Annotated in this window: 45 protein-coding genes, 4 tRNA genes and 1 pseudogene (1 of these 50 cut by a window edge); 24 read left to right on the top strand and 26 right to left on the bottom strand. The window is 72.6% G+C overall.

All coding sequences use genetic code 11. The features are described 5' to 3' along the window. Positions 1–908: the 5' portion of a beta-N-acetylhexosaminidase gene (locus ACFYT4_RS13685; RefSeq protein ID WP_389267835.1), read on the bottom strand. It extends 676 nt beyond the left edge of the window; the window shows 908 of its 1,584 coding nt (coding positions 1–908); it begins with the start codon at positions 906–908; its stop codon lies beyond the left edge, outside the window. A 375-nt stretch (positions 909–1,283) separates the two neighbouring features. Here ACFYT4_RS13685 and ACFYT4_RS13680 point away from each other — a divergent pair, with 375 nt between their 5' ends. From ACFYT4_RS13680 to glmS, 3 genes are all read left to right on the top strand, one after another. Beyond that, positions 1,284–2,210 (top strand): DUF4429 domain-containing protein, encoded by a 927-nt coding sequence (locus ACFYT4_RS13680; RefSeq protein WP_389267833.1) that lies wholly within the window; start codon positions 1,284–1,286, stop codon positions 2,208–2,210. 66 nt (positions 2,211–2,276) lie between these two features. Then, on the top strand, positions 2,277–2,579 hold the full coding sequence (locus tag ACFYT4_RS13675; RefSeq protein ID WP_389267831.1) for a hypothetical protein: 303 nt from the start codon (positions 2,277–2,279) through the stop codon (positions 2,577–2,579). Positions 2,580–2,633: 54 nt separating this feature from the next. Further along, positions 2,634–4,451 carry a glutamine--fructose-6-phosphate transaminase (isomerizing) gene (gene glmS, locus ACFYT4_RS13670; RefSeq protein ID WP_389267829.1) on the top strand — a complete coding sequence of 606 codons (1,818 nt, stop codon included), beginning with the start codon at positions 2,634–2,636 and terminating at the stop codon, positions 4,449–4,451. Between the two features lie 65 nt (positions 4,452–4,516). On the opposite strand, the gene ACFYT4_RS13665 is transcribed toward glmS, so the two are convergent. After that, a complete protein-coding gene (locus ACFYT4_RS13665) occupies positions 4,517–5,731 on the bottom strand; it encodes an MFS transporter (protein ID WP_389268042.1) in 1,215 nt (404 codons plus the stop codon). A gap of 51 nt (positions 5,732–5,782) precedes the next feature. On the opposite strand from ACFYT4_RS13665, the gene ACFYT4_RS13660 reads away from it, so the two are divergent. Next, complete coding sequence (locus ACFYT4_RS13660; protein WP_389267827.1) at positions 5,783–6,529, top strand: AraC family transcriptional regulator; 747 nt, start codon at positions 5,783–5,785, stop codon at positions 6,527–6,529. 206 nt (positions 6,530–6,735) lie between these two features. On the opposite strand, the gene ACFYT4_RS13655 is transcribed toward ACFYT4_RS13660, so the two are convergent. Then, positions 6,736–7,305: a GPR1/FUN34/YaaH family transporter gene (locus tag ACFYT4_RS13655; protein ID WP_389267825.1), complete on the bottom strand. Its 570-nt coding sequence runs from the start codon at positions 7,303–7,305 to the stop codon at positions 6,736–6,738. Positions 7,306–7,719: 414 nt separating this feature from the next. After that, the gene (locus tag ACFYT4_RS13650; RefSeq protein WP_389267823.1) at positions 7,720–8,244 is read right to left on the bottom strand and encodes a universal stress protein; all 525 of its coding nucleotides are present in this window, start codon (positions 8,242–8,244) and stop codon (positions 7,720–7,722) included. A gap of 1,548 nt (positions 8,245–9,792) precedes the next feature. On the opposite strand from ACFYT4_RS13650, the gene ACFYT4_RS13645 reads away from it, so the two are divergent. From ACFYT4_RS13645 to ACFYT4_RS13635, 3 genes are all read left to right on the top strand, one after another. Further along, complete coding sequence (locus ACFYT4_RS13645) at positions 9,793–10,998, top strand: helix-turn-helix domain-containing protein (RefSeq protein WP_389267821.1); 1,206 nt, start codon at positions 9,793–9,795, stop codon at positions 10,996–10,998. A gap of 9 nt (positions 10,999–11,007) precedes the next feature. Further along, positions 11,008–11,610: an oligoribonuclease gene (orn, locus tag ACFYT4_RS13640; protein ID WP_389267819.1), complete on the top strand. Its 603-nt coding sequence runs from the start codon at positions 11,008–11,010 to the stop codon at positions 11,608–11,610. 231 nt (positions 11,611–11,841) lie between these two features. Continuing rightward, positions 11,842–11,914: transfer RNA gene (locus ACFYT4_RS13635), tRNA-His, on the top strand. 415 nt (positions 11,915–12,329) lie between these two features. Here the strand turns inward: ACFYT4_RS13635 and ACFYT4_RS13630 are convergent. From ACFYT4_RS13630 to ACFYT4_RS13620, 3 genes are all read right to left on the bottom strand, one after another. Then, entirely contained in the window at positions 12,330–13,829 is a 1,500-nt protein-coding gene (locus ACFYT4_RS13630) for a cellulose binding domain-containing protein (protein WP_389267817.1), read from the bottom strand. Positions 13,830–14,040: 211 nt separating this feature from the next. Further along, the gene (locus ACFYT4_RS13625; protein ID WP_389267815.1) at positions 14,041–15,468 is read right to left on the bottom strand and encodes a sensor histidine kinase; all 1,428 of its coding nucleotides are present in this window, start codon (positions 15,466–15,468) and stop codon (positions 14,041–14,043) included. Next, on the bottom strand, positions 15,465–16,187 hold the full coding sequence (locus ACFYT4_RS13620; RefSeq protein WP_389267813.1) for a response regulator transcription factor: 723 nt from the start codon (positions 16,185–16,187) through the stop codon (positions 15,465–15,467). Before ACFYT4_RS13620 ends, ACFYT4_RS13625 begins: the two co-directional genes overlap by 4 nt. Positions 16,188–16,368: 181 nt before the next feature. Between ACFYT4_RS13620 and ACFYT4_RS13615 the strand changes: the two genes are divergently transcribed. Next, entirely contained in the window at positions 16,369–16,926 is a 558-nt protein-coding gene (locus tag ACFYT4_RS13615) for a hypothetical protein (protein ID WP_389267811.1), read from the top strand. Positions 16,927–16,950: 24 nt separating this feature from the next. Here ACFYT4_RS13615 and ACFYT4_RS13610 read toward each other — a convergent pair whose 3' ends face one another. Next, on the bottom strand, positions 16,951–17,823 hold the full coding sequence (locus ACFYT4_RS13610) for a spermidine synthase (RefSeq protein ID WP_389267809.1): 873 nt from the start codon (positions 17,821–17,823) through the stop codon (positions 16,951–16,953). Between the two features lie 342 nt (positions 17,824–18,165). Beyond that, complete coding sequence (locus tag ACFYT4_RS13605) at positions 18,166–18,726, bottom strand: hypothetical protein (RefSeq protein WP_389267807.1); 561 nt, start codon at positions 18,724–18,726, stop codon at positions 18,166–18,168. Positions 18,727–18,967: 241 nt separating this feature from the next. Here ACFYT4_RS13605 and ACFYT4_RS13600 point away from each other — a divergent pair, with 241 nt between their 5' ends. Continuing rightward, entirely contained in the window at positions 18,968–20,350 is a 1,383-nt protein-coding gene (locus ACFYT4_RS13600; protein WP_389267805.1) for a tetratricopeptide repeat protein, read from the top strand. 317 nt (positions 20,351–20,667) lie between these two features. On the opposite strand, the gene ACFYT4_RS13595 is transcribed toward ACFYT4_RS13600, so the two are convergent. The 4 genes from ACFYT4_RS13595 to ACFYT4_RS13580 are packed head-to-tail and all read right to left on the bottom strand — an operon-like array spanning position 20,668 to position 25,805. Then, positions 20,668–21,996 carry an AAA domain-containing protein gene (locus ACFYT4_RS13595; RefSeq protein ID WP_389267803.1) on the bottom strand — a complete coding sequence of 443 codons (1,329 nt, stop codon included), beginning with the start codon at positions 21,994–21,996 and terminating at the stop codon, positions 20,668–20,670. Beyond that, positions 21,993–23,579 (bottom strand): hypothetical protein, encoded by a 1,587-nt coding sequence (locus ACFYT4_RS13590; RefSeq protein WP_389267801.1) that lies wholly within the window; start codon positions 23,577–23,579, stop codon positions 21,993–21,995. Before ACFYT4_RS13590 ends, ACFYT4_RS13595 begins: the two co-directional genes overlap by 4 nt. Further along, the gene (locus ACFYT4_RS13585; protein ID WP_389267799.1) at positions 23,570–24,904 is read right to left on the bottom strand and encodes a hypothetical protein; all 1,335 of its coding nucleotides are present in this window, start codon (positions 24,902–24,904) and stop codon (positions 23,570–23,572) included. The genes ACFYT4_RS13590 and ACFYT4_RS13585 overlap by 10 nt, the downstream gene beginning before the upstream one ends. Further along, positions 24,816–25,805 carry a phosphatase PAP2 family protein gene (locus tag ACFYT4_RS13580; RefSeq protein WP_389267797.1) on the bottom strand — a complete coding sequence of 330 codons (990 nt, stop codon included), beginning with the start codon at positions 25,803–25,805 and terminating at the stop codon, positions 24,816–24,818. The genes ACFYT4_RS13585 and ACFYT4_RS13580 overlap by 89 nt, the downstream gene beginning before the upstream one ends. A 294-nt stretch (positions 25,806–26,099) precedes the next feature. Between ACFYT4_RS13580 and ACFYT4_RS13575 the strand changes: the two genes are divergently transcribed. The 4 genes from ACFYT4_RS13575 (at position 26,100) to ACFYT4_RS13560 (ending at position 28,612) form a co-directional block, all read left to right on the top strand. Then, complete coding sequence (locus ACFYT4_RS13575) at positions 26,100–26,708, top strand: histidine phosphatase family protein (RefSeq protein ID WP_389267796.1); 609 nt, start codon at positions 26,100–26,102, stop codon at positions 26,706–26,708. Between the two features lie 610 nt (positions 26,709–27,318). After that, complete coding sequence (locus ACFYT4_RS13570) at positions 27,319–27,657, top strand: hypothetical protein (RefSeq protein ID WP_389267794.1); 339 nt, start codon at positions 27,319–27,321, stop codon at positions 27,655–27,657. A 231-nt stretch (positions 27,658–27,888) separates the two neighbouring features. After that, positions 27,889–28,548: a bifunctional DNA primase/polymerase gene (locus tag ACFYT4_RS13565; protein WP_389267792.1), complete on the top strand. Its 660-nt coding sequence runs from the start codon at positions 27,889–27,891 to the stop codon at positions 28,546–28,548. Then, positions 28,539–28,612 (top strand) — tRNA-Lys (locus tag ACFYT4_RS13560). Before ACFYT4_RS13565 ends, ACFYT4_RS13560 begins: the two co-directional genes overlap by 10 nt. Before the next feature lie 297 nt (positions 28,613–28,909). Here the strand turns inward: ACFYT4_RS13560 and ACFYT4_RS13555 are convergent. Next, positions 28,910–30,112, bottom strand: coding sequence for a M6 family metalloprotease domain-containing protein (locus ACFYT4_RS13555; protein WP_389267790.1), 1,203 nt, complete (start codon positions 30,110–30,112; stop codon positions 28,910–28,912). A 975-nt stretch (positions 30,113–31,087) separates the two neighbouring features. Between ACFYT4_RS13555 and ACFYT4_RS13550 the strand changes: the two genes are divergently transcribed. Next, positions 31,088–32,899: a putative bifunctional diguanylate cyclase/phosphodiesterase gene (locus ACFYT4_RS13550; protein WP_389267788.1), complete on the top strand. Its 1,812-nt coding sequence runs from the start codon at positions 31,088–31,090 to the stop codon at positions 32,897–32,899. 131 nt (positions 32,900–33,030) lie between these two features. On the opposite strand, the gene ACFYT4_RS13545 is transcribed toward ACFYT4_RS13550, so the two are convergent. Both ACFYT4_RS13545 and ACFYT4_RS13540 read right to left on the bottom strand, forming a co-directional pair. Beyond that, positions 33,031–34,692: a glycosyl hydrolase family 18 protein gene (locus tag ACFYT4_RS13545; RefSeq protein WP_389267786.1), complete on the bottom strand. Its 1,662-nt coding sequence runs from the start codon at positions 34,690–34,692 to the stop codon at positions 33,031–33,033. Positions 34,693–35,039: 347 nt separating this feature from the next. Beyond that, positions 35,040–36,128 (bottom strand): LLM class flavin-dependent oxidoreductase, encoded by a 1,089-nt coding sequence (locus ACFYT4_RS13540; protein WP_389267784.1) that lies wholly within the window; start codon positions 36,126–36,128, stop codon positions 35,040–35,042. A gap of 453 nt (positions 36,129–36,581) precedes the next feature. Here ACFYT4_RS13540 and ehuB point away from each other — a divergent pair, with 453 nt between their 5' ends. The 7 genes from ehuB (at position 36,582) to ACFYT4_RS13505 (ending at position 41,847) form a co-directional block, all read left to right on the top strand. Next, positions 36,582–37,439 carry an ectoine/hydroxyectoine ABC transporter substrate-binding protein EhuB gene (gene ehuB, locus ACFYT4_RS13535; protein ID WP_389268040.1) on the top strand — a complete coding sequence of 286 codons (858 nt, stop codon included), beginning with the start codon at positions 36,582–36,584 and terminating at the stop codon, positions 37,437–37,439. After that, positions 37,436–38,191 (top strand): ectoine/hydroxyectoine ABC transporter permease subunit EhuC, encoded by a 756-nt coding sequence (gene ehuC, locus ACFYT4_RS13530; protein WP_389267782.1) that lies wholly within the window; start codon positions 37,436–37,438, stop codon positions 38,189–38,191. Before ehuB ends, ehuC begins: the two co-directional genes overlap by 4 nt. Further along, a complete protein-coding gene (gene ehuD / locus ACFYT4_RS13525) occupies positions 38,191–38,841 on the top strand; it encodes an ectoine/hydroxyectoine ABC transporter permease subunit EhuD (RefSeq protein WP_389267780.1) in 651 nt (216 codons plus the stop codon). Before ehuC ends, ehuD begins: the two co-directional genes overlap by 1 nt. 127 nt (positions 38,842–38,968) lie before the next feature. Next, positions 38,969–39,724, top strand: a complete 756-nt coding sequence (gene ehuA, locus ACFYT4_RS13520; RefSeq protein ID WP_389268038.1) for an ectoine/hydroxyectoine ABC transporter ATP-binding protein EhuA — start codon at positions 38,969–38,971, stop codon at positions 39,722–39,724. 226 nt (positions 39,725–39,950) lie between these two features. After that, positions 39,951–40,709: an IclR family transcriptional regulator gene (locus tag ACFYT4_RS13515; RefSeq protein WP_389267778.1), complete on the top strand. Its 759-nt coding sequence runs from the start codon at positions 39,951–39,953 to the stop codon at positions 40,707–40,709. A gap of 504 nt (positions 40,710–41,213) precedes the next feature. After that, positions 41,214–41,287 (top strand) — tRNA-Lys (locus ACFYT4_RS13510). A 125-nt stretch (positions 41,288–41,412) separates the two neighbouring features. Beyond that, on the top strand, positions 41,413–41,847 hold the full coding sequence (locus ACFYT4_RS13505) for an ester cyclase (protein WP_389267776.1): 435 nt from the start codon (positions 41,413–41,415) through the stop codon (positions 41,845–41,847). Positions 41,848–42,536: 689 nt separating this feature from the next. Here ACFYT4_RS13505 and ACFYT4_RS13500 read toward each other — a convergent pair. From ACFYT4_RS13500 to ACFYT4_RS13485, 4 genes are all read right to left on the bottom strand, one after another. Next, on the bottom strand, positions 42,537–44,255 hold the full coding sequence (locus ACFYT4_RS13500; protein WP_389267774.1) for an AMP-binding protein: 1,719 nt from the start codon (positions 44,253–44,255) through the stop codon (positions 42,537–42,539). 26 nt (positions 44,256–44,281) lie between these two features. Further along, complete coding sequence (locus ACFYT4_RS13495) at positions 44,282–44,869, bottom strand: lytic polysaccharide monooxygenase (RefSeq protein WP_389267772.1); 588 nt, start codon at positions 44,867–44,869, stop codon at positions 44,282–44,284. 279 nt (positions 44,870–45,148) lie between these two features. Further along, entirely contained in the window at positions 45,149–46,393 is a 1,245-nt protein-coding gene (locus tag ACFYT4_RS13490; protein ID WP_389267770.1) for an SPFH domain-containing protein, read from the bottom strand. 295 nt (positions 46,394–46,688) lie between these two features. Further along, a complete protein-coding gene (locus tag ACFYT4_RS13485; protein WP_389267768.1) occupies positions 46,689–48,152 on the bottom strand; it encodes a peptidoglycan-binding protein in 1,464 nt (487 codons plus the stop codon). 190 nt (positions 48,153–48,342) lie between these two features. Between ACFYT4_RS13485 and ACFYT4_RS13480 the strand changes: the two genes are divergently transcribed. Further along, positions 48,343–48,416 (top strand) — tRNA-Lys (locus ACFYT4_RS13480). Between the two features lie 119 nt (positions 48,417–48,535). Here ACFYT4_RS13480 and ACFYT4_RS13475 read toward each other — a convergent pair. The 6 genes and pseudogenes from ACFYT4_RS13475 to ACFYT4_RS13450 all read right to left on the bottom strand — a co-directional run bounded on the left by ACFYT4_RS13475 (position 48,536) and on the right by ACFYT4_RS13450 (position 55,178). Continuing rightward, complete coding sequence (locus ACFYT4_RS13475; RefSeq protein ID WP_389267766.1) at positions 48,536–49,540, bottom strand: glycoside hydrolase family 6 protein; 1,005 nt, start codon at positions 49,538–49,540, stop codon at positions 48,536–48,538. Between the two features lie 489 nt (positions 49,541–50,029). Next, a pseudogene (locus tag ACFYT4_RS13470) lies at positions 50,030–50,695 on the bottom strand (class F sortase); the annotation flags it as partial. Then, the gene (locus ACFYT4_RS13465) at positions 50,682–51,275 is read right to left on the bottom strand and encodes a hypothetical protein (protein WP_389267764.1); all 594 of its coding nucleotides are present in this window, start codon (positions 51,273–51,275) and stop codon (positions 50,682–50,684) included. The gene ACFYT4_RS13465 and the pseudogene ACFYT4_RS13470, both read right to left, overlap by 14 nt. Before the next feature lie 162 nt (positions 51,276–51,437). Further along, a complete protein-coding gene (locus ACFYT4_RS13460) occupies positions 51,438–52,217 on the bottom strand; it encodes an HAD-IIA family hydrolase (RefSeq protein ID WP_389267762.1) in 780 nt (259 codons plus the stop codon). Between the two features lie 403 nt (positions 52,218–52,620). Continuing rightward, complete coding sequence (locus tag ACFYT4_RS13455; protein WP_389267760.1) at positions 52,621–53,544, bottom strand: hypothetical protein; 924 nt, start codon at positions 53,542–53,544, stop codon at positions 52,621–52,623. 152 nt (positions 53,545–53,696) lie between these two features. Next, on the bottom strand, positions 53,697–55,178 hold the full coding sequence (locus tag ACFYT4_RS13450; protein ID WP_389267758.1) for an ROK family protein: 1,482 nt from the start codon (positions 55,176–55,178) through the stop codon (positions 53,697–53,699). Between ACFYT4_RS13450 and ACFYT4_RS13445 the strand changes: the two genes are divergently transcribed. Next, complete coding sequence (locus ACFYT4_RS13445; protein WP_389267756.1) at positions 55,177–56,262, top strand: Gfo/Idh/MocA family oxidoreductase; 1,086 nt, start codon at positions 55,177–55,179, stop codon at positions 56,260–56,262. The two genes, ACFYT4_RS13450 and ACFYT4_RS13445, sit on opposite strands and share 2 nt — an antisense overlap. 19 nt (positions 56,263–56,281) lie before the next feature. Then, on the top strand, positions 56,282–56,770 hold the full coding sequence (locus tag ACFYT4_RS13440) for a heme-degrading domain-containing protein (RefSeq protein ID WP_389267754.1): 489 nt from the start codon (positions 56,282–56,284) through the stop codon (positions 56,768–56,770). Positions 56,771–56,860: the final 90 nt, after the last annotated feature.

Here is a 56,860-nt window from a genome sequence, read left to right as displayed (position 1 = left end):
ACGCACAGGGAGCTGAAGCCGACGTCGACGCCGGTGTACAGCGGCCGCGCCTTGCCGTCGCAGTTCAGCTCGGCGTAGGACGCGAGCGCCGCGGCCGTGTGGCCGGGCAGGTCGATCTCGGGGACGACCTCCATGTACCGGGAGGCCGCGTGGGCGACGATCTCCCGGTACTGGGCCTTGGTGTAGTGCCCGCCGGGCCCTCCGCCGACCGCGGTGGAGCCGCCGACGGTCGCGAGCGCGGGCCGGGAGTCCACGGCGATACGCCACCCCTGGTCGTCGGTGAGATGCAGATGGAACGTGTTGATCTTGTACACGGCGAGCTGGTCGATATAGCGCTTGACCTGGTCGACGGTGAAGAAGTGGCGGGCGACGTCGAGCATCGCGCCCCGGTAGGCGTACCGGGGGGTGTCGGTGATCGTCCCGCCGGGGACGGTCCACGGCCCGGTCTGCGCGGTGCGCTTCTCCACGGCGGCGGGCAGCAGCTGACGCAGTGTCTGCACACCGTGGAAGAGCCCCGCGGGCTCGCGCGCGGTGACGGTGAGCGTGCCGCCGGAGGACTCCAGCCGGTAGCCCTCCTCGCCCAGCGCGCTCTCGGAGGGCCGCAGCCGCAGCTGGATGCCGTCGGCGCCGGGCCCCGGTGTCACGGGCAGGGGGTAGCCGGTGGAGGGCCGCAGGATCCCCGCGAGGTAGTCGCCGATGCGGCGCACCTCGGGCGAGTCGTCGACGCGGATCGCCGCCTCGGCGGTGAGGGTGTACGGGGTGCCGCCGGGCTTCACGGACGCGGGCGCGGGCACGACGCGTCCCAGCGCGTGCACGGCGCCCGGTGACGGGCCGCCGGACCCCGGTCGGGGTCCGCCGCCGTCACCGGCGAAGCAGCCGGCACCCGCTCCGGCGACGAGGAGGAGCACACCAAACAGTCGGGGGAACGTTCCCGGCGGTCTCACAGGCTGAGTCCCTTCGCAGCGCGTCACGGCCGCGGTGCGCGGCGGTGGTGCTCACCATGGGTATCGTGCCCGGCCCCCGCGTCAAGGTCTAGACCTTTGTACGCGGCGGTCGGCCCGGCGCCCGAGCCCCCGCCCCGCGCCCGCACCCCACGCGTCACGCCTGCACCGCGGGCCCCGGCACCGCGGACCCCGGCACCGCGCCACCCCCGCACCGCGGGCCCCGGCACCGCGCCACCCCCGCGCCCCGGGCCCACGCACCCCGCGTCGCCGTGCCCCGCCCCGGCGGCCTCCGACCCCGGCCGTACCGTCCCGCGCACCCCCGAATGAAAGAATCACCGCATGGCGGAAATCATCCAGAAGGACGGCACCTGGACCTTCGACGGCGACACCGTGCGGGTCGTCCCCGGCTCCGACAAGCATGTGAGCCTGCTGCGCAAGTCCCTCGGCGAACTCGCCGTACCGCTGGAAGCCATCGCGGGCATCTCCTTCGAGCCGGGCAGAAAGTCCGGCCGACTGCGGCTGCGGCTGCGCAACGGCGCCGACCCCCTGCTCCAGATCACCGGCGGCAGGCTGCGGGACAGCTCCGACCCGTATCAGCTGACCGTGGAGAACGACCGCACCGGAGTCGCCGAGTACTTCGTCGACGAGGTCCGCAACGCCCTGCTGATCGAGCAGATCGCCTCCGAACCCGTCGGCCGCTATCTGCTGCCCGGCCCCACGCTGCCGATCAGCGCGTCGGCGGGCGACGGGACCGTCGACTTCGACGGTGAGCAGATCCGGCTGTCGTGGAACTGGAAGACGGAGGAGTCCAAGTCGTCGGGCGGAACCCGCACGATCGGCCTGGGGGACGTGGAGGCGGTCGAGTGGCAGCCGTCGGCGTCGCTGGAGAACGGGTTCCTGCGGTTCGTCGTCACCAAGGGCCGGACCTCGTCCCCGCCCAAGTACGACCCGCACGCCATCGAGCTGTGGGGTTTTCGCAAGGACCCCCTGATGGCGCTGATCGCGGCGGCCGTCGTCGCCCGTATGCCGCATCCGTACGCCCCCGAGGACGCGCGGCCCGCCCTGGCCCCGCCCGCCCTGGCCCCGCCCGGCCCGGACACCCCGGAGCCCGTCCCCGCTGCGCCCGCGTCCGCGCCCGCCGCCGACGGTGGCGATCATGACGCGATGCTGCGGCGGCTGCGCGAGCTGGGTGAGCTGCACCGGTCGGGGATACTCACGGACGATGAGTTCGCCACCGCCAAGCAGGCGATTCTGAAGCGTTTGTAATGCAGACCTGCCCGAAATCGGGCAGGATTCTTGCATTCGGGGCGATCGGACCCCCAATATCTACGGGTGCTCGAACAACGCCGACCGGGTCGTCCGCCATCCTCAGCTTCACCGCACGACGACCTCGTCGACCACCTGGTCCGCAGTACCGCGCTCCCGCGCGGGGAGGCGGCCCGGGTCGTCCTCGACGTGCTGGCGTACTTCGACGAGAAGACGGAGGACTATGTCCGGCGCCGCCACCGGGAGCTCAAGTCCGGCGGCCTGGCGAACCCCGAGATCTTCGAGCGGATCGCGGCCGAGCTGCCGCACCGCGCGGTCGCACCGCCGGAGCTGTCGCTCCGCCAGCTGCGCCGCATCGTCTACGGCTGAACAGGGCCGGCCGTGGCTCGGGCACCGTTCTCACCTATGGAGGGGTAACAACCTATGTGCGGAATTGTCGGATACATCGGCAGGCGTGATGTGGCACCACTGCTGCTGGAGGGCCTCCAGCGGCTGGAGTACCGGGGGTACGACTCCGCGGGCATCGTGATCACCAGCCCCAAGGCCGCCGGGCTGAAGATGGTCAAGGCCAAGGGCCGTGTCCGTGACCTGGAGGCCCGGGTCCCCAAGCGCTTCGCCGGCACCACCGGCATCGCCCACACCCGCTGGGCCACCCACGGCGCGCCGAGCGACGAGAACGCCCATCCCCACCTCTCCCCGGACAACCTGGTCGCGGTCGTCCACAACGGGATCATCGACAACGCCTCCGAGCTGCGTGCCCGGCTGGAGTCCGAGGGCGTCGTCTTCGCCTCCGAGACCGACACCGAGGTCCTCACCCACCTCATCGCCCGCTCCGCCGCGGAGTCGCTGGAGGAGAAGGTCCGCCACGCCCTGAAGGTGGTCGAGGGCACCTACGGCATCGCCGTGATGCACGCCGACTTCAGCGACCGTATCGTCGTCGCCCGCAACGGCTCGCCCGTCGTCCTCGGCATCGGCGAGAAGGAGATGTTCGTCGCCTCCGACGTCGCCGCCCTGGTCGCGCACACCCGCCAGATCGTCACCCTCGACGACGGCGAGATGGCCACCCTCAAGGCCGACGACTTCCGCACGTACACCACCGAGGGGTCGACGACCACCGCCACGCCCACCACCGTGGAGTGGGAGGCCGAGTCGTACGACATGGGCGGCCACGACACGTATATGCACAAGGAGATCTCCGAGCAGGCCGACGCGGTGGACCGTGTGCTGCGCGGCCGGATCGACGACCGGTTCTCCACCGTGCACCTCGGCGGGCTCAACCTGGACGCCCGCGAGGCCCGCGGCATCCGCCGGGTCAAGATCCTCGGCTGCGGCACCTCGTACCACGCCGGGCTCATCGGCGCGGGCCTGATCGAGTCCCTGGCCCGTATCCCCGCGGACGCCGAGCCCGCGTCCGAGTTCCGGTACCGCAACCCGGTCGTCGACCCGGACACGCTCTACGTCGCCGTCTCCCAGTCGGGTGAGACCTACGACGTCCTCGCCGCCGTCCAGGAGCTCAAGCGCAAGGGCGCGCGCGTCCTGGGCGTGGTCAACGTGGTCGGCTCCGCGATCGCCCGCGAGGCCGACGGCGGTACGTACGTCCACGCCGGACCCGAGGTCTGCGTCGTCTCCACCAAGTGCTTCACCAACACGGTCGTCGCCTTCGCCCTGCTCGCGCTGCACCTGGGCCGGATCCGCGACCTGTCCGTCTCCGAGGGCAAGCGGATCATCGACGGTCTGCGCAGGCTGCCGGAGCAGATCACGGAGATCCTGGAGTCCGAGGCCGAGATCAAGAAGCTGGCCGAGGAGTACGCGGGCGCGCAGTCGATGATGTTCATCGGCCGGGTCCGGGGCTACCCGGTCGCGCTGGAGGCCTCCCTCAAGCTCAAGGAGATCTCCTACATCCACGCCGAGGCGTACCCGGCGTCCGAGCTGAAGCACGGCCCGCTCGCCCTGATCGAGCCCGCCCTGCCCACGGTCGCGATCGTCCCCGACGACGACCTCCTGGAGAAGAACCGCGCCGCCCTGGAGGAGATCAAGGCCCGCAGCGGGCGCATCCTGGCGGTGGCCCACCGCGAACAGGAGAAGGCCGACCACACGATCGTCGTCCCGAAGAACGAGAACGAGCTGGACCCGATCCTGATGGGCATCCCCCTCCAGCTCTTCGCCTACCACACGGCCCTGGCCATGGGCCGGGACATCGACAAGCCCCGCAACCTCGCCAAGTCCGTCACGGTGGAATAGCGGGACCCCGCGCGCGCCCCGCCGGGCGCGCGCGGCACGGGTCCGGACAACGCCCGCCCGACGGCTCAGGGACGGGTCGTGGGGTCGGCGGCGGATTCCGGCCGGGCGGTGGCCGCGTCGGCCGTCCCGGGCTCCTTCAGCGCGCACAGGAGAAGCCGGCCGAGGACGGGCGGCGCGATCAGCAGTGCGAGAGCGGTCTGCAGGGAGGTGGCGTCGGCGACGGCGCCGATGAGCGGACCGGCGATACCGCCGATGCCGACGGCCAGACCGAGGGTGACGCCGCCGGCGGTGCCCACGCGGTTGGGCAGGTAGTCCTGGCCGAGGGTGATGTGCAACGAGAAGGGCACATACAGTCCGGCCGACGCGAGGGCGACGCACCCGTGGAGGAGCGGGCCGGGAACGAAGACCACACCGGCCACGGCGAGGACGGTCAGGGCATAGGACCACTGGACGACCGGGACACGGCCGTGGCGGGCGGCGAGCTTCCCGCCGGCCACCGTGCCCACCGCGCCACCGAGGTAGAGCACGAACAGCGCGACCGTGCCGGAGACCTCTCCGCCGCCGGTGCGCTGGCGCGCGTACAGCGAAATGAACGCGCTGAGGCCGACGAAGACGATCGAGCGGCACACGACGGCCCCCGACAGCCTCAGGAAGGACGCCCAGTCATCCCGGCCGGCGGCCCCATCCGCGCGGTCGGCCGCCGTCGCCGGGGCGGGGGCCTCGGCTCCCCGCAGCGCGGCGACGCACAGCGCCACACCGGCGAGGGCGGGAACGACCAGAAGAGGCGAGGCGCGCAGGCCGCCCGTGGCCATGACGGCCCAGACCAGCAGGGGCGCGGCGGCGAAGCCGAGGTTGCCGCCGAGGGAGAACCAGCCCATCGCGACGTGGCTGCCGCGGCTGACGTCCCGTGCCACACGTGCGGCCTCCGGGTGGTAGGCGGCGATACCGATCCCGGACACCGCGACGACCACCAGGGTCAGGGTGTAGGAGCCGCTGACACCGGCGAGGGCGACTCCGGCGCCGCCCACCAGCGTGCTCACCGGCAGCAGCCACGGCATGGCCCGCTTGTCGGTGAGGACCCCGAACAGCGGCTGCACCACCGACGACAGGAGGGAAGCGGCCAGGATGACGCCGGAGGCGGCGGCGTAGGAGTAGGCGCGTTCGGACACGAAGAACGGGACCAGTGCGGCCACCGCGCCCTGGTAGACGTCCACGCAGGCATGTCCCAGGGACAACAGCGTGAGGGGCCGGGTACGCGAGGACTGGTTCGGGGACACCAGGCCATCGTCGCCACGGCACGACTTGGCGCGCTTCCATTAAAATGCCAAGCTGTGCCGCATATCCGCCACGCTCCCGAGGCGCCGACCCGAACCCGGACACTGGCTCCCGGCGAGAGCATCGACGCGCACCGCCACGACGACCACCAGATCGTCTACGCGGGCTCCGGCGTCCTGGCCGTCACCACCGACGCCGGTACCTGGTTCGCTCCCGGCACCCGGGCCATCTGGGTTCCCGCCGGGTGTGTCCACGCCCACCGCGCCCACGGCCACCTCGCCCTGCACCTGCTCGGGCTGCCTCCCGACACCAACCCCCTCGGCCTCGACGCCCCCACGGTCCTCGCCGTCAGCCCTCTGCTGCGCGAGCTGATCCTCGCCTGCACCAGGGCCCCCTACGACGACACCCCGGAGCGGCTGCGCCTGCGCGCGGTCCTCCTCGACCAGCTGCGCGCCTCACCGCAGGAACCCGTCCGGCTGCCCGCCCCCGCCGACCCCCGCCTCGCAGCCGTCTGCGACCTCCTGCACGACAACCCCGCGGACCCGCGCACTCTCGCCGCCCTGGCGGCGACCGCGGGAGTCGGCGAGCGCACCCTCAGCCGCCTCTTCCGCCGGGAACTGACCATGACGTTCCCGCAGTGGCGCACCCAGCTGCGCCTCTACCACGCCCTGCGCATGCTGGCCGACGGCATGCCGGTCACCACGGTCGCCCACGGCTGCGGCTGGTCCTCCACCAGCGCCTTCATCGACGTCTTCCGCCGCGCCTTCGGCTACACCCCCGGCACCCACCACCGCCGCCCCTGAGCCGGTTCGCCGCCCGGCACGGACCGGGGAGGCCGACCGGTCCCGTTGTGGTGTTCCCCGGCCCCGAACCCGACTCCGAGCACCCGGGCACCCGGGCCCCGGAGCCCGGCCCGGAACCAAGCGTTCCCTCGCGCATCGCCACTCGCGCGAGGGAACGCCCCTTCGCCGGCGCCTGCCTCAACCATCCGCGCCGGCCCCGCACCGCCTCAGCCCGTGGCCGTCACTCCCCGGCCGGCAGCGCGTCCCGAGAAGGTCGGCCACTTGGCGAGCGCGGCCGTCGCGCCGTACCACGCGGCCAGCCCCGCCACCGCCGCGACCCAGCCGCCCGCCTTCGCCAGCCCGCTGTTCTCCGCGAGCGAGGCGATGCCGAGCAGGACGAGCGCGATCGTGAGCAGCCCGTACACCCCTTGGGTGAACAGACCGGCCCCCGCGGACGCGGCCGTGAGGGTCAGGGCGAGCAGCGCCCACACCAGCATGAAGAGCCCCGCGGCCTCCGCGGAGGCCCCGTCGCCGACACCGGTCCCCCAGGTGAACCAGAAGGCGCCGAGACCGGCGAACGCCGTGCCCGAACCCGCGTCGCCCGCGCGGTATTCGAGCAGTCCGACGATGAACAGTGCGACACCGCCCACCCAGGTGGCGAGCGCGGACGCATCCGCCGCCGAGACGTTGTCGACGACACCGGTGGTGCCGACGCCGAACGCCAGCAGCGTCAGACCGAGGGCGAGGTGGCCGAGAGTTGAAGTAGTAGCGCTTCCCGCAGAGACGTCCTTGTCCACGGCGGGCTCCCTTCCTGTCCTGTGCAGTTGTCCGTGCAGTTGTGTACGCGCCTGTACGCGCGCCGCTGTGCACGCGCGGTCGCGCTGCGGCCCAGCGAACTTTATGTACCCTTCACAAGCGCACAATTCACCTCTACGCGACGGTAGTTTTCCGTGTACACGACGGAAATTGACCCCGTGTCACCTGCGTCGGCCTCCGGGGTGGCACGGTGGAGTGAGGCCCGTTCGGGACGGCGCGCAGAGCCCGCCGGACCACGGCGTCGAAGAGACCGGGGGGCGTAGAACGTACGGGTGGGGGAACGGCGCCGCAAAGCGCCCGCGCCGGGAGCAGAGCCCGCGTCAGGTGACAGCCCGCGCCCGGAGGGAGAAGCCGCGCCGGACGGAGGAACCCGCGCCGGGGGAAGGATCCGGTGGCTAGGGAATGACCACGACGGGCCGCTGAGCCCGCCGTGCCAGCCGCCCCGCGACCGAGCCGAAGATACGGCCGACGATCCCGTGCGTGGAGCCGACGACGATCGCGTCGGCGGAGTACTCCCGCCCGACCTCCTCCAGCTCATGGCAGATGTCGCCGCCGCGCTCCACCAGGATCCAGGGCACCTCGGTCAGATAGTCCGCGCAGGCCAGCTCCAGCCCGAGGACCTCGGTGCGGTGGTCGGGCACATCGACGAACACCGGCGGCTCGCACCCCGCCCAGACGGTGGTGGGCAGCCGGTTGGCGACATGGACGATGATCAGACCGGAGCCGGAGCGCCGGGCCATGCCGATGGCGTAGGCGAGCGCCCGCTCGCTGGAGGTCGATCCGTCGAAGCCGACGACGACTCCGTGGCGGAACGCCGGGTCGCAGGAATGGCGTGCTTCTTCCGCCGCTTGCAGATCCGACGACGTGGGGTCGGCTACCTGCTTGCGGTCCGCGGGTTCGGGGATTTCGTGACCGGCCATCGGTGTCTCGGCGAAGGAAGTCCTCAGTGGGAGGGGAGAACAGGTGGACAGAACAAAACGGAGCTGTGTCCGGGAATCATCTTCCCTGGCCCATACCCGTAAGGGTACGGCGACACTCCTCTCCTGCCCAGGGCCTGCCGCCCCATTCAGGCGTTCAAGGGAGCATGCCTGAGCCCGTCCCGTATGGCAATGCCACTTGGCGGCTACAGCCGTCCCAACGGGGCCGTACGGGCGCTCACGGGCCGGGGACCTGCGCCGGGGCCGGGGGACCGGCGGGCGGTCCGGGGCCGCGAGGGCCGCGGAGAAGCCCGCGCGGTCCGCGCGCCGAGCCTCCCGGCCACCCCGGCGGGCCCCCGGGACAGGAGTCCGGGACATATGGAACACGCCCGGCGCCGACCGCACCGACCGCACCCGCGCGGGCGAGGCACCGAGTGCCGCGGTGACCGGAAGGGTGCGCCCCTCGTTGGCACCGCGGTCATCCCGGTCCCACCCCGCAGCCCTGAGGAAAGCGTCCGTGCCCGCGCACCCGTCCGCCCCGTTCCGTACCGCCGCCCCGACCCCCTCCCGGACCCCCGCGCCACCGTCCCCGGCCCCGCCCGGCGCCTCCCCCGCGCCCGCGCCTTCGGTCACGGAGCCCTTGCCCGTCACCTCGTCCGCCTCGGCTCCGCCGTCCCCTTCCTTCCCGGGCGCCTCCGCGGCCTCCGCCGACTCCGCGAGCGATGCCGTCCGCTGGGCGGCGTTCAGCGCCCTGCTCGTCCCGGTCGTCCTCGTGGTGTACGGGGCGTCCGTGGGCGGCGCCACCGCCGCGGCGTTCGGCCTCACCGCCGTGACGGCCGCCTGCCGGATGCTGCTGCGGCACGCGGAACGCGGCGGGGCCCGGGCCCGCGCGGCACAGCGGTCGGCGAGGACGGGGACGGCGGCGGGCGGGCCTCCGGCGGGCACACCCGCGACGACGGCGGACGCGGGGCCACGGCGGGGGACGCCGGAGGGTGCGGACGGGACTCGCGGGCCGGACGGGACGGGAAGTACGGCAGCCGGGAGGGCCGTGGCGCCGGGGCGGCCGGAGAGAGCGGCCCCCACCCGGCGCGGCCGACGCGCACGGACGGCTCAGGGGGCGCACGGAGGCGGTCGTCACAGTGGGGTTCGTGCTTCCGGAGACTGACCCGTTCGCACGTCCGCACCCGTATAATTTCAGCCAACTTCGCGCTACTGCCCCTCCCTTGGGGAAATGGCGCGGCAACACCCTTGTCACCAGGCAGGAAAGGGTCTCCCCGCTCTGACGCACCCTACGGGGACGGGCCATGCGCGCGTTGCGCACTTCCCTGCGGGGCTTGCAGATGGAACGCTTCGTGATCGAATGCTTCGCGCCAAGTTCCCATGCAGACATAGCGGGGCATGCCGAACTTGTCACGTCGGCGCCACGGGACACAGTAGATTCGATCATGGGTATCGAAGGCTCGGGACTCGTGCAACACCGAGGGGAAAAGTGCAGGAGCGAAAGGCCCGAAACGAACGGGGAGACGCGAACACCGAGGGGGGCTTAGCGTCATGAGTCAGGACTCCGCCGCACCGGAGGTAGCACGAAAGCTCTCCGGGCGCCGGCGCCGGGAAGTCGTCGCGGTACTGCTGTTCAGCGGCGGCCCCATTTTTGAGAGTTCCATACCGCTTTCGGTGTTCGGAATCGACCGCCAGGACGCCGGAGTCCCCCGCTACCGATTGCTCGTCTGCGCAGGCGAGGACGGACCGCTGAGGACCACCGGCGGGCTCGAACTCACCGCGCCGTACGGACTGGAGGCCATCGGCCGGGCGGGCACCGTCGTCGTGCCTGCGTGGCGGTCGATCACCTCACCGCCGCCGCCCGAGGCCCTTGAGGCCCTGCGCCGCGCACATGAGGAAGGCGCCCGGATAGTGGGACTGTGCACGGGAGCGTTCGTGCTCGCCGCGGCCGGTCTGCTCGACGGCCGCCCGGCGACGACGCACTGGATGTACGCGCCGACGCTGGCCAAGCGCTACCCGTCCGTCCACGTCGATCCGCGTGAGCTGTTCGTCGACGACGGCGATGTGCTCACCTCCGCGGGTACGGCGGCCGGAATCGACCTCTGTTTGCATATCGTGCGCACCGATCACGGCACCGAGGCCGCCGGAGCGCTCGCCCGCAGACTGGTCGTACCGCCCCGGCGCAGTGGCGGCCAGGAGCGCTATCTGGACAGGTCTTTACCTGAGGAAATCGGGTCGGACCCGCTGGCCGAGGTCGTCTCGTGGGCGCTGGAGCATCTCCATGAACAGTTCGATGTGGAGACCCTGGCGGCACGTGCGTACATGAGCCGGCGCACCTTCGACCGGCGATTCCGTTCCCTGACCGGCAGCGCGCCGCTCCAGTGGCTGATCACCCAGCGGGTGCTCCAGGCACAGCGGCTGCTCGAAACCTCCGACTACTCGGTCGACGAGGTCGCGGGCCGCTGCGGATTCCGCTCCCCGGTGGCCCTGCGCGGTCACTTCCGGCGGCAGCTGGGCTCGTCCCCGGCGGCCTACCGGGCCGCCTACCGGGTACGGCGTCCCCAGGGCGACCCGTCACCGCCGTCGGTGGTGGAGTCGGTCGTACCGGCTCAGGCCAGACGTACGGCCGCCGCGGCCGGGGCGCACGGTCACCCCACCGGTCCAGGCGGTCCCCCGGAGCTGGGCAAGCCCCCGCCGGGGGCCTACGCGGCAGGTCACGGGCGTCCCAGCCTGCCCGGCCAGCGGAGTGCACCATAAAGTAGTCGCATGAACGATCGTATGGTGTGGATCGACTGCGAGATGACCGGGCTCTCGCTGACGGACGACGCACTCATCGAGGTGGCCGCGCTGGTCACCGACTCGGAACTGAATGTGCTCGGCGACGGGGTGGACATTGTGATCCGTCCCCCCGGCGCCGCGCTGGAGACGATGCCCGAGGTGGTGCGGCAGATGCACACCGCCTCGGGTCTTCTCGACGAGCTCGCGGGCGGCGCCACGCTCGCCGAGGCCGAGGAGCAGGTCCTCGCCTACATCCGTGAGCATGTGAAGGAGCCCGGCAAGGCCCCGCTGTGCGGGAACTCCGTCGGCACGGACCGCGGATTCCTGGCGCGGGACATGGCCGTCCTGGAGCAGTACCTCCACTACCGGATCGTCGATGTCTCCTCGGTCAAGGAACTGGCCCGCCGCTGGTACCCGAGGGCGTACTTCAACAGTCCGGAGAAGAGCGGGAACCACCGGGCGCTGGCGGACATCCGGGAGTCCATCGCGGAGCTCCGCTACTACCGCGAGGCGGTCTTCGTGCCGCAGCCCGGCCCCGACTCGGACACGGCGAAGGCGATCGCGGCGAAGCACGTCGTACGCGCGAGCTGACCCACGACCTCCGTACGGACGCCGGTCCGGCTCCCCGGCCCGGCGGCCCCGCGGGGGCGGGTCCGGCCGCGGGCAGGGCCGGGTCCGTTTGCGGAGGCGGCTCCGGCCCCTGGGAAACCAGGCCGGAGGGGTGCCCGGGACACGCCGTGTCGGCGCCGCAACAACCCTGGCGCGAGTACCCGCCCGGACCCTGTACACTTTTCCTCGGCCGGTCGGAAACGACCGGTCATGGTGGGTGTAGCTCAGCTGGTAGAGCACCTGGTTGTGGTCCAGGATGCCGCGGGTTCGAGTCCCGTCACTCACCCTGATGGATCAAGGGCCCCGGTCGGAAGACCGGGGCCCTTGGCGTATCCCCACAGGGCCGGCCGAGCCGCCGGTGGACACGCCCGGGGCCCCGGCCGCCTCTCCCCCGCCCTCCGCGAACACAAGCCGTGACCGCATGCTGACCGGCGGCCCGGGTGCCCCGGGTAGCGGCGCGGCCGACCGCGGCAGCCGACGGGCACGGGGAGCGGGCAGGCGGCAGGCGGCAGGCGGCAGGCGGCAGGCAGGTGTATCGGACGGTCGGTGCATCGAGCGGCCGGCGCATCGGGCGGCAAAGGGGCGCGCGCCCCGGCCGGTTGTGGGGGGGATACCGGCCGGGGCGCGCGGGTGGGGGGTGGGAGAGGTGGTTTCGGGGGCTCCGCCCGCGGTGCGGGCCGAGCGGATCCATCAGAAGCGCGCTAGTTGTAGGCGGCGAGCGCCCGGGTGAAGGAGAGTGGCTCCTGGAAGATCGAACTGCAGGTCGCGTCGGCGGACCGCCGCTCACCGCCCGGGCACTGCTTGTCCCGCGCCAGGGACCACATGGACAGCCAGGCGAGGTTCTTCGCCCGTGCGAAGGCCGCCAGTTCCTTGGCGTCCTCGACGGTGAAGACCTCGGTCACGACGTCGTTGATGCCGATCATGGGGGTGACGGCCACCTTCCTCCACGCCTCCGCGTCGGAGAGGCCGAGCAGTTCCTTGAGCTGTGCCTGGGTCGTGGTCGCCGCCTTGATCGCGTACTGGCCCATGTCACCGCCGTGGTGGGATCCGTAGTCCATCGCCATGATGTTGACCGCGGAGATGTCGGTTCCCATCTTCCGGGCGTCGGCGATCAGGTCGCGGGCGGGCCGGTTCAGGCCCTCCGGATTGACGGGCAGGGTGAAGGAGACCTCCAGGCCGGGGTGGGACTTCTGGAGGCGGGCCAGCGCCCGTGAGCGGCGGGTGTTGGCGGCGTCCTTCGACAGGGCGGTGCCCTCGACGTCGAAGTCGATCTTGGTGAGCTTGTAGGTGTCGACGACCTTGCGGTAGGCGCGGGTCAGCTCGTCGACGGAGAAGCAGGTCAGGGCCAGTTCCCTGCCCGCGGCGCCGCCGAAGGAGACGCGGACGTCCCCGCCCCTGGCGCGCAGTGCGCCGATCTGGCGGGCGACCCTGTTGTCGGTGAGGTCGACCCGGCCGCCCCACAGCGGGTTGCAGCCGCCGTCGGACCTGATGAAGGCGAGGTTGAAGTCCTTGACACCCGTCCTGGTCGCGGTGTCGAGCAGGTCGTGCGACGGGAGGAGGGAGGCGTCGACGAACGGCGAGAAGCGGCCGTCGGCCTGCTCGGGGGCGGCTTCGGGCTTCCGGGCCGGCGGGGTGGTACCGGCCCGGGTGGGGGCGGAGGTGGCGGTCCGGGGGGCCGCCGGTGTCGACGCGGCGGGCGGAGCCGGGTCCTCGGGCGCCGGCTGCTCGGCGGGGCGGGTGGCGGGCTGTGCGGTGGGGGCCGGGTCCACGGTGCACCGCGTCCTGTTGATCACACAGGAGGTGGGGTCGGCGGGCGTGGTGCCGCCGGCCGTGGCGACAAAGCCGACGGTGACCGACGCGCCGGGCGCGAGGGGGCGGTCGGTGCCCGCGGGCTTCACGGTGACGTGCCGGCCCTCGACGGTGTGCTCGGCGTTCCAGAGTGTGCCGATGGTGGTGCCCTCGGGAAGGTCGAACTCCAGCGTCCAGTCCGTCTGGGTGGCGACGGTGGCGTTGGTGACGACGTACTGGCCGGTGTAGCCGTCGGCCCAGGCGCTGGTCCGGGTGTAGGCGGCGGCGAGGGACGCCGCCTGCGCGGTGTCCGTGAGGGCGAAGGCGGCACCGGCGACGACCGCGGCGGCGGTGATCGAACCGATCACCGTGGTCCTGCCGCTCGCCCTGCGCTGGTGCGTCGTGCTGCCCATCGCCTGCCTGCCTCTGTCGTACGGGGGTGTGGGTCGTACGGGTCGTGCGTCGGGTCGTACGGGTCCTGCGTGGGGGGTGCGGCAGCACGCTAGCGAGCCCGGCGCGGACAAATGCCGTGTCCGGTGAAGTGGTTGAGCTTTTTAGGACGCTCTTAAGGACGGCATCGGGACGGATTAACCCTGCGGGGGAACGGATGGGGCGGATCTCGCGTCAGGAGACGGGGTCGTCCTGGCGGGTGCGGCGCCCGGCGTGGATCAGCGTACGGCGCCGGTCGGACCCCCGGTGGCCCCGGCGCCGCTCCTCGCGCCCGCCGCCGCGCGGATCGAGCCCGAGCCAGATCCGTACCTCGGTGCCGCCCAGTACCGAGCTGCCGATGCGTACGTCACCGCCGGTCGACTCGGCGACCCGGCGCACGATGTCCAGGCCGAGCCCTGTCGAGCCGTCGCGGCTGCCGCTGTTGCCCCGGGCCATCGCGGCGGCGGGGTCGGCGATGCCGGGGCCCGCGTCGGAGACGAGCACGATGACCGCGTCGTCACCGTTGTGGACATCGACCGAGAAGGCCGTGCCCTCGGCGGTGTGGCGGAAGACATTGCCGAGCAGGGCGTCGAGGGCGGCGGCCAGATCGGGCCGGGCGACCGGGATGCGTACGGGACGGTCCACTCCCGCGATCCGGACCGTACGGCCCTCGTCCTCCGCGAGCGCCGACCAGAACTCCATGCGCTCGCGGATCACCTCGGAGGCGTCGCAGCCCGAGCCGGAGCCGACCGCCGTGGTCTGGGGCTTGGCCTCGCGCGCGGTGCGGATGATGGTGTCGACCTCGCGCTCCAGCTGCTCGACGGCGGCCCGGGTCTGGTCGGCGGCGAGCCCCTCGCCGAGGGAGGCCGCGTTGAGCCGGAGCACGGTGAGCGGGGTGCGCAGCCGGTGGGAGAGGTCGGCGGCGAGTTCCCGCTCGTTGGCGAGGAGCTGGACGACCTGGTCGGCCATGGCGTTGAAGGCGATGGCCGCGGACCGCAGTTCGGTGGGCCCCTCCTCGGGGACGCGCACCCCCAGCTTGCCCTCGCCGAGTTCCTGGGCCGCGCCCGCGAGCCGCTGGGCGGGCTTGACCATGCGGACACCGAGCCGGTCGGCGACGGCGACGGAGCCCACGACCAGGGCGATACCGACGCCGGCGAGCATCAGCCAGGCGGTGGTGACCCCCCTGCTGAGGTCCTCCTCGGGGACGAAGACCTCGACGACCGCGATGCCGTCCGAGTCGATGGCGATCGGCTGGAGCAGCACGGACCCGCCGTTCACCTTGGTGGTGGAGGCACGGGGGACCTGCTGGACGAGGGCGAGGTCGGCGGGTGAGGCCCTGCGCGTCCCGATCTCGACGGGGCGGCCGGCCGTCCGCTCGGAGGCGGGAATGTGCAGGGCCATCCGGTTGGCCGCTCCGGCCAGGGTGGACTGCATGGCGTGTTCCAGCGGTCTGCGTTCACCGGTGAGGGAGAGGGTGGGGCCGATGGCGGCGGCCTGGCGCTCCGCGTTGGAGAGGGCTCTGTCGCGGGCCATCTCCTTGATGACGAGCCCCAGTGGTACGGCGAAGGCCAGTACGACCATCACCGTGACCGCCAGCGAGACCTTGACCAGCGCCCATCTCATGGTTGATGTCCTCGTAGGTGTTCCGGTTGACCAGTGGGGGGTTCGAGCTTCACTCCGACGCCTCGGAGGGTGTGCAGATAGCGCGGCCGGGCCGCCGTCTCCCCGAGCTTGCGCCGGAGCCAGCTCAGATGGACGTCGATGGTCTGGTCGTCGCCGTAGCTCTGCTGCCACACCTCGGCGAGCAGTTCCTTGCGGGGGACGACGACGCCGGGCCGGCCGGCGAGGAAGGCGAGCAGATCGAACTCACGGCGCGTCAGGTCGAGTGCCGATCCGTCGAGTTCCGCCTGCCGGCGCAGCGGGTCGATGGAGAGCCCGCCCACCTGGATCACACGTGACGGCGGGGCCTCCCCGGCCGAGGCGCGCGACCGGCGCAGTACGGCCGCCATCCTCGCGGACAGATGCTCCACGGAGAAGGGTTTCGTGAGGTAGTCGTCCGCGCCGTCGTTGAGGAGCCGGACGATCTCCGTCTCGTCGTCCCGCGCGGTCGCGATGATCACCGGTACATCGGTGATGCCCCGCAGCATCTTCAGCGCCTCGGCCCCGTCCAGATCGGGCAGACCGAGGTCGAGAATGACCACATCGAACCTGAAATGAGCGACCTCGCGCAGCGCTTCCAGGGCCGTGCCGACGCTCCGTACCGTGTGGGACGCCTCGGTCAGGTGCCGGATGAGCGCGGAGCGCACGAACTGGTCGTCCTCGACCACGAGCACACTTGCCATGGGCGGCACCGTACGCCATACGGAGTACATCGGTCGCCACTCGCAGTGCTTCATTGGTCACCCTCTCACCACGCCTCTCATGATCCGGATCGGCCCTGTCCGCAGGGAAGTTGCCCACGATCCGGAGCAGGTCGGTCCCCCCGAGGACACGCGCGGGTCGGGTGGTGCAGTATGGCCACTGATGCGTAGAGGACTTGTACATGCCATGGCGTGGTCGCTGTCCACCGGGGCGGCTGTCACGCTGTCATGGTGGGGCGTGCACACCGTGATGTCGGGGACCGCCTATGACCGGCCGCGTGCGGTGCCGATCAATCCGAACACCCCGACCAGGCAGGCGAAACCCCAGGTCTCCGAGACTCATCGGCCGCCCGTCAAGACGGCGCAATCCAGCCCCTCGAACACCTCCGGCGCCGCCAGGACCAGCCGTCCGCCGGTGACGGAGCCGCGTCAGCGGCCCAGCAGGACGCCCAGGCCGGCCGCCCAGCCGAGCACCCCCGCCGCACCGAAGCCCTCGGGGACGATGAAGGGATACACGGTGGACGGCGGCCGCGTCGTGTTCGACGTGGGCCCGACGTCGGCGTCCCTGGCCTCGGCGACGCCCAACGCGGGCTGGGAGGTGGCCGTGTGGGAGGAGCCCATGTGGATCCGGGTGACGTTCACCAAGGACGGCCGCGAGGACTCGGTGTTCTACACCTGGAACGGGACCGCGCCGAGGGTGCAGTTCCACAAGTCCCCCTGACGGCCGCGGTGTCCGCGGACCGGTCTAACGGAACACCGCCGGAGGGGGTGCGGGCGAGGGCCGGGCGCTCGCGTCGGTGACGGGCGCCGCGCCGCCGGTGAAGTCGATGAGGGCGCTGCCGTGCTCGACCCGGCCGGGGTGGGGGTCGCTCGCGACCCTGCGGGTCAGTTCGGCGACCGGCAGCGGCACATCCGAGGCGAGCAGTATCGCGTTGCCGAAGCGCCGCCCGCGCAGGACGGCCGGATCGGCCGCCAGCGCCAGCTCCGGGAAGACGGTGGCGGCGGTGGCGACCTGGGCGCGCAGATGCGCCAGCGGCGGGCCGTCGGCGATATTCGCGGCGTAGTACCCGCCCGGCCGCAGCACCCGGCGGACCTCGGCGAGGAACTCCGTACTGGTCAGATGCGCGGGGGTACGGGCTCCGCCGAACACATCCGCGATCACCAGATCCGCCCAGGCGTCCGGCACCTTGCCGAGCGCCGCCCGGGCGTCGGTGGACCGTACGCGGATGCGCGCGTTCGGGTCCAGGGGGAGGTGTGTGCGCACCAGTTGGACGAGGGCGGCGTCGAGTTCGGCGATCTGCTGGGTGGAGCGGGGGCGGGTCGCCGCGATGTAGCGGGCGAGCGTGAACGCCCCGCCGCCGAGGTGCACGGCGTGCAGGGGACGGCCGGCCGGAGCCGCGAGATCGGCGACATGGCCGAGGCGGCGCTGGTACTCGAAGGACAGGTAGGCCGGGTCGTCGAGGTCCACATGGGACTGCGGGGCGCCGTCGATGAGCAGCGTCCAGGCACGGGGGCGCTCGGCGTCCGGGTTCAGCTCGGCGGTCCCGCCGTCCACCTGCGCGACGACGGGTTCGGGGCGGCCGGCCCCGCCTCTGCGCCGTCGCGTGCTCTTTGCCATCAGCCCATTATCGGCGGGCGCGGAACGTTTCGCCCTGCGGGGCTTCCCCGCGGTGAGGGCGCCTCTCGGTGGGGGGCCTCGGCGGTTCCCGGGAGGGCGGGGGCGAAGGGTGCGGGAGCGGGGCTGCGAGGGCCCGCCCGGTGCGTCCGCGAGGGGTGCCGGTCCGGCCGGGAGTGGCGCGGGGGCGGGGAGCACCGTGGCCTCCTCGCCGGGCGCACGGCCCGCGGGAGCCCGCCCGGGTCGGGGCCCGGGAGGAGTGCCGGGCCCGTTGGAGGCGCCCCGCGAGGGGCGTGCGGGACCGCCCCCGACGCGGGGCCCGGACGGGCCCTGCTCCGGGCGCCGTCAGCTGCAGCCGTCCGCCGCCTCGATGAGCCGGGCCGCCTCGTCGAGGGCCTCGCGCAGGACCTCCGGGTCGGTGACGCGATCCCCGTCGTCCGGCGGCAGCAGCCAGCCGCAGCCGCGCACCGGGGGCTCGGCGGGGGCGCGCATCCCCCGGCCCGAGGTCTGCGTACAGGCGCTGCCGGGCATGTCCCAGCCGTCGGCCGTGCCGGGCGGCACGAGGAAGCCGAGGGTGTCGCAGGAGCCGTCGTGGAGGACCGGCCCGACGGCCGGGGCGGCGGTACGGCGCAGGATGTCGACCGCTTCGAGGCCCTGACGGGTGGGAACGGTCACCAGATCACAGGGGGCGGGGGTGGCGGCGGGGCCGCGGTCCGGGGCGGGCCCGGGGGGCGCGACGGGCGCCGGGACGGCGGGGGGCGGGGCGGCCACCGGGAGCGCGGCGGTCCCGGTGGCCACTGCCGGGGCCGCGAGCGCGGGGGCGGCGGGTGTCGGCGGCGACGGCGGCGTCATCGTGGATTCAGATGTCGCAGGCTTCCGGGCGCCGCCGTTGGCGCTGGTCTCCATGCCGACCTCCAACAAGGGGATCCCCTCCTCGCTCAGGATGAGACGACGGATCGCGCCTCCAAGGAGTTCAACGCCCGTCCCCGTCAAGGGCAACGGCGCCACACCGCCGCAAAGGATGGCAGTTCATGGCAGATCACGGGCGAGATGCCCCTTTCCTTGCCAAAGGTCGCGTGAACGGCCCGCCGCAGCCGGTACGTTCTTGCCTCGCCGAGAACACGGCTGCACCAGAGAGGGCTCGGCCATGGCGTCGTCGTCACAGGCATCACGGGCAGTTCCCAACCTCGCCTTCCGGCGGCTGCGCGGTCAGCGCTCCCCGGGAGAGTTCGCCGCGGCCGTACGCAAGGCGGCCCGGGAGATCGGCGAGCAGGTCTCGTGCGACGCCCGCTATGTGGGGCGGGTGGAGGCCGGTGAGATCCGCTGCCCCAACTACGCGTACGAGCGCGTCTTCCTGCATATGTTCCCCGGTCTGACCCTGGCGGACCTCGGGTTCGCCGCGCGGGAGCAGGTACGCGGCGGGGGGCGGGTCCGGCGGGCCGTACCGCGCCCCGGCGGCCCGGAGGCGCTCGGCATCCCTGACAGCGACGGCGACGAGGAGAACGACGTGCTGCGTCGCGCATTCATGACGGGCGGTTCCGCCACGGTGGCGACCGCGTCCCTGGGGTTCGGATTCGGGTCCGTACCGAACACCCCGTCCGGTTCCGTGCCGGCACAGCGCCGTGTCGGCGAGCCGGAGGTGGCGGCCGTCGAGGAGGCGGTACGGCGGATCCGGCTGCTGGACGACCGGCACGGGGCCGACGGGCTCTACCACCGGGCCGCGCAGCCGCTGCGGGCGGCGTACGCGCTGCTCGACTCCGGTGTCACGGCCCGCGCCTCCACGGCGGACCGGCTGCAGTCGGGCGCGGGCGAACTCGCCCTCTCCGTCGGCTGGCTGGCGCACGACTCCGGCCGGGTGGACGACGCGAGGTCGCACTACGCGGAGGCGCTGGCGACGGCGCGGGTGTCCGGCGACCCCGCGCTGGAAGCCCACGCCTTCTCCAACACATCCTTCCTGGCCCGGGACTCCGGGCGGCACCGCGAGGCCGTCCGCGCGGCGCAGGCGGGGCGGCGCGCGGCCCGGGACCTGGGGTCCCCCCGGCTGCTGGCACTGCTGACGCTGCGGGAGGCCGGGGGGTGGGCGGGGCTCGGTGACCGTACGGGGTGCGAGCAGTCTCTGGGTCAGGCGCACGGGTACTTCGGGCGGGGTGCGGCGCAGGCGGATCCGGAGTGGATGTCGTTCTTCGGCGAGCCCGAGCTGGAGTTCCTGCAGGCCCAGTGCTGGGCGAGGCTCGGCGACTGGCCCCGCGCGGCCCAGCACGCCCGGCGCGCGGCGACCCTCCAGGACCGCCGCTTCACCCGCAACCTCGCCCTCTACCGCGCGGAACTCACCAGCGCGCTCGCCCACGGCGGCGCTCCCGACGAGGCCGCCTCCGCCGGCCACCAGGTCCTGGACCTCCTCGACGGTGTCCAGTCCTCCCGCATCCACTCCATGCTGGCCTCTGCGGCGGGCGTCCTGGAGGGCCACCGGGGTGTGGCGGGTGTCACGGAATTCCTCGCGAGGTGGGGGGAGTCGGCGGTCCAGGCGTAGGGCTTCCGCGCGGGGTGTACGCGATCCGGTGTCCCGGTGGGTGGGGTGCGCGTCCGCGGTGGGTGGGGTGCGGATGGGTTGCTCCGGCCCGGCCTGCCCGCGGGGACGGCCCTTCCCGAGCCACGGGTCCGTCCTCAAACGCCGGACGGGCTGGAGATGCCTGCCCGCCCCACACCAACACCCCGCACCCGGGGCCCAGGTCCGTCCTCAAACGCCGGACGGGCTGAATTTCCCCCCGCCTGCCCGGCGATTGAGGCGCGGGGGCCGGGGCGGAGCCCCGTAAGGGAGCCGCGTCGGCGAGGGGCGGAGGGTCGGGGTCAGGGCAGGCGGATCCGGTGGTCGGAGAGCCTCGCCAGGACCGCGTGATTCGCTTCCCAGCCGTCCGGGAACTTGACCGTGACCCCGAGGCTCACCGGCTCCGTCGAAGGGTGCTCGTCGAGCAGGTCCGTGACACCCGCCCGGCAGACGACGATGCACGCGTGCCGATGACGGGACGTCAGCACGCACAGCCGCCCGGTCTCCAGATGGAACGCCGTCGCGTCCGGCCGCCCCGACAACGGGTGGAGTACGACGGTGAGATCGAACTCGCGGCCCTGGAGGCGGTTCGCCGTGTCCACGGTGACCTCCGTGACACCCAGCTCCGCGAGCGCCCCCCGCACCGCCGCCGCCTGATCGCGGTGCGCCGTGCCGACGGCGACCCGGTCCGCGGTGACGGGTGCCGGCTCCCCGCCTGCCGTGCTCGTGGCGGCGCCCCCGCGGTCCAGGACGCGCCGGACGATCCGCGCCACCGCCCGTACGGCCTCGGGATCGGTCCGGGGTGTGCGGCGCGCGGGGAGTTCCAGCAGGCCCCAGCCCGACTCCGCCGCCTCGTCGATGACCCGGTCGTGCGCCGAGCCGTCGGACGCGACGCCGAAGGAGAGCCGCCGGTCGCCGTGGTCCGTACCGCTGCGGAAGGGGGTGTACGGGTAGAACGCGTCCGAGACGAGCGGCGCGGCCGACGCCGGAAGCCGCCACGACACCGGAAGCCGGTGCTGCGGCAGATCCGGATTGTGCGCCAGAAGGGTCGAGACCGCGCTCGCGGAGGGGTCGTACGACAGCCCCGCCCACTGGTCCGCGCCCACGATCGAGAACGGGTCCAGCTGCCCCGGATCACCCACGAACAGCGCGCGTTCGAAGAGGCCCGCGACCGCGAGGAGCGCGTCGGAGCGCATCTGGTACGCCTCGTCGACGATGGCGTGGCCCCAGGGCTCGACACCCCTCACATGGGCCCACTTCGCGGCCGTCGAGATCACGATGTCGAGCCCCGCGAGATCCGCGGCCCTGGCGGACTTGCGGACGCCGGGCAGCTCGTCGAGCGCCTTGTCGTAGGGGTCGGGGTCGTTGCTGTGGAGCCGCCCCACGGGCAGCTCGGGGTCCTTCTCGGCGAGACGCATCACGAGATCGTCGACCTGCGCGTTCGTCTGGGCGATGACCATCAGCGGGCGTCCGGCCGCGGCCAGTTCGCGCGCCGCCCGGACGACGAGCGTGGACTTCCCGGCCCCCGGCGGAGAGTCCACGACCACGCCCTTGGACGTCCCGTGCAGCGTGTCGGCGAGGATCGCGGCGGTGGCGCGGGCGGCCTCCGCCGCGGGATCGAAGAAGGTCACAGGATGTCCTCCGGGGTCACGGGGTCCGGGTCCTCGGCGGCCGTGCCGGGCGGCCCGCCGTGGGTCCACGGCGTGTCCTCCGGATCGGGCAGCTTCGGCCCGCCGCGCTGGTCGTGCTCGAACAGGGTCCAGGCGATCCGGTCGCCCTCGACCGGTACGGAGCCCTCCGCCGGGTCCTTGCCGCGGCCCATGCGGTCGGTGAGCCGCAGGACGAGGACACCGTCGGCCTCGTACCGTACGAACGCGGCGGACTGCGGTTTGCCGTCCAGCGAGCGGTACACCTTCACCCCCTCCCCCAGGTGCGGGCGGTCGTCGGTGCGGACGGTGACCAGGGGCCGGGGCGAGGGCCGCTTGGAATCGGACCAGGCCATGACGACCTCGGCCACCTCGCCCAGGAACGCCTCGCCCGCGAGCCGGCGCCCCGCCAGCACCAGGGGGTCGTCCAGCGCCTCCTGTGCCTCCAGCTGGGCCTGCGCGGTCTCACGCGCGGCGAGTTTCCGCGCGGCCGTCACGGCGTCGTCGCGGCGCGGCTGCGGGGGTTCGCCCGCCCGGACCCGGTCGCGGTGCGCGGTGAACGACCAGCGGTCCCGGGTCCAGCGGTCGGCGACCCGCGCGCCCGCGGGCAGTCGCCCGAGCAGATCGACCGCGCGCCACACGGCGTGCCAGGTCGGCTCCAGCTGGGTCAGCAGCAGACGCCGTATCTCGCGTTCGGCCAGGGCCAGTTCACCGAGGGCGGCGTCCGCGTCGGCGCCGTCCTCGGCCGCGCCCAGCCGTGCGCGGGCCCGGTCGTACACCTCCACGGCGGGGGCGAGCAGGCGGTTGTCGAACGCGGGGTCCGTGGCCGGTCCGGCCGGGGGACAGAGCAACTGCCCCCGCGGGTCACGGCCCAGCTCCGCCCGGAGCGCCGCCGCCGCGCCGGACTCGCCCGCCGGGGTCTCGATCCAGGCCAGCAGCGCGCCCAGGTGCTGGTCCTCCAGCGAGGACTGGCCGGTCGCCCAGTGCCGGTTGAGCAGATCGGTCGCCGCGAGCAGCAGGGCCGAGCCGGGGACCCGCGCCCGCTCTCCGTAGTGGGTGAGCCAGCGGCCGAGGAGGGGGACGCGCGGCGGCGCGGGATAGGCCGCGTCGGGGTCCTGCTCGGCGGTGCGGCGGAATCGCATCGACCGGCCGAGGAGGCGTACGAACTCGATGCCCGCCCGGCCCGGGACGATCAGCTGTGGGGCGTCCGCGCACAGTTCGGCCTCGACCTTGACGCGCTTGCCCGTCCCGGGGTCGTCCTCGTTCCGCTCGACGAGCTCGATGTCGTCGGCGTACGTGTCGAGATACGGCAGCACGGCGTCGGCGAGCTGCGCGAGGAAGGTGAACCGCAGCTCGCGGTCGCGCGGCTGCGCCACGGTCAGCAGGCGTGGCGCGTCACGGTCGGTCCCGACGAGCGCGCCGAGCGGTGCGCCGGCCTCACCGGCGGTCGTCAGCGGTACGAGGACGAGGGGACGGTCGGCGAGGTGCCGGTGGCGGACGGTCGCGAGGGGCTGGGCGCGGCCGGATTCGACGGCTTCCAGCCGGGCGAGGGTGGAGATCAGCGACATGGTGCCGCCGTGTCGGTGGTGAGCGGGGTGAGGGGCGGTACGGGGGCCGCCGCGTCCGGGGAGTGGGTCGGAAGGGGCCCCGGGCCCGGCTCCCCGGGCGGCGGAGGGGCGCCGGTTTCCGGATCCCGCTGGCCGATCAGAGACAGGCCCTCACTGGATGAGGGCGACGAGGTCTCGGACGGGGACTCGCGGCAGGGGTGGGCGGCCAGGGCCTCGGTGCGCAGGGTGGTGGCCAGGCGCAGGGCGGCGACCGTGGGATCGGCGGGGTCTCCGCAGGCACCTCGGGCGGCGGCGAGAACGCCGGTGACGGTCGTGAGACCGCCCAGCTCTCCGCGCACCGAACGCCCGAGGGCTTCGACGGCGCCCTCTTCCCGGGCGCGGGCACGGCAGTGGAAGGCCAGCTCGCAGACGGCGAGGCACTCGGGGGCGTACGCGGCGGACACCGACTCCACCGCGGCCGTCAGCTCCTCCGGTTTGCGGTCCAGCTCGAAGGTGGCGCCCTCGGGCAGCGCGGCGGCGATGTCCTCGATACGGGTCAGCCGGGCCAGCTGGCGCCGGGTGACCGACAGTTGCTTGCGGACGTCGACGAGGGACGCGGTCGGAAGGTTGGAGAAGTCCTTGGGGCAGACCAGCAGCACGCTGTGGGCGACCCGCGCGCCCTTCGTCCGCGCGGCGGTGTGCTCCAGCGCCAGGACGTACACCGCGGCCTGACGCGCGGCGGCGCCCACCTTCGCCGCGTCGGCGGAGGCGTCGATCATCGGGAAGGACTTGATCTCGACGACCGTCCAGCGGCCGTCGGGGTGGACGACCACCGCGTCCGGCTCCAGATACGCCGGGGAGCCCGCGACCTCCAGCGCGAGCAGCGGATGGTCGAGCAGCGTCCAGTCCCCCGCCGCCGTCGCCTCCCGCAGCGCGAGCGCGGTGCGCGCCGCGCGGCCCTCGGGGCCGGCCGCCGCGAGATCGGGGACGCGGAAGCCCGCGCCGCCGTCCACACCGAGGAGCCGCATCAGCTCCGCGCCGCCGTCGGACTTCACCCGCGCCTCGAAGGCGTTGCCCCGCATGAAGGCGAACTGCGACTGGCCGAACGCCCCGGGCGAGCCGAGAGCCGCCGCGAGCGCCGCCTTGTCCACCCCGGCACCGTCCAGCAGCGCACGCCGTTTGCACCCCGGGTTGGCCGCGAGGGCGGCCAGCGCCCGCGCGTCCAGCGGCCGGGGGCGCACGGCGGGGCCGCGCAACTCAGCGAGCCGCTGCCGGAGTGCTGTCGTCCGCGCCGGCGGACGGGGTGGGGCCTGCGGACGTGGTCCGCTGTCCAGGGATTCGCTCACCCGTCGAAGTCTGGCATCCGGCACCGACAATCGGGGACTTGCCGCCTGAGACGGTCCCCGCGGCCGATCCCGCGCCGGCGGGAGCCGCCCCGGTGACGGCTCCCGCGGCGGACCCGGCGGCCGGTTCGGCGGCGCGGCCGGAGAACCGGTTCGGCACCCTGGCCCGTACCCGGTCGGCGAGCCGCATCGCGGGACGGGCCAGCAGCGCGCCGGCGCCCATCACGGCGACACCGGCGACCGCGTCGAGGAAGTAGTGGTTCGCGGTCCCCATCACCACCAGGGTGGTGACGAGCGGATAGGCCACGGCGAGCGTCCGCAGCAGCGGGGTGCGCCCGTGCCGCCACAGCATCACCCCGCACCACAGCGCCCAGCCCACATGCAGGCTCGGCATGGCCGCGTACTGGTTGGTCAGCCCGCCCATGCCCCGGGGCGCGCTCGCCTCGCCGCCCCACCAGCCGTACGAGCTGTACTGGGCCATCGTGTCGACGAAGCCGTGCGTGGCGTCCAGGAGCCGCGGCGGGCAGGTCGGGACCAGGGTGAAGCCGACGAGGCCGAGCAGGGTGGAGAGCATCAGCCAGGTGCGGGCGGCGCGGTAGCGCAGGGGGCGGCGGCGGAAGAGCCAGACCAGGATGAGGGGGGTGACCAGATAGTGCAGCGACGCGTAGACGAAGTCGGCGGGGACGCCGATCGCGGGGGTGTCGGTGAAGAGCCGGTTGAGGGGGGTCTCGGCGTCCAGGAAGAGCGCCTTCTCCGCCCGGAGTATCGCGAGGCCGTTGTCCACGGCGGTCGACACGTCGCCGCGGGCGAGGAGCCTGCCGGCCGAGTACGCGCCGTAGACCACCGCGATGAGCAGCAGCTCCGCCCACCAGCGCGGACGGCGGGCTGTGGTGGTGTACGGCATCCGAACGTTTCCCCCTCGTGCTCCGGCGGTCGGCGGCCACCGGTCAACCGTACGGTGTAAGGGGCGGCGCTCGGGCGGCGGGTCCCGACCTAGGGAGGGACGCGGGGATCGCCGCGAAGGTTGCCTGGAGCGCCGGGAGGCAGGGGAGACGCGGGAGGCCGGGGAAGCGCCGCGGAACCGTGGACGATGATGATGGTGGGGCACCGATTCGGACTCAACGCCCTCAGTGACCTCAGTGACCTCAGTGACCGATTGATACCGATCGGCCCGACGAACCCCAGGGAGATCCCGTACATGGCACCGCGCATCCTGCTCGTCCGGCACGGCCAGACCGCATGGTCCCGGCTCGGCAGACACACCGGCCGTACGGACATCCCGCTGCTGGAGGAGGGACGGCGCGGCGCGAAGCTCCTGGGCGAGCGGCTGCGGAGGGCTCCCTGGTCGGGGCTGCCGGATGTGGAGGTGCGGACCAGTCCGCTGGTCCGGGCGTCGGAGACCTGCGAGCTGGCGGGGTTCGGGGAGCGGGCGACGCCGTGGGACGCGCTGATGGAGTGGGACTACGGGGCGTACGAGGGCCTGACGCCGCCGGAGATCCGGGCGCTCAGCCGGCCCGACTGGCTGATCTGGCGCGACGGGGTACGGGACGGTGAGGCGCTGTCGGAGGTCGCGGCCCGCGCGGACGAGGTCATCGGGTGGGCGCGGTCGGCGGACCGGGACGTCCTGCTCTTCGCGCACGGCCATGTGCTGCGGGTGCTGGCGGCGCGGTGGCTGTCCCTCGAACCCTCGTTCGCGGCGAGGATTCAGCTGGATCCGACGTCGCTGTCGGTGCTGGGCTGGGCGTACGGGGAGCCGGCGGTCGAACGCTGGAACGACGCGGCCCACCTGGAATCCGAGTCCGCCTGATCCGAGCCTCCGTGCTCGTCGAAGCCAGGCGTTCAGGACACTCCCCGTCATGGCCGGGCCGGCCACGTCGTCCAGGGACGGCTGCCCATGGTTCGCCCCGGGCAGGTGACCGTGCCGAGCGCATCGAGCAGCCGGGGTGCCCCGTCGTGCGGACCGTCTCGACCGGCAGCATTCGTCGGCCCGCGAGACACCGCCGAGGCCCCGGGCCGGGAGGCTCCTGTGCTCCGGTGCCCGCGGTGCGGTGGTGGCGCGGAACCCGACCCGGAGCGCACCGGAGTCCTCCGCCGCCTGTCGGGCCGGGATGCCTGGACACCGCCCCGCGAACGGCAGGCGCGGGGCCCGGCCGGGGGATCTTCGGCCCGGCACTGCGCCTGCTGGAGGAGTCCCGGCACGCGAACCGCCGACCAGACGGCAGCCCGCCCTGTCCGGCCCCGCGCTGGACCGGGCGGGCTACTGTCTGACCTGGTCTTTTCCCAGACGTCAGGGTGTGGGTCCCGCCCCCGACCGCCGTCCTCCGCACGCCCTCTTGCGGGCAGCGCGACAATGGACGCGCGGTCCGGTGATGTGGGCCGGTGGTGTGTGGTGGAGAGAGTGCGGGAGGAAGAGACAGATGGCGGAACCCGAGCCGCGCGTGCGAAAGCCGCGGCCCGCGGCGTTGCTGTTCGAGCCGTCGGAGGTCGCCGCGGATCCCGAGCATTTTTTCGGGCTGGAGGGGATCGACGACCCGCGGGAGCTGCTCACCCGTGCGACCGAGCTGACGCTCGCGTTCCGCGCGGCGACGGACCGGGCCGTGGAGTTCCAGGCACTCGCCGCGGCGCAGCTCGCCGATCCGCGGCGATTCGACCGGCTGACGCCGGCGGACATCGCCGAGCGCGCGGGATGGACCGCGGACTACGCGAAGAAGATGATCGAGTTCGGCCGGGGACTCCTCCGCGACAGCACCCCGTAGCCGGTCGGCAGACCTCCGGAGGGCCACGCCCCGGCCGTTTCGGCACCCGGGGAACCGTCCGCGGACGCCAGGCCGGACCCCCCGTCACCCGGGGAACGCCTGAGCGAATCTGCCAGGCAACAACACATCTGGCATATGCCGGGGCGCAAGATACCCCCTCCCACCCCACCCTGTCCCGATTTTGCCGAACACTCTGGAACGATCACGTTACGCCCGGTAGATGTAGATCCCATGAGTGCATGGCTGAGGGATGACCACCTGCTGACCGCCGGCGACGAAGACCGCCGCACCGACCTCTTCACTCTCCTGAAGGAGGAGGGTGAGCACCGCGTCTCGCAGGTCACCGCCCCGGGCGCCGACTGGCTCGCCTCAGCAGGAACGTATCCGCGCTCGACGCTGTCGCTCTGGGAGACCCGGCCGACCGCACCGGCCGTCCTCCCCTGCGGCACGGTCTTCGACATCGTGAACGTTCCCTCGGTCTTCGGCCGCCATATGCTCGACCGGCTCTGGGAGGAGGGCCCGGGGTCCGGGCCCGTCGCCATGCACCGCGGGCGGATGCTGATCTTCGCCGTGCCGGGCACGGCCTCCCGGCTGCCCGCCCTCCTGGAGTGGGAGGAGTGGAGCGACTCCGTGCCCCCGCTGCTCTGCCACGGCATCGGGGACGCCGTGACGATCCCGCCGCTGACCGAGAACACCACGGGCGAACAGTCCGCCGGACCCCGCTGGCTGGTGGCCCCCGATACCCGGCACCCCTGGCTCCCCGGGCCCGAGGTACTGCTCTGGGCGTGCGTGCGCACGGCCCGCTCGGCCTCCACCGCGAGCGTCCGGGTATCGATTTTTCCTCCCGCCGAGCAGGATGCTAAGGTCTACGACGTCAGCAGGCGCCGCTAGCTCAGTTGGTTAGAGCAGCTGACTCTTAATCAGCGGGTCCGGGGTTCGAGTCCCTGGCGGCGCACAGACGAAAGAGGCCCCTCGCGTGAGCGAGGGGCTTTCTTGCTGCCCCGGCCCGGCGGCGACCGCCGCCGGGCCGGGGCAGGTGACGGCCGCACGGCGCTGGCGCGGTCACCGGACACGTTCACCGGCCTGCGACGCCCGGCACGGCACCTCTCCCCTCGTAGCCCTGCGGGCACGGGTGGTGCCCCCTGCGTTGTCGGACCGCGCGAGTACGGCGCGTACGAGCCGCGGACCTCCGCCTCGCGCTGCACCGCACCGGACGGCGCAGGCTCACCGGCACACCGTTCCGGTCACCGCACTAAGCCGTCGTGATCTTGACCGTCCAGGCGCCCGTCCTGGTCCGGTCCGCCACCTCGATCCGCGTACGCTCCCCGGACGTCCCCGGCATCGTGAAGGTCTCGCCGACGCCCAGGGGCGCGTCCGCGAGCTGCGGATACACCGACCGGTCCCAGCACGCCCCGGTCCTCGGGTGGGTGTCCACCACCTCGACGGGACCGCCGCCGGAGGCGGCGTCCGCCCGGACACGGTAGAGCAGTACCCCCTCCGTACAGGTCGAGCCGTCGTTGCCGGTCGCGCCCCGCGCCTCGATCGCGAGCGCGGTGTCCGCCCCCGTGCGTACGACCGCGAGGCGGGTGCCGAGGCTCCCGCCGGGCATCGGGGCCGCGCCCACCGGATCCAGGGTGAGCAGCTCGGGACGGGTGACACAGCGCACCGCCCGGGCGTCCAGCCAGCCCAGCTTCCACTTGTGCCAGGCGAAAAGATCCGGGGCCATGCCGAACTGGCTGCCCATGACGTCCCAGTCCCCGACATAGGTGTCCCAGTCGCCCTTGCCGTCCGTCGGCCGGTGGTAGAGGTCCGGCAGGTCGAAGACGTGCCCGGTCTCGTGGGCCAGCACATTGCGGTCCGGCGGATGCTGCTCGAAGACCGTGACGACCCGGCGGATCTCGGTGTCGTCGTAGGTCAGCGGGCGGTCGAAGTTGACGACCTTCGTGGCGTCGGAGTCCACGCCGGGCGCGTCCGGGTCGGCGACCAGATAGACGATGTCGTAACGCGAGAAATCGACCTTCCGGTCGGCGGCCGAGAGCGCGTCGCGCAGATAGGCGCTCCGGTGGGCGGGCTTCCAGTCACGGCTTATCCCGTACGCGGTCGACGGCTTCGGCATCTTCACCCAGTCGCGCTGCGGATGCGGGCGGAGGGTGAACTTCCCGTACGAGGCGCGCTCGAAGAACTCGCTGGTGGCGGGGAAGTGGTCGGCGGCGAGCCGGGCCGGGGAGATGCGCGGCACGGCGTCGGGGAACGACAGGAAGACCATGACCGCGTCGAGATCGTCCGCGGGCTGGGGGTACGAGGTGTTCCACGTGTCGAGGCCCAGGGAGTGGTGTGCGGGTGAGCGCGGGAGCGCGCAGGAGTCCGACGAGGCCCTGGCCTCCGCGGGGCCGGCCACCAGGGACGTGGTCGCGAGCGCCATCAGGGAGGTCAGGGCGGCGGCGGCGCTCCGCACCCGGCCGCGCTCCCCGCCCGTGCCACGCGGGCGCCCCTGGTCGGGCCCCTGTCCCGGACCCGGTCCGCCGCCGCGCGGGACCCCTGCCCCGGATCCCGGACCGGAGGCGGACCCGGAACCGCCGGATCGGCCGCCCCCGGAACCCGGACCCGGTCCGCCGCCGCGCCCCTCACCACGACCGGAAACCCACGCGTCCACCCACGCGTCAGACCGGACCCCACCACGTCCGTCACCCCATCCGCCGCCCTGCCCGCCGCCGCGTCCGCCGCCCTGCGCCCCACCACGTCCGTCACCACGGTCACCACGCCCGTCAGCCCGGACGTCACCGCGCGCACCGTCGCGCCAGGGGCCCCGTCCCGGCCCCCGGGCACGCCCGGGGCCGCCGGAATCGGAACCGGAACCGTACAGACGCCCGTGTGCCACTCCCCCGGGTGTTCCCGCGGGTGACTGCTGACCCTCCACGAAGACCTCCGGCTGCGGAATGGGAGACACCTCCACCACCTTGTGATGATTTGGAGGCGTACGTCCTGTTCCACTGCCCCAGTCGGGTGACCGAGCCGACATCGGCCCGACACCGAGCCGAGATCCATGGGCGATCGACGGGCGTTCCGGGGACTCACAGAACGCCACAATCGATCAGGACGGAACCAGACCGGCACAGCCCGGCGAAGCCGCTCGCACAGACCCGCGCAGAAACGATCGCTCAAAGTGCGCCGGTGGGATGCGCCAAGGTGGCGAAGGTGGAAGCGCCGAGGGGGCAGCCTCTATGATCGGCACACTTTCCCCAGTCCGTTTCCTCGACTTTCCCCGGCTTTCTCCAGCTCTTCTCAGCTTTCTTCAATATTTTCTTGCTTTCTCGGGCTTTCTCGGGCTTGCGCCTTATCTTCCGGACTTGTCACGGTGCCCGACTCTTTCCGACCACATCTGTACGGCTGTACGCCCCTGTACGACACAACTGCACTGCGGGAGTGAGCGGTGAGCGGAACCCCCGAAGGAACAGGGCCCGCGCGAGCGGCGGTCCCCGGCAGGACCCGGCCGAGGATCACGAAGCGTCAGGGCTGTTCCCCCGCCGAACTGCGCGACCACCGGGCCGCGTTCAACGCGGCGCACCTCCCGATGGCGGTGGTCGACCGCAACGGCCTTGTCGTCAGCGCCAATACGGCCTTCGCCACGCTGTGCGGAACCGACCCGTCCGGACTGCCCGCCGCCGAATTCACCGACCTCGCGTCCGACCGCCGGACCTGGCAGGCGTACCGCGATGTACTGTCCGGACGGCGCTCCCGCTTCCGCTGCACCCGGCAGCTGAAGCACCCCGACGGGCGCACGCTCTGGGCCGAGATCACGATCACTCCACTGCCCGACGACCGGACCGCCGGCCCCCGGGTGCTGCTCTCCGTGGTGGACGTCAGCGACCGCCGCGAGCTGCGCGCCCGGCTGCGCCATCTGGAGATGCACGACGCGGTGACCCGGCTGCCGAACCGTACGCTCTTCTTCGAGCGGCTCACCGCGGCCCTGGACTCGTCCGCGTACGGCCAGGGCTCCACCGGCCGGATCGGGCTGTGCTACCTCGATCTCGACGGCTTCAAGGCGGTCAACGACACTCTCGGGCACCGTGTCGGCGACCGGCTGCTCGCCGCGGTCGCCGGACGGCTCACCGAGTGCGCGGACGGCGACGGCCTCAGCCGCGGCGGGGGTCATCTGGTGGCGCGGCTCGGCGGCGACGAATTCGCCGTCCTGGTCGAGGACTCCACCGGTACGGAACAGCTGGCCGATCTCGCCCGTACGGTACTGGCGGCGCTCCAGCGGCCGTTCGACCTGGACGGGCAGCGGCTGTCGGTGTCGGCGTCGATCGGGGTGGTGGAGCGCGCGGTCGCCGGGACGACCGCGACCCGGCTGATGCAGGCCGCCGACACCACGCTGTACTGGGCGAAGGAGGACGGCAAGGCCCGCTGGACGCTGTTCGACCCCGAGCGCAACGCCCACCGGATGACCCGCCAGGCGCTCTCCTCCACGCTGCGGCCGGCCGTGGAGCGCGGGGAGTTCGCGGTGGAGTACCAGCCGCTCGTGGGGCTCGCGGACGGGGTCACCCGGGGGGTGGAGGCGCTGGTGCGCTGGCATCACCCGCAATTCGGGACGCTTGCGCCGAATCGGTTCATCTCGATCGCCGAGGAGGACGGCTCGATCGTGCAGCTGGGCCGCTGGGTGCTGCGGACCGCGTGCCGTCAGGCCGCTCAGTGGCTGCGGGACCACCCCGGCAGCAGGCCGGTGTTCGTGAGCGTCAATGTCGCCGTGCGCCAGGTCTGGGACTCGGACCTGGTGACGGATGTGGCGGAGATCCTGGCGGAGACGGGCCTTCCGCCGCACCTGCTGCAACTGGAGCTGACCGAGTCCGCGGTGATGGGCTCGGCGGGCCGTCCCCTCCAGGCGCTCCAGGCGCTGAGCGACATGGGTGTGCGGATCGCGATCGACGACTTCGGCACCGGGTACTCGAACCTGGCGTATCTGAGCCGGCTGCCGGTATCGGCGCTGAAGCTGGACGGAGCGTTCGTACGGGGGTTCCAGGACGAGGCGCATCCGAACCCGGCCGACGAGACGATCGTCGAGGCCCTCGTGCAGCTCGCGCACCGGCTGGGGCTCACGGTCACCGCGGAGTGCGTGGAGACCTCGGGGCAGGCGGCCCGGCTGCGGCGGATCGGCTGTGACACCGGGCAGGGCTGGCTGTACTCCCGGGCGGTGCCGCCGGACCGTATCGCGGAGCTGATCGGGCTCACCGCGCTGCCCGCCTGAGCCGAGGGCCCGCGGGGCCCGGCACACACTGGAACCGCCCCCGCCTGGAGAAACTCCGGGCGGGGGCGGTGTTGTGGGGGGACTCAGTGGTTCTTGGGTGCGGGACTCAGCCGTCCCTCATCCGGGCTGGTTCAGCAGGCGCCCGCGTCGCGCCAGACTCCCCATTCGCCCGTGGTTCCGGGCTCCTCGCCCTGCGTCCACCACTGGGCCTTCCAGAGGCGGCCCTTGTGGGCGACGACCGAGCCGGAGTTGTAGGTGTCGGCGGCCTTCCACGGTCCGGTGGTGCAGCCGGGCTGCGGGTCGGTCGGGGACGGCGTCGGGTCGGTCGGCGACGGAGTGGGGTCCGTCGGGGTGGGCTTGGGGGTGGCCCCGACCGCCGCGACGATCTCGTTCAGCAGGGTGGTCTTCTCGTCCAGGCCGAGCAGGGAGTACATCATCGCCCCGCCCAGGCCGCGGCTCTTGGCGTAGTCGGCGCGGGCGGTGATGGCGCGCTTGTCGAGTCCGGTGAAGAACTCGCCGTCCTTGTAGAAGTACGCGGACTTCGCCTCGTCGTCCCAGAAGGTCGTCGCCGGGTTGTCGACGATGCCGCCCAGTTCCTTGTAGTTGGCGATACCGGCGGCCTGGCTCAGCGGACGCGGGGCGCTGCCGCCGGTCGCGGTGCCGCCGAGGCCGTTCTTCGTCCCGGCCGGGACGCCCTTCCAGCCGCGGTAGTAGAACTCGTACCCGAGGGTGAGCTTGCCCGCCGGGAAGCCGCCCGCGATGCCGTAGACGGGGTCACCGTCGATCCAGGCGTCGACCGCGTTGTCGATCGAGTACTTCTCGGTGCCCGGCGCGATCGGGTCGGTCGGGTCGGACGGGGGCGAGTTGAGCGGCGACTGGTGGTACGTCGGGCCGTCGCCGTCCCAGGAGCCGTGCATGTCGTACGTCATGATGTTCGCGTAGTCGAGGTACGCGCCCACCTTGTCCGTCTCGATGTACTTGATCTTGTCCTGGCCCGCCGGCATGGCCGCGGTCAGCAGGTACTTCTTGCCGCCGTTGGCCGCGCCCTTCGCGTCGAGCTGCTTGCGGAACTCGGCGAGCAGCAGGGTGAAGTTGGCCTTGTCCTCGGGGCCGTAGTGGTTGCCCAGGTGGCCGCCGTTCGAGCCGGGGTACTCCCAGTCGATGTCGATGCCGTCGATGATCCCGGCCGCCGTGCCGGGCCCGCCGAAGCCGTCGGCCTTGGGCAGGTCGCCGTCGATCCACTGCTTGATGCAGGACGAGACCAGCTTCTGCCGGCTGGCGTCGGTCTTGGCCGCGTCGTGGAAGTACTTGGAGTAGGTCCAGCCGCCCAGCGAGATGTTGATCTTCAGATGGGGGTACTTCGCCTTCAGTTCCTTGAACTGGTTGAGGACGCCCACGATCGGCTGGTCCCACTTGTCCGCGACGCCGTCGACGCTGTCGGCCGCCGAGAACGACTTCTGGTAGTCGGCGTAGGAGTCACCCGCGCCGTCACCGGCGTTGGGGTTGTTGTCGTCGCCCGCCGCCTTGTTCGCCTGGAAGCAGGTGAGGTCGGTGGGGTGGATGTTGCCGAACGAGTAGTTGATGATGTCCAGCTTTTCCGCGATGCCGCGGGTGTCCAGATGCTTGGGGTAGAAGGCGTTGCCGTACACGCTCCACTGGTCGTAGTACGCGATCTTCACCCCCGAGGCGGCCGGCGCGGCGGCGTTCTTGCCCGGTGTGCCGGCGTTTCCGGTGGCGGCGAATCCGGCGATGACGCCCGCGGCGAGTGCCACGGTCGTCACTGCCGCGATCAAGGGTTTACGGGAGCGCACGAACTGCCTCCGGGAGTGGGGGGACTGGGTCCGGCCCGTGCGGTGAAATGCGGGCCGGAGGAAAGAGATAGCGATCCGGCCACCACCGCGTCAATGGTCTCGACCAAACGTGGACTAGACCAATTAAAGGAGAAAACAGCTCGTCAGAGAGTTTCCATGAGAAAGATGAAACGCTCCTCACCGTAAATGACGAGCGCTTTAAGCACTGTTTAAGGGGGCTTTAAGGCCGGGACGAACCAGCCACACGGAGCCGTCGGCGGTGAACCATCCGCGAGAAAGCCGCCGGTCGCGCCGGGCGGAGGAGCCCGGCCCCGCGCGCCGGGCAGTACTTACCCGCGAGTCAGTCCATAGGCGTCGGCGATGAGTTCGTAACTGCGCAGCCGTGTCTCACCGCTGTGCGCATGAGCCGTGATCATCAGCTCGTCGGCCCCGGTGCGCTTCTGGAGGCCGTCGAGCCCCTCGCGTACGGCGTCCGGCACCCCGTGGACGATATTGCCCAGCCAGCCGTCCACGAACTCCCGCTCCGGCTCGCTGAATCGATACGCCGCCGCCTCCTCGGGCGTGGGGACCAGCCCCGGGCGCCCGGTCCGCAGCCGCAGCATCGACAGCGCGCCGGTCATCACCTGACGCCGCGCCTCGCGCTCGTCGTCCGCCGCGAGCGCCGCGACCCCGATCAGGGCGTACGGAGCGTCCAGCACGGCCGACGGGCGGAAGGAGTTCCGGTACAGCTCCAGCGCGGGCTCGGTGTTCTGCGCCGAGAAGTGGTGGGCGAAGGCGAACGGCAGCCCGAGCGCCCCCGCGAGCCGCGCGCTGAACCCGGAGGAGCCGAGCAGCCAGACCGGCGGACGGCCGGACGGACCCTGCACCGGCCCCGGCACGGCGTGGATCCGGGCATAGGGGTGCCCGTCGGGGAAGTCGTCGTCCAGGAACCGGGTCAGCTCGGCGACCTGCTGCGGAAAGTCCTCCGCGCCCTCCCCCGCCCGCTGGGTCCGCCGCAGCGCGGCGGCCGTCGCGCCGTCCGTCCCCGGCGCGCGCCCGAGCCCGAGGTCGATGCGCCCCGGGGCGAGCGCCTCCAGGGTGCCGAACTGCTCGGCGATCACCAGCGGCGCGTGATTGGGCAGCATCACCCCGCCCGAGCCGAGCCGGATGTCGCTGGTGTGCGCGGCGAGATGGGCGAGGATCACGGCCGGCGACGACGAGGCGACGCCCGGCATCGAGTGATGCTCGGCGACCCAGTGGCGGTGGTAGCCCCGACTCTCGGCGAGCCGGGAGATCGCCACGCTGGTCTTGAGCGCACCGGCGGCGGTGTGCCCCTCGCCCACGGTGACCAGGTCCAGCACGGAGAGGGGCACGGGTGCGGTGCCTCGCGCCGTGCCTCGGATGGGGTCGCTCGGGGCGCCCTTACTCGTGTCGTCCACCGGTCCAGCCCTTCGTGCGCAGGGAAGCAAACTACAGCAAAGAATCAACAGGAGGTAACCTCCGCTTATTCCCCGTTCTTTGCCCCGTCCTTCCCGGGGCATTGCCCCCGCGTGTCACGCCCTTTGCCGGGGCGGCCCGCGGTCCGGGTCCGGACATCCCGTGAGCGGGTCTCCATGTCTGTCCGCATACACGAATACGTTCCGGGTAGTCGCGCGACCATGGCCCGACCACAGGAGAACAAACAGGACAGCACGTATCGAAACCGTGCGGACCGAAGCCGTACGGACGGGGACGGCGCGGACCGGGACCGTACGGACCGGGACGGCGCGGACCGGGACCGTACGGACGGGGACGGCGCGGACCGGGACCGTACGGACGGGGACGGCGCGGACCGTGACCGTACGGACCGGGACGGCGCGACCGCACGGCCCCGCCGGCTCAGACGCCGCTCGCTGCTCGCCGGAGTCGCCGCCCTCGGTGCCGCCGGCGCCGTGGGCGCGACCAGCGCGTGCAGCAGAGTCGCCACCGCGGACGCCGGGGACGGCGGGCAACTGCTGGAACAGCTCCGCGCGAAGGGGACCGTACGGCTCGGTCTCGCGGGTGAGCAGCCGTACGGCTACATCGGCAAGGACGGCGAGATGACCGGGTCCGCCCCCGTGATCGCCCGCAGGATCTTCAAGGAGCTGGGCGTCGACGACGTACAGCCCTTCCCCACCGAGTTCGGCTCGCTGATCACCGGCCTGAACTCGCTCCAGTTCGACGTCGTCGGCGCCGGGATGTACATCAACCCGGCGCGCTGCGAGCAGGTGATCTTCTCGGATCCCGAGTATCAGATGCTGAGCGCGTTCATCGTGCGCAAAGGCAACCCGAAGAAGGTGCGGACGTTCAAGGACGTCGCCGATTCCGGGGCCAGGATGGCGACCGGCGTCGGGTACGCGGAGATCGAGTACGCGAAGGAGGCCGGGGTCAGGAGCGTGACGACCCTGCCCGACCAGCTCGCGGGTCTGCTCGCCGTGGAGCAGGGCCGGGTCGATGTGTTCGCGGCTACGGCCGTGGCCGTGCGCAATGTCGTCAAGGGCAGTGACCGGGCCGAGGCGACGCCCGAGGTCACCCCGTATCTGAAGGGCGAGCCGGTCGTCGACGTCGGCGGCTTCGCCTTCCGCACCCCCGAGACCACGCTGCGGAACGCCTTCAACCGCGAACTGCACAAGCTGAAGCGGAGCGGTGAACTCCTGGAGCTGATGCGGCCCTTCGGCTTCGGCGAGGCGCAGATGACGACCATCACGGCCAAGGAGAAGTGCGCGCCATGAGCGACATCACCCCAGGGCTGTGGGAGCTTCTGTTCAAGGGCGTGTGGATCACCGTCCAGCTCACCGTCGCCAGTGCCGCGTTCGCCGCCGTCGTCGCCCTGGTCATCGGGCTGGCGCGGGCGCACCGGCTGTGGATCGTCCGGTTCCTCGCCGGAGCCTACTTCGAGATCTTCCGGGGCACGTCCGCGCTGATCCTGATGTTCTGGATCTTCTTCGTACTGCCGCTGGCCTTCGGCTGGCAGCTCGTCCCCCTGTGGGCCGCCGTCCTCACACTGGGCCTGACCTACGGCGCGTACGGCTCCGAGGTCGTGCGCGGCGCGGTCGCCGCGGTGTCGCAGGGGCAGCGCGAGGCGGGGATCGCGCTGAACTTCACCCCGTGGCAGCAGCTGCGCAGGGTCGTGCTGCCGCAGGCGTGGCCGGAGATGATCCCGCCGTTCAACAATCTGCTGATCGAGCTGCTGAAGGGGACGGCCCTGGTCTCCGTCATGGGTGTGTCGGACATCGCGTTCGGGGCGTCGCTGGTGCGCAACGCGACCGGCGAGAGCGCTCCTGTGTACACGGTGATCCTCGTCATGTACTTCGTGCTCGCCTTCGTCCTGACCCGGGGGATGCGCGCGCTGGAGCGGCAGGCGAAGGCCGGGCTCGGCCAGGAGCGGCCGGCCGGGCTGCTGTCCGGGCGCCTGCCGGGGCGCCTGTCCGGCCGCCGTGGGGCGGCGGCGGGAGCCTCGGAATCCATGGGAGGTGAGCGCTGATGCGGTGGAACTGGTCCGCGGTCGAGGACTTCATGCCGCGTTTCTGGGACGGACTGGCGGTCACCCTCCAGGCCCTGGTGCTGGGGGCGCTGCTCGCCTTCGCGCTCGGGCTCGTGTGGGCGCTGGCGCAGCGCTCGCGGTTCGCCGTGGTGCGCTGGCCGGTGGCGGCCGTCACCGAGTTCGTGCGCAACACCCCGCTGCTGGTGCAGCTGTTCTTCCTCTACTACGTGCTGCCGGAGTGGGGTCTGACCCTCTCGGCGATGGTGACCGGGGTCGTGGGCCTCGGGCTGCACTACTCGACGTACACCGCCGAGGTCTATCGCGCGGGCATCGACGGGGTGCCGCGCGGGCAGTGGGAGGCGGCGACCGCGCTGAGTCTGCCGCGCACCCGGATCTGGGGCGCGGTGATCCTGCCGCAGGCGGTCCGCCGGGTGGCCCCCGCGCTCGGCAACTACGTCATCGCGATGCTGAAGGACACGCCGATGATCTTCGTGATCGGGGTGATGGACATGCTGGGCGAGGCCCGGCAGTTCGCGTCCGAGACCTTCCTGACGATCGAGGCGTTCACGATCGTCGGCATCGCCTTCATCGCCCTCTCCTATCCGGCATCCCTCCTCATGCGAGCCCTGGAGCGTCGTCTTGTCCGCTGACAGCACCCTTCCCGAAGACCTGACGTCCACCCCGGAAGACCTGACGTCCACCCCGGGAGCCGAGCTGGGCGCCGGGGCCGCCGCCGAGACCGCCGACGGGGCGGCTCCGGCGGGCCGCCCGCGCGACCTGGTCCGTTTCGACAAGGTCACCAAGCGCTTCGGTTCCCAGACGGTCCTCGACTCGCTGGACCTGTCCGTCCATCCCGGCAAGCACGTCACGCTCATCGGGCCGTCCGGGTCGGGCAAGACCACGATCCTGCGACTGCTGATGACCCTGCTGAAACCGGACGAGGGCACGATCAGCGTCGACGGCCGGTATCTGAACCACGAGGAGAAGGACGGCCGGCTCGTGCCGGCGGGGGACAGACACGTCCGCGAGGTGCGCAAGAACATCGGGATGGTCTTCCAGCAGTTCAACCTCTTCCCCCATATGAAGGTGCTGCGCAATGTCACGGAGGCGCCGGTGCACGTCCTCGGGCTCTCCCGGGACGAGGCGGAGGAACGGGGCCGCGAGCTGCTGGAGCTGGTCGGGCTCGGCGACCGGTGCGACGCGTATCCGACCCGGCTCTCGGGCGGCCAGCAGCAGCGCGTGGCCATCGCGCGGGCGCTGGCGATGCGGCCGAAGGTGCTGCTGCTGGACGAGGTGACCTCCGCGCTGGATCCCGAACTCGTGGCCGGAGCGCTCGATCTGCTCCGGGACATCGCGCGCTCCACGGACATCACGATGCTCTGCGTGACCCATGAGATGAGCTTCGCGCGGGACATCTCCGACTGCGTGATGATGTTCGACCGGGGCAAGGTGATCGAATCCGGCCACCCCGACCGGATCTTCACCGAGCCCGAGCAGGAGCGGACCCGTGAGTTCCTGAGCGCGGTGCTGTAGAAGAGGCGGGAGAAGGGCGGGGCACACCGGCCGGGGCCCCGATCACGTGCAATGACGAGTGAAATTGCAGCGCGGGAGATCTTACCTCTGGCATATGCCTGATGAATGATCCCAGCGTGTGGGCCTGATGTGCCCTGCCTTTCTCGCCAACAGCCGTACTTCCGACGGCTCTTGACCGCTATCGTGGTAGGGGAAGCTTGCGGTGACGACCTGCTAGGGGGAGACCGTGGCGCTCAGTCCCGAGCCGACCGTGCCGTTCCAATCGGTGCAGTACGTTCTGCGCGTTCTGGAAACGATCTCCAGGCACTCCAGCGGCGTCACCGATGCCCAGATCGCCCGCGAGACCGGTCTGCCGACCGGCCATCTGACACCCATGCTGACGATGCTGCGCCACGAGGGATACGCCGAGCAGCTCGCCGACGGCGCGTATGTGATCGGTGACTCGCTGGTCCTCCTGGGCTCCGGGACCACCCGCCGGCAGGCCCTGGAGGACAAGATCCAGGACACCCTGGCGGAGCTGCGGGACTCGGTGGGCGCGGCGGTCTACATCAGCCGGTACATCGACGGCGAGATCCGGGTCACGCAGTACGCCGACAGCCCGCGCACCCCCAGGGTGTACGAGTACGTGGACTTCCGCACCGCGGCCCACGCCAGCGCGATCGGCAAGTGCCTGCTGACCCAGCTCGACCGCAACGGCCGCCGCGACCATCTCTCCCGCCACAAGATCACCCGCTTCACCTCGCGCACGATCACCAGCGAGCAGCTGCTGTTCTCCAAGCTGGACAGCCAGCCGCCGACGGTCCCCGTCCTCGATCTCCAGGAGTACGCGGTGGGCACGGTCTGCGCGGCGGTCCCCCTGACCGCCGGCTCCTCGGTGGGCTGCCTCGCGCTCTCGATGCCCGTCGAACACGCCCACCGGCTGCGCTCGGCCGCGGACACGCTGAACCGCAAGGCGGCGCCGATGGTGCTGTCGCTGACTCTGTAGTTTTTGTGGTTCGTTCTCCCCCAGACTCCGTCCGGGGGGACCCCCACCGGGGGCCTTCAGTGTGCGTCGACGGTCGACCGTGCTCGACCGGTGGGCCGGGCGAAGGCTCTCCGGACGGTGACCGACGCGCTGTATTTTTTGTGGCTCCCTCTCCCCCAGACTCCGTCCGGGGGGACCCCCACCGGGGGCCTTCAGTGTGCGTCGACGGTCGACCGTGCTCGACCGCTCGTTCCTCACGGCCTCCGCGCGCTCTCCCTTTCGACACCCACGGCCCCCTTCGGCTCACTCACCAGGCACACGGGGTGAAGGCTCAGGGCGGAGGCAGCTGGAAGCGGGGCGGAACAGGCGGGGGTGGACATCCACGGCCCCCTCGGCTCACTCACCAAGCACAAGAGGTGAGAGGAAGGGCACAGGGTGGTACCCACGGTCTCTTCGGGTCACTCGTCAGGTGTGGTGTCCCCGGGCTGAGCACCAGGTGGGGGCAGGTAGTATTTACGTCAGCGGGCGCCGCTAGCTCAGTTGGTTAGAGCAGCTGACTCTTAATCAGCGGGTCCGGGGTTCGAGTCCCTGGCGGCGCACAGTTGATCATCCGAGGCGTTCCGGTCACTCCGGGACGCCTCGGATGCGTTTGCGGGGCGGTTGGCCCGGGGGTTTTCTGGAGTGGTGGCCACAGCGTCCGGCCGATCTCTCACAGGAGGCGGGGATGAGCGCCGAAGAGAACATGCAGCTGATGCAGACCCTCGACGATGCCTGGAACGCACAGGACTGGGACACCTTCGACTCACGCCACACACCGGACACCGTCGTGTACTGGCCGGGCCAGCCGGAGCCGACGCGCGGACGACACGACCACCGGGCCGAGGCGATGGCGTTCTTCCGGACCTTCCCGGACAACCATGTGGCGAACAGGCCGTACAAGGTGCTCCTGGCGCAGGGCGAGTGGACCTGCTCCGTCGCGCGGTTCACCGGGACCATGACCGGGCCGATGCAGGGCCCCGGCGGCGAGATCCCGCCGACCGGCAGGGCCTTCGCGGTGGACTTCTGCACAGTGGCGCACTGGGTGGACGGGCGGATCGCCGAGGAGAACCTCTTCTACGACCTCATCGGGCTGATGCAGCAGATCGGGCTGAACGACTAGGGGTGTGCCGTTCTCGTCCGTGACCGCCGTGTGTCTGGTGAGTGAACCGAAGGGCGCCGTGCGTGTTCGAGCCCGCCTGTCCCCACCGGTTCTGGCCGCCTCCGCCCCTTTTCGTTCACCCCTTGTGCTTGGTGAGTGCCCCGAAGGTGGCCGTGGGTGTTCGAGCCCGCCTGTTCCGCCCCGCTTCCGGCCGCCTCCGCCCTCCCCTCACGCCTTGTGGCTGGTGCGTGAGCCGAAGGGGGCCGTGGGTGTCGAAAGGGAGAACGCGCGGAGGCCGCGACACCGCGCCGTCCCTGCACCTTCACCCCATGTGCCTGGTGAGTGAGCCGAAGGGGGCCGTGGGTGTCGAAAGGGAGAACGCGCGGAGGCCGCGAGGAACGAGCGGTCGAGCACGATCGACCGTCGACACACACTGAAGGCCCCCGGAGGCGAGGGAACCACAAAAAATACAGCGCGTCGGCCACCGTCCGGAGTACGGTCCCACGGCCCCCCACCCAGCACCACCGACCGCCACCCCCCACCAAAGAGCCCCGGTGGGGGTCCCCCCGGACGGAGTCTGGGGGAGAGGGAGCCACAAACACGTGCGGTCCCGGACGGGGGCGGCTGATTGCCGATGCCGGGCCGCCGGTTGCCGGCCCTGCGGGTGCGCCGGTCGTGGGTGTGCCGGGCAGCGGCACCGGGCCGGCGGGTCAGCGGTTCAGCAGGTCCTCACGGCCGTGTTCCGCGTACTCCGCCTCCAGCGCGGTCACGTCCTCGTCGGTCAGCGGGCGGTAGCCGCTCTCCCCCGCCGGGCGCCACCAGACCGGGTCCCCGCAGCGGAAACCCTCGCGTCGCAGCCCGACGCGGTGGATCTTGTTGGTGGCGGTGACCGGGAGTTCCCGCACGACCCTGATGAAGCGCGGGGCCATCTTCGTCCCCAGGTCCGGCTGGGACGCCAGGAAGGCGGCGAAGGCGGCGGGGTCGAAGGCGGCCGGTTCCGGGGCGTCGCCGGGACCGGCGGGCCGCGGGGCGATCGCGGCCATCACCTGGTCCCCGGCGACCGGGTCGGGAACCGCGTAGACGGCGACGGCCGCCGCGGCGCCCCAGCGGGCGAGGATGCTCTCGATGACGGCGGCGGCGAGGTTCTCGCTGTCCACGCGCAGGCGGTCGTCGGTGCGGCCCGCGAAGTAGAGGAAGCCCCGGGCGTCCCGGAAGAAGAGGTCGCCGGTCCAGTACCAGCCACCGCGCCGGCGGGCCTCCTCGGCCTCGGGGTGGCGCCAGTAGCCCTCGAAGGGGTTCGGCCCCCGGTTGACCAGCTCCCCTATCGCCTCGGCTCCGTTCAGCAGTCGTCCGCCCTCGGAGAGCACCGCCGTCGCGCGCTCCTCGCCCGTGTCGGGGTCGACGACGGCGAGGTCGTCGCCCGGGGCCGCCCTGCCGATCGCCCCGGCCGGGGTGTCGGCCGTGTGCTGGATAGCCGCGCCGCCCTCCGAGGAGCCGTAGCCCTCGACCAGGCGGGCGCCGAAGCGGGCCTCGAAGCGGGCGGCGTCCACGGCGCCCGCCTCCGTGCCGAAGCCGAGCCGCAGCGGATGGTCCCGGTCGTCGGGCCGCTCGGGCGTGGCCAGCAGATACTGCACGGCCCGGCCCACATAGGTGAAGTACGTCGCCCCGAACTCCCGTACGTCGTCGAGGAACCGGGAGGCCGAGAAGCGGGCGCGCAGGGCCACCCCCGCACCGGCCGCGACCGCCGGGGCCCAGTCCGCGATGACGGCGTTGCCGTGGAACATCGGCATGCAGATGTAGTGGACGTCGTCGCGGCGCACACCGAAGTGCCCCGCCAGGGACGCGCCCGCCGCGGCGAGCCGCCCCTGGGTGCAGATCGCCGCCTTGGGCGCGCCGGTCGAGCCGGAGGTGAAGTAGAGCAGCATCCGGTTGCCCGGCCCGACCGGCCCGAGCGTGGCTTCACCGGGCGCGGCGTCCGCGTAGGGGGCGAGGAGTTCGCCGTACGCCTCGGTGTCGGTCACCAGCACCCGTACCCCCGGCAGGTCGAGCCCGTCGAGGAGGGGAAGGTGGGCGCGTTCGGTGACCAGCACCCGGCATTCGGTGTGCAGGATGTCGCGGGCGAGTTCCGCCCCGCGACGGGTCGGATTGATGCCCGCGACGGCGGCCCCGGCCAAGGCCGCCGCGCTGAGCCACAGGGGGAATTCCGGGGTGTTGTCGAGCAGCACCCCGAGATGCGGCTCCGCCCCGCGTGGCACCAGGTCCACGAGGAGCGCGGCCCGTGCGGCCGCGCCGGAGGCCACCTGGTGATGACTGAGGGACCTGCTCCGGTCCCTCAGCCCCACCCGGTGGTCACCCCACTGGCGCTGAACGAGCTCCGCGACTGTTGCCGTACCGGCTGTCCGTGTACCTGCCGTACCCGCGTTTCCCATGGCGCCGCACGGTAACTGACAATGCGTCAGAACTGAACGTCCGAGCAGGCGTAGAACGCGTTCGGGGTGTCGTGAACGGTCCACACCGCCAGGATGACGTGCTTGCCCGAGCGGGCGGGGAGCTTGCCGGAGTGCGAGAGCGTCTCCGGCGGCTGGACACCGCCGTACGGAACGGTCAGGAACGGCTGGGACTCCAGCGCGGCCCTGGTGAGCTTCTGGCTGGGGTTCCAGCCGGGCTTGGTGATGAAGTACTTGAAGTCGGTGGCGCGATGCCGTGCGGTGAAGCGCCAGCTGAACGTGTAGTTCTGGCCGGAGTTGACCTGGGTGGCGGGCCAGTTTCCGCCGCGCGGGTCGTCGAGCTGCGAGAAGCGGCCGTTGCCGCCCGCGCAGATCGCTCCGTCAGCGGGACCCGCCGCCGGGAAGCCCTTCAGGCCCTCGACGCTCTGCGCCTCCCACTGGATGTCGCCGCAGTCCGGCACCGTCCTGTTGGCACAGAGCTTCTGGCGGCTGATCGGTGAATCGGTGTATCCGTGGCTGCTCGCACTGCCCGTGGCGACGACGGTCGTGCCCGCCACGACGAGGCCGACGGCGGCAGCTGTGATCTTCTTGCGCATGCTTCGCTCCAGGGAACGTGGGGGAGTTCAATGAGCCGTGCTGCACGCGTGCGTGTCGTTCGGTGCATCTGCGCGTGATGCCGTGGGGGTGGTCCGGGCGCTCCTTCTGCGCCATTTTCAGGTCTAGACCAACTCCCAATGTATTGACCAAAGTTCACCATGTCCAGACCAAAGGCCGAAGGTTCCCTTGACAGGACGGCCGAACTCCCCAGTCCGACGGAATTATTCATTCCGAATCAACCCTGGCATGGGCCCCGGCGGGGCGCCGGACCTTGGGCTCTACCCCTCCGCCGCGCCCGAACGGCCCGTGTAGAAGGCCACCGTGAGGTCCTTCACCAGGGCCTTGCGCTCGTAGTCGTCGAGTTCGACCAGACCGCGTGAGGTCAGCCGGCTGACCGTGTCGTCCACCGCGTCGACCACCGAGGTCAGCACGCTGTCCCGGTGCTTGGCGTCGATCGCCGCCACCCGGCGGCGCAGCATCGCGGCGGCGACCTCCGGCGCGTACTCGATCGCCGTCGGCTGCGCCGAGAAGATCTCGATCCCCACGGGCGCGCACTCGGCCGACAGCATCCGGGTGAGCGCGTCCCCCACCGCCTCCGCGTCACGCAGCGTCGGAGCGTCCTCGGGAGCGGGCGTCCGGCCGGACGCGGGCGGAGCGTCGGCGGGCAGCTGCGAGAGGACCCGCGCCATCGCCGACTCCACCTGCTCGGTCAGATACACCTCGTGGTCCTTGACCCCGAGCACCGCCTTCGCGGTGTCCTTCACCCGCCACACCACCAGGACGACCACGCGCAGCGCCGTGCCGTCCGCGTCCACGGCGGGCATCGGCCGGCTGCGCCAGTGCCGCAGCCGTACGTCCACCCGGCGGCGCAGCAGCAGCGGGCTCACCCACATCAGTCCCGTACGCCGCACGGTCCCCCGGTACTCCCCGAAGAGCGTGAGCACCCAGGCGTGTCCGACCTGGCCGCGCCCGATGCCGCCGAGGGTGAAGACCGCCAGGACCACGCACAGCGCGATCAGGGACCACAGCCCGATGCCGAGACCGTCGTACGGGGAAGGGGTGAGCCCCAGCGCCCGGGTCACCACGGCGGGCAGCACCCCCGCGCCCCACAGCACGGCGCCGATCCCCGTGAGCGCGCACGCCCCCGCGATCACCCCGGTCCAGCCGGACAGCGCCGGGCCGGGCCGCTCCGTGAGCCCGGGGTCGACGGGCGGCGCGGACCTGGGCGGCGCGGGGGGCACGGGCCGCGGTGCCGTGGCGGCCGGGCGCTGCCCGGCGGCGGACGGCTTGGACCCGGCGGCCGGCGGGCGCGGGCCCACGCGCGGCTGCTCACCCGTGCCCTGCCGCCGCGACACCACCGTCGGGCGCAGCGGGACCGGCTGGGACGGGCCGCCCGGGAAGTCGTCGCGGAAGAGGAGGTGCACCGGGATTTCGGTGGTGGCCTCCGGTGCGATGACCGGGGTGTGCCGGGGTACGTCGAAGGGCGAACTGCCGCCTTCCGGCTCCGAGGTGGTGGTGTTCATGGCTTCTCCCGCCTCCGCTGTTGGTTCGAAGCTGCCCGCGAGGGGCGAAACTGCCGTGGATCACTGCCCGGGGGACGCCGTCCGTGAGCCGCCGCCCGGGGATCGGAGCCGCCCGGGTCGAAGCTGCCGTGGCGCGGGGCCGTCCGCCGGAGGGCGCGCCCGGTCGTGCTGCCGGGCTCCGGGCCTGTCACCCGACCGGTCGGCAGCAGGTCACTGGCCCGTCACCCGGCCGGTGACCGGGCCGGGTCGTCCGGCGTGCGAACCCGACCGGTCACCCGGGCGTTCACTGGGCGGGTCACCGGGCGAACAGCCGCTTCCAGGTCTCCGGCCCCGGATAGCCGTCGGCCTCCGCGCCCCGCCAGCCCTGGGCCCGCTGGAACGCCTCGACATTGCGCCGGTCCGCCTCGTCCCAGCCCGGCCCTGGACCGGTGGTGTAGTACCTGCCGAAGCCCCGCTTCACCAACTGCTGCCCGAGCTGGGTGACGTACGCGCTGGACCGCCCGGGCCGGAAGTGGGCGGCCCCCGGGTACGGTGGCGCCGCGATCGCGGCCGGCTCGGTGCCGGGCTTCGCGGCTGGCTTCGGTGTGGGCTTGGGCTTCGCGGCGGGCTTCGCCGCCTGGGCGGCGGGGATGTTCTTGCCCTTCCCGGTGACCAGCAGCTTCCAGGTGTGCGGCCCCGGATAGCCGTCGGCCTCGGCGCCCTTCCAGCCCTGGGCCTTCTGGAACGCCTGGGTGGCCTTGCGGTCGGCCTCGCCCCAGCGCGGACCGGGCCCCTGTGTGTAGAACCTCTTGCCGCCGCGTTTCACGAGCATCTGGCCGAGCCTGGTCACCTGCTTGTTGTTCGCGCCCGGCCGGAACGAGGACGCGCCCGGATAGGCGTCGGGGTTCGTGGGCCCCGGGGTGGTCGTGGCGGTGAGGCCCTTGTACCGGTACGCGACGTACTTGCCCGAGTTGACCCAGTACGCCATGGGCGTGGCCTGCTTGCGGGTGGCGGGCTTGGTCTGCTCGTACGCCACGTAGTAGGCGCGGGTGTAGTCGGTCCAGCCGCCGAAGATCGTGGCGTGGGAGCCCTTGGTCGGGTTGGCCGGGTTGTGGAAGAGCAGGATGTCACCGGGCTGGAGCTGGTCACGGGTGATACGGGTGGCGAACCGCGCCAGGCTTCCCGTCCACTCGTTGGTCTTCAGTCCCCACGCCATCGAGATGTAGCCCGAGCAGTCCTGGCGGTACCCGTCGGACCAGTACTTGGACATGCTGTACGGGACCTTGGCGTTGACCCACTTCTTGGCGCGGTTGATGATCTCCGCCCGGGTCGTCTTCGGTGTGGTGACGGCGGCCGGGGCACCGGAGGGGCCGGCCAGCGGGCGGCCGTGGAGCGCGCCCCTGCCGCCCTGCTCGTTGTCGGGGTCGGGGTCGGTGACACCGGCCGGGGTCGCCCGGCTGCCGGAGCCCGCACCGGCGCCGGGGATGCCGACGCCACCGCTGCCGGAGCCGAGGGGATCGTCGCCGGGCGCCGTACCCGGATCCGAACCCGGCTGATCCACCAGGCCCACCGGGGTCGTTCCGTGTTCCGCCGCCCCCGCCACTCCGGTCGCCCCGCCCCCGCCGAGCACCACGCCCGCCGCCGTGAACAGCACGAGCGCGCGCCGGCAGCCGTGGGCCGCCGGGTGCCCCCCGGCCGCGAGCGCCCGTCGCTGCTGGACACAGCCCGCGCAGTCGCAGTCCCCGGCGGGCTCGTACTCCTCGAATACCGGCACCGTCATTCCAGGCCCCTCCGCACATCTGAAGATCGTTCGGGGTTCCAGCACGGACGCCCCGCACACACCCCATTTGCCCTAACAGGTTGCAGTTTGACCCATAAAAGGGACAAAACGACCATCCGACAGGCCGGGAGCGGTCAGATAATGGTTCGGAGCACGCTCGCCGGTCCGGTAGAGTTCTCCAGGTCAGCACGCGCCGCTAGCTCAGTTGGTTAGAGCAGCTGACTCTTAATCAGCGGGTCCGGGGTTCGAGTCCCTGGCGGCGCACGCGCAATCGAGGCCCCTCGCCACCGGCGAGGGGCCTCGTTCCGTTGGAGATTCCGCCGACGCTCCATGGGCGAGACGGGCCCGGGAAAAGAGGGTCGCCGTCGGTGGCACGAACGCCCCTACCCGGCCTCGCGGGCGAGACCGAGCGCGTACTCGGGCCACCACTCCCCCGCCGCGGGCCCGCCCCGGCACTCGCCGTCCGACTCGCCCGGCGGCTTGATCCACAGATAGGCGTCGACCAGCGGATCGCCCGTCTCCACCGTGGGCGGCTCGCCGAGCGCACGGCCGGGCGGATTGCACCAGTTGTCCCGGGGGTCGCCGCCGGGGAGCGGACCGTTTCCGTTGCGCCCGGTGTCGACGACGAAGTGCTTGCCCCCGACAAGGGCGGAGAGCCGGTGGCCGAAATCCACCACGGCCCCCGTCGGATGGAAGTTGGACACATTCGCGGAGAAGCCGTCGGCCCTGTCGATACCGGCCCGCCGGAGCGGTTCGCGGAGTCGGTCCGGCGGGATCCACCCCGGGTGCCCCGCATCCAGATACACCGTGGTCCCGGGCTGTCGCTTCAGCCGCTCGACCGCTCCCCTGAGCAGGTCGTACCGCTCCCGGTGCAGTTCCCGGGGGACACAGCCGTCCACCAGATGCGGCACCGCGTCCGGCTCCAGGATCACCGTGACCCGCCTGTCGCCGACGGCCCCGGCCACCCCCTCGATCCAGGCCCGGTACGCCGCACCGCCGGATGCGCCGCCCGCCGAGTACTGCCCGCAGTCCCGGTGGGGGATGTTGTACAGGACCAGCAGTCCGTCCCGGCCCGCCCGCGCGGCCTGTTCCGTATACGTCCTGACGTCCGCCGCCGAATCGTCCGGGCCGACCCATCGGGCGACCGGGCGGCTCGCGATCCGCCGGATCAGCCGGGCCTTCGCCTCGTCCCCCTCGGCGATATGGTCACGGACCTGCCGCCAGGCCCGGGAACCCGGGTCGGTCCAGTACGGAACGCTCTTCCCGGCCGGTCGGCCTGCCCGCCCCGGGTCGCCGTCGGCCTCGCCCGGGACGCACGCGGACAGCGCCAGCAGGGCACCGACCGCCCCGGCCCGCACCCCCGCCCGCCGGGACCGATTCCCGTTCATCCAGCCCCCCTCGGCCGCCCGGACCGCCGCTCATCCTGGCACAGCGCCTGCCGGGGACGGCCGGGGCGAACGCGGATGGCCGCTTCTCGCCGTACCGCGAAAACACCGCTGGGCCGGGCCCGTTCACCGTTCTAGAGTGGCGGGATCGGCCACCGGTCCCCGGCTTGGACGCGATACGACCACCACCGGGCCTCCCGTACCGGCGCGGGCTTCTCCCGCAGCCCGTGCCCCCCGCGGTCGAGGACCGGCCCGGCCGGCGGCTCCCGGGGGAGCGGGTCGTCGGCCGGGCCCGGTCGCGGGATCCGCCCCTTGTGCCCGTACGGCCTTCCGTACCGCGACCGCGCCCCGGGCCGTCCGGGACCCGCCCGGCTCCTTCGCCTTCGGGGTCCGGTCCACGCCCTTGGCCCGGTGGGTCCCGTCCGCGCCCCGGGCCTCGACCTTGTGGGAGCCGCCGTCCCCCTTCGCCTTCCGGGACTCGCCCGCGCCGGGCCCGCTCACACCGGTCAGATAGGCGGAGACGACGACATTGGCCGTGTACGCGCCGGCCTTCCGGTCGAAGGTCCCTCCGCAGGTGATCAGCCGCAGCTCCGCCCGCCCGCGCCGGCGGGGTCCGTACGCCTTGCGCGCGTCGAAGCGCTCCCGTTCGAAGACCTGGACATCGTCGATCGTGAACTCGGCGACCGAGCCGTCGCCCCTGGTCACGCGTACCTTCTCGCCGGTACGGACGGTGCTCAGCCCGTAGAAGACCGCCGGCCCGGTCGTGGTGTCCACATGGCCGACGAGCAGGGAGGCCCCGGGTGCGCCCGGGGGCGTACCGCCGCCGAACCAGCCGACCGTCCGGGGAGTCGCGTACGGAGGCGGATCGATCGCGCCCGTGCCGTCCAGGCCACGCCGGACGACGGGAGCGGCGATCCGCAGCGACGGAACATCCACGCGCCGGGGCTCGGCGGGCCCCACCGGTGTGTGCGCGGGCGGCAGCGGCACTCCGGGCGGGCGGCCGACCGCCGCGACATCCCCCGTGGTGGGCGCGGAGCCGGCGCCGGACCCGTCGGCGACCTCCGGGCCCCAGAGCGAGAGGCCGAGCAGGAGCATCGCCGAGGCGACCCCGGTGGCCAGTCTGCCGACGTTCGGGGGGCCGGCGTCAGTGGTGGACATGCCCGTCGGCATCCGGACGGCGGCGGCGGCGCGTGCTGCGTACGGCGACGGCGACCGCCGCCGTACCCGCGAGCACCAGCCCGATCACCGCGTGACGGGTACCGGGCCCCGTGCCCTCACCGACCTCGTGCCCGGTGGCGAGTGCGGCCGTACCGCCGCCGCCCGCGCGGACGGGTGCGTAGGGCGTCCCTCCGCCGCCGTGGGACGACCGGCCCCCCACGACCTTGATCGACGTCTTCGTGACATGGCCGTGCCCGTCGCAGATCACCTTGACGATCTGGGGGCCGGACACGGCGCCGGAGCTGACCCGGCCGCGCGCCACCAGCTGTGAGTCCTGTCCGGCGCTCCGGTTCCCCTCGCGGTCCGGGAAGAGTTGGGCGCCCGCCGCGAACGCCTTGGTCTTGGCGGCTCCCGTGGTGTCCTTGCACCCCCGCACCCGGATCACCACCTCCTGGCCGACGGAGGCTTCGGCGGGTTCGACGGTGGCGGTAACGGAGTCATGGGCGTATGCGGTGGTGGCGGCCGGTGCCATCACCAGGGCCACGGGACCGAGGGCGAGAGCGACGGCCAGACCGGACATACGGAGAGTAAAAGATGGTGAACGCATAGTGAACCTCCTGGTACGGAAAGATTCACGTGCGCGAGCCGCCCGCGCATCCGCAGTGCGGCCAAACGCCTCGTATCGTGCTCCGGACGCGCAGGATACGAGGCGTAAGGGTGAGGCCGGGGCGGGCCCGGGCGATCAGATCCGCTCGACGAGATCGGCGATGGAGTCGACGATCGTGGACGGCCGGAACGGATAGCGGTCGATGTCGCCCGGCCCGGTCACCCCGGTCAGGACGAGGAAGGTCTCCATGCCCGCCTCCAGCCCGGCGAGCACGTCCGTGTCCATCCGGTCGCCGATCATCGCGCTCGTCTCGGAGTGCGCGCCGATGGCGTTCAGCCCGGTCCGCATCATCAGCGGATTGGGCTTGCCTGCGAAGTACGGGTCCTTGCCGGTCGCCTTGGTGATCAGCGCGGCGACCGACCCGGCGGCGGGCAGCGGCCCCTCCGCCGAGGGACCGGTCTCGTCCGGGTTGGTGCAGATGAACCGGGCGCCGGCCTCGATCAGCCGGATCGCCTTGGTGAGGGCCTCGAAGCTGTACGTACGGGTCTCGCCGAGCACCACGTAGTCCGGGTCGTGATCGGTGAGGACATAGCCGATGTCGTGCATCGCGGTCGTCAGACCGGCCTCGCCGATGACGTACGCCGTCCCGCCGGGACGCTGGTCGTCCAGGAACCGGGCGGTGGCCAGCGCGGAGGTCCAGATGTTCTCCACGGGCACGTCCAGGCCCATGCGGGCGAGCCGCGCGTGCAGATCGCGGGCGGTGTAGATGGAGTTGTTGGTCAGGACGAGGAAGGGCTTGCCGGTGTCCCTGAGCTTCCTGATGAAGGCGTCGGCGCCCGGAATCGGCACACCCTCGTGGATCAGGACACCGTCCATGTCGGTGAGCCAGGATTCGATCGGTTTGCGCTCTGCCATCAGTCGGGACTCCTGCCGTGCGCGGCGTACGGAACGGATGCGTACGCGGTGTGCTGGGACGCCGGAGGCACGGCCCTGTGGCCCCGACACCAACAGCCTAGTCAGGCAGGTGTGCGCTCGGCCCGGGTGGGGCGGCCGGGGGCGGGGGCGGGCGAGGTGCCGGGGCGGGGTGGTCCGCCCCGGCGACCGGTCCCGGGGCGGGCGGGTCCCGGGGCGGGCGGGTCCCGGGGCGGGCGTGCTGTCGCCGTGCCGCCGTCGCGCCGTGGGGGCTGGTGGGGCTGGTGAGGTCGGCGGGGCCGGTGGGCGGTGGCGGCGCGGTGGGCGGTCTGCGTGGCGGGTGGCCGCGATGGGCCGTATGCGCGGACGGGTGGCCGCGCGGTGAGGGCCGCCCGAGGCCGGGGGGTCAGCCGCGGGCCGAGCGGAGCCGCCGGGAGACCAGGACCAGCCCGGCGCCGCCGACCAGGACCATGCCGAGGGCGGCTCCGAGGCGCAGAAGGGAGCCGGGGCCGGTGGTGGCGAGTTCGTCGTGGGTGACGGTCGCGCCGGAGCCGTAGTCCTTGAGGACGGCGAAGCGGTAGTCGCGGGACTCCCCGACCCAGTCGCCGTCGTCGCCGCGCCGCTGGACGACGGCGGCGTTGACGGTGACCTGGTTGGGCGGGGTGTCGGCGGTGAGCGCGAGGCGGACCTTGACGCTGACGGTGGCGCGGCCCCCGACGGTGAACCCTCCGCCGGCCGTACGGTCGCGGGCCGCCCGGTCGTCGCGCTGGGGCCCGCCCTCCCGCCCGGGGCGGCTCCCGGTCGCCGGGGTGTCCTCGGCCTCCGGTCCGCCCCGGGTGCCCAGGATTCCGACGACCTCGTCCTCGGTGGTGCTCTCCAGTTCGGCGGGCCGCCAGCGGGACACGCCCTCGTCGTAGTACTCCAGCATGACCCTGGCCGGGGTGAGCCCCCGGTCCCGGCCGGCGAACACGATGACCGGATGGATGTCCCCGCAGGCGCGGCCGGTGGTGTTGGTCAGATCCACGGACCAGTGCTCGAAGCCGCCGCCCGGATAGTGCACGGAGGGGCCCCCGTGGATCCGGGTGTCGATCGGGAAGTCCCTGCCGGTCGCGCTGCCGCAGGCGGCACCCCGCGGCGCGGCGGTACGGGGGGCGTCCCCGCTCACCGTGGCCGCGCCCGGGGGAGAACCGTGGGCGGCGCCGGAGCCGGGGGAGCCGGTCCCGCCGGCGGTGGGCCTGTGGGCGCCCGGCACGGCGGACGCGGCGGCGGACGCCCCGGCCAGTACGGTGGCCGCGGTGACGCCGACGACGAGGGCATGGCGCAGTCGCATGGTTGATCGATGACCTTTGCTGCTCGGCTGCTGCGGGAGGCGTGGGGGGCGTCGGGCGAGACGCTGCCACGCGCGGACGGCTACGGGCGGGCGCCACGTCCGTCGGGCGGCGGAACAGCCGGGCAAGTGCGCTCCTTCAGCGTATTGTCCGATCACCGTTCCGGCGGAACGTCCCGGCCGAACAGCGGCGCGAGCACCAGCTGGGCCGCTCCCCCGGCCACGAGATGCGGTCCGCCGTCCGCGAGGGCGACCGGCACCCCGGCGCGGGCGCCCACTTCCCGTACGAAGACCGCGCCTGCCGCGTCGACGGTCCGCCCGCCGAGCAGGACCCGGTCGATGTCGAGCAGCGCGACCAGATTGGCGGCCCCGACGCCCAGGATCCGCGCGGCCGTCGCGAGGTCACCGCGTCCCACGGCCGCGAGGCAGAGCGCCTCGACGCAGCCGCGCCGCCCGCATACGCACTCCGGCCCGTCGAGCTGGACGACCTGGTGCCCGAACTCCCCCGCTCCGGTCCTCGGCCCCCGGTGGAGCCCGCCCCCGAGCACCAGCCCGGCCCCGAGCCCGCTCCCCAGATGCAGATACGCGAACGAGTCCCCGCCGCCCCGCCCGCGCCCCCGGTCCCGCGTGCGCGCCTCGCTCCGCGGGTCGCCCTGCGCCTGTTCCGGCCCCGGCGACCCCTTGCCGGCGGCCAGCGCGAGCGCCAGCGCGGCGGCGTTCGTGTCCTTGTCCAGTACGGCGGGCAGGCCCAGCCGGGCGGCGACGGCGTCGCGGAGGGGGTAGCCGTCCCACGCGGGAAAACCGGTGACGCGGCGGGTCACACCGCTGGTGTGGTCCAGCGGCCCCGGCATGGCCACCCCGATCCCCAGTACGCGCAAGGCACCGGCGGCCTCCCGGGGCGTGGGCCCGGCCCGTGCGTCCGTCGCGGGCACGGTCCGGACGGGGGCCGACCGCGCCGAGGACGGCCGGGCCGGGGCCTCCCGCCCCGGAACAGTCCGCCCCGGATCAGTCCGCGCGGGAGTCGGCCGTACGGGAGCCGGCCGTACGGGAACGGACCCTGCCCGGCCGGGCCCCGCCGACCCGTCCGGCTCCCGGGGCCCCGCCCCGGACGCCACGTCCCCCGGATCGTGTTCCCCGGCACCGGCCAGCGCCGGGAGCAGGGCCTCCACCTCCCGCGCCGCCGCCTCCACCACGGCCGCGCCTCCCGCGCCGAGGTCCAGTGGGGCCACCCGTACCGCGACCGGCGTACCGGCGAGGTCGAGGAGCACCACGGTCAGCTCGTCGCGGTCCAGATGGAGCCCGACCGCGTGGCCCGCCGAAGGGACCAGCCGCAGCACCGTACGGGGCTTGCCGCCCGTGGACGCGCGGTGGCCCGCCTCCGCCGCCAGCCCCTCGGCGCGCAGCCGGGCGGTGATCTTGCTGACGGCCTGGGGGGTGAGGCCGGTCCGGTCGGCGAGTTCGAGGCGGCTGATGCCCCCGTCTGCGCCGAGGCGCAGCAGATCCAGCACCAGCGCCGCGTTGTGGCCGCGCAGCGCCGGCAGATCCGCACCCGTGGCGCTCGCGCCCAAACCCCTGTTCACACCCCCATTCTCCCCCTCGCTTGCACTTTGGCAACCCCGTTGCTTAAGTGGCCTCATGACTGGCACCGGCACCCCCCTGCGCGTCGGACTCGTCGGCTACGGCCTCGCGGGCTCCGTCTTCCACGCCCCGTTGATCGCCTCCACCGAGGGCCTGGTCCTCGACACGGTCGTCACGTCGAACCCGGAGCGGCAGGAGCGGGCCCGCGCCGAGCACCCGGGCGTACGGGTGGCCACCGCGCCCGAGGAGCTGTGGGCCCGGGCGGGCGAGCTGGACCTCGCCGTCGTCGCCTCCCCCAACAAGACGCACGTCCCGCTCGCCGGCGCCGCGCTGGACGCGGGCCTCGCGGTCGTCGTGGACAAGCCGCTGGCCGCCACCGGCGCGCAGGCGCGCGCCCTCGCCGCGCGGGCCGCCGAACGGGGACTGCTGCTCTCCGTCTTCCAGAACCGCCGCTGGGACAACGACTTCCTCACCCTCACCCGCGTCCTGGAGGACGGCGACCTGGGTGACGTACACCGATTCGAGTCACGCTTCGAGCGCTGGCGGCCCGGGCCCAAGGGCGGCTGGCGTGAGTCCGGCGACCCCCGGGAGATCGGCGGTCTGCTGTACGACCTCGGCAGCCATCTCGTCGACCAGGCGCTGACCCTGTTCGGCCCGGCGGTCCGGGTGTACGCGGAGTCGGACGTACGCCGTCCGGGCGCCGAGGCGGACGACGACACGTTCATCGCGCTCACCCACGCGAACGGCGTCCGCTCGCATCTCTTCATGAGCGCCGTCGCCGCCCAGCTCGGCCCGCGGTTCCGCGTCCTGGGCTCCCTCGCCGGCTTCGTGAAGTACGGGCTCGACCCGCAGGAGGCCGCCCTCCGCGAAGGGAAGCGTCCGTCGGCCGGGACGGCGTGGGGCGTGGAGGACGATTCACTGCGGGGCAGGATCGGTGCGGGAGAGTCTCCCGTGACCGGCGGCGGCCTGGCGGTCGGGACCGTACCGGGTGACTATCCGGCGTACTACCGGGCCATCGTCCGCGCGCTGCGAGACGGGACGCCTCCGCCGGTCACCGCGGGCGAGGCCGCCGCCGCGCTGGACGTCCTGGAGGCCGCTCGGCGCTCGGCCCGGGAAGGCGTCACGGTGGAGGTGTCCGCATGACCAGGCAAGGGGTGTCGCCATGACCGCACAACCGTCCGTCGAGGAACTCGTCGCCCAGGAGCGCCGCCTCACACTCCGCCGCTTCACCCACGCGGACGCATGGGCGCTGGGCAGCATGCTGGTCGAGATGGCGAATCTGCGCGAGGCCCCCGTCGCCATCGACATCCGCCGGGGCGGGCAGCAGCTCTTCCACGCGGCGCTGCCGGGTTCGAGCCCGGACAACGACGCGTGGATCGACCGCAAGCGCCGGGTCGTCGAACGGTACGGGGAGAGCTCCCTCCTCGTCGCGGCCCGCCATCACGCGAAGGGCACCACCTTCGAGGAGACGGCCCTCGTCTCCCCCATGGCCTACGCGGCCCACGGCGGCTCCTTCCCCATCGCGGTGGAGGGCGCCGGTGTGATCGGCTCCGTCACCGTCGCCGGCCTCCCCTCGCTGGAGGACCATGCGATGGTGGTCGAAGCCCTCACCCGCTTCGAGGCTTCGGCCTCCGCCACCTCGGGCGTCTAGGGCGTGTATCGAAAGTCCCGCCTGGCCTGCGACGCCCAGCACGCACACTCGCTGCGTTGTCGGAATCACCCAAGTACGTCCAGTACGAGG

This window comes from Streptomyces sp. NPDC004609 (assembly GCF_042873655.1).
Taxonomy (GTDB): Bacteria; Actinomycetota; Actinomycetes; order Streptomycetales; family Streptomycetaceae; genus Streptomyces.
This window is presented reverse-complemented; position numbering and strand designations above follow the sequence as displayed.

Bases quoted from the DNA above. Each gene is read 5' to 3' on its own strand.
- ACFYT4_RS13680 (WP_389267833.1), top strand. From the start codon at position 1,284: ATGGCGGAAATCATCCAGAAGGACGGCACCTGGACCTTCGACGGCGAC.
- glmS (WP_389267829.1), top strand. From the start codon at position 2,634: ATGTGCGGAATTGTCGGATACATCGGCAGGCGTGATGTGGCACCACTG.
- ACFYT4_RS13650 (WP_389267823.1), bottom strand. From the start codon at position 8,244: ATGGCCGGTCACGAAATCCCCGAACCCGCGGACCGCAAGCAGGTAGCC.
- ACFYT4_RS13645 (WP_389267821.1), top strand. From the start codon at position 9,793: ATGAGTCAGGACTCCGCCGCACCGGAGGTAGCACGAAAGCTCTCCGGG.
- orn (WP_389267819.1), top strand. From the start codon at position 11,008: ATGAACGATCGTATGGTGTGGATCGACTGCGAGATGACCGGGCTCTCG.
- ACFYT4_RS13630 (WP_389267817.1), bottom strand. From the start codon at position 13,829: ATGGGCAGCACGACGCACCAGCGCAGGGCGAGCGGCAGGACCACGGTG.
- ACFYT4_RS13625 (WP_389267815.1), bottom strand. From the start codon at position 15,468: ATGAGATGGGCGCTGGTCAAGGTCTCGCTGGCGGTCACGGTGATGGTC.
- ACFYT4_RS13620 (WP_389267813.1), bottom strand. From the start codon at position 16,187: ATGGCAAGTGTGCTCGTGGTCGAGGACGACCAGTTCGTGCGCTCCGCG.
- ACFYT4_RS13615 (WP_389267811.1), top strand. From the start codon at position 16,369: ATGCGTAGAGGACTTGTACATGCCATGGCGTGGTCGCTGTCCACCGGG.
- ACFYT4_RS13610 (WP_389267809.1), bottom strand. From the start codon at position 17,823: ATGGCAAAGAGCACGCGACGGCGCAGAGGCGGGGCCGGCCGCCCCGAA.
- ACFYT4_RS13605 (WP_389267807.1), bottom strand. From the start codon at position 18,726: ATGGAGACCAGCGCCAACGGCGGCGCCCGGAAGCCTGCGACATCTGAA.
- ACFYT4_RS13600 (WP_389267805.1), top strand. From the start codon at position 18,968: ATGGCGTCGTCGTCACAGGCATCACGGGCAGTTCCCAACCTCGCCTTC.
- ACFYT4_RS13590 (WP_389267801.1), bottom strand. From the start codon at position 23,579: ATGTCGCTGATCTCCACCCTCGCCCGGCTGGAAGCCGTCGAATCCGGC.
- ACFYT4_RS13580 (WP_389267797.1), bottom strand. From the start codon at position 25,805: ATGCCGTACACCACCACAGCCCGCCGTCCGCGCTGGTGGGCGGAGCTG.
- ACFYT4_RS13575 (WP_389267796.1), top strand. From the start codon at position 26,100: ATGGCACCGCGCATCCTGCTCGTCCGGCACGGCCAGACCGCATGGTCC.
- ACFYT4_RS13570 (WP_389267794.1), top strand. From the start codon at position 27,319: ATGGCGGAACCCGAGCCGCGCGTGCGAAAGCCGCGGCCCGCGGCGTTG.
- ACFYT4_RS13565 (WP_389267792.1), top strand. From the start codon at position 27,889: ATGAGTGCATGGCTGAGGGATGACCACCTGCTGACCGCCGGCGACGAA.
- ehuC (WP_389267782.1), top strand. From the start codon at position 37,436: ATGAGCGACATCACCCCAGGGCTGTGGGAGCTTCTGTTCAAGGGCGTG.
- ehuD (WP_389267780.1), top strand. From the start codon at position 38,191: ATGCGGTGGAACTGGTCCGCGGTCGAGGACTTCATGCCGCGTTTCTGG.
- ACFYT4_RS13505 (WP_389267776.1), top strand. From the start codon at position 41,413: ATGAGCGCCGAAGAGAACATGCAGCTGATGCAGACCCTCGACGATGCC.
- ACFYT4_RS13500 (WP_389267774.1), bottom strand. From the start codon at position 44,255: ATGGGAAACGCGGGTACGGCAGGTACACGGACAGCCGGTACGGCAACA.
- ACFYT4_RS13495 (WP_389267772.1), bottom strand. From the start codon at position 44,869: ATGCGCAAGAAGATCACAGCTGCCGCCGTCGGCCTCGTCGTGGCGGGC.
- ACFYT4_RS13490 (WP_389267770.1), bottom strand. From the start codon at position 46,393: ATGAACACCACCACCTCGGAGCCGGAAGGCGGCAGTTCGCCCTTCGAC.
- ACFYT4_RS13485 (WP_389267768.1), bottom strand. From the start codon at position 48,152: ATGACGGTGCCGGTATTCGAGGAGTACGAGCCCGCCGGGGACTGCGAC.
- ACFYT4_RS13475 (WP_389267766.1), bottom strand. From the start codon at position 49,540: ATGAACGGGAATCGGTCCCGGCGGGCGGGGGTGCGGGCCGGGGCGGTC.
- ACFYT4_RS13465 (WP_389267764.1), bottom strand. From the start codon at position 51,275: ATGTCCGGTCTGGCCGTCGCTCTCGCCCTCGGTCCCGTGGCCCTGGTG.
- ACFYT4_RS13460 (WP_389267762.1), bottom strand. From the start codon at position 52,217: ATGGCAGAGCGCAAACCGATCGAATCCTGGCTCACCGACATGGACGGT.
- ACFYT4_RS13455 (WP_389267760.1), bottom strand. From the start codon at position 53,544: ATGCGACTGCGCCATGCCCTCGTCGTCGGCGTCACCGCGGCCACCGTA.
- ACFYT4_RS13445 (WP_389267756.1), top strand. From the start codon at position 55,177: ATGACTGGCACCGGCACCCCCCTGCGCGTCGGACTCGTCGGCTACGGC.
- ACFYT4_RS13450 (WP_389267758.1), bottom strand. From the start codon at position 55,178: ATGAGGCCACTTAAGCAACGGGGTTGCCAAAGTGCAAGCGAGGGGGAG.
- ACFYT4_RS13440 (WP_389267754.1), top strand. From the start codon at position 56,282: ATGACCGCACAACCGTCCGTCGAGGAACTCGTCGCCCAGGAGCGCCGC.